Raw genomic sequence first — 56,319 nt, 5'->3', positions numbered from 1 at the left:
TCGCTCGATCGTGTATGCGGAGGTATCGATGTAGACGTTCGGATGCTTGCGGGCGACCGCGACCATTTCCTCGGTCCACGGGTAGCCGACGTGCCCGCAGACGATCACCAGCTCGGGGAAGTCGAGGGCGACCTGGTCGATGTAGGGAATCGGGCGCCCGGTCTCCGATGGCCGCAGCGGGCCGGTGTGACCGACCTGGGTGCAGAACGGCACCCCGGATTCCACGCATTCGGCGAACAACGGGTAGTAGCGGCGGTCGGTGGGCGGCGCGTCCCAAAGCCACGGCACTACCCGCAGGCCCACGAAGCCGTCCTCGACCCTTTGTCGTAGCTCGCGGACCGCCGGCATCGGGCGATCGAGGTCGACCGCGGCCAGGCCGGCGAAGCGGTCCGGGTGCGCGCGGACCCATTCCGCGACCTCGTCGTTGGACACCAGGTCCTGGCCGCCCGGACCGCGCCACGCGCTGAGCAGTCCGAAGCCGACGCCGGCGGCGTCCATCGACCCGATGGTGACGTCGATCGGGATATCGGTGTCGGGGATCGACCCGCCGGTCCAGCGCCGCAGCGAGGCCAAAAAGTCGCTGCGCAGGAACCGTTGGGTCGGGTGTTGCATCCACACGTCGATGGTCATCGCAATCCGACACTAGCCCGGCGACGATGCGCGCCGCAGAGCGGCGCGAGGAGGAGACGGGCAATCCGACACCAGCCCGGCGACGATGCGCGCCGCAGAGCGGCGCGAGGAGGAGACGGGCAATCCGGCACCAGCCCGGCGACGATGCGCGCCGCAGAGCGGCGGTTAGGCGGACAGTGCTGCCCGGGCCGCGGCATCGGTCTGCCGGGCGTAGTCGCCGCCGAACAGCACCACGTGCGCCAGCAGCGGGAACAGCTGATGCAGCCCGATGCGGTTGCGCCAGCCGGGCTTCAGCGGTTGCACCCGCTGGTAGCCGGCAAGGATGGCGTCGTGATGCGGGCACCCGAACAGCGCGAGCATCGCCAGGTCGGTCTCGCGGTGACCGCCGTGCGCGGCCGGATCGATCAGCACCACCCCATCCGGCGTCCACATCACGTTGCCGCTCCAAAGGTCCCCGTGCAGCCGGGCGGGCGGGGCGTCGTCGTCGAAGTCACCCGCCCGGCAACGCGCCGCGACGGAGTCGATCGCGGCACGCGTCGACGCATCGAGCCGCCCCGCCGCGAGCTCGGCCATCGGGGCCAGCCGCTCTTCGGCGTAGAAATCGCCCCACCGGCGGTGGGGACGCAGTGACATCGGCAACGGCTGCGATAACGGCCCGAAGAACCCCGGCCCGCCCCACCCGTCGGGCCCCGCGCCGAACCCCGCGGCGCCCGCGCCGTGCGTGACGGCGAGTTGGCTGCCGAACGCTTGGGCGGCCTCGAGGCTGGGGCTCACCGAATCGAGCCGCCGGAGGGTCAAGCTCGTCGCGTCATACGAAACAACGTGCGCGCAGGGCACACCGCCGTCGACGCCGGCCAGCCAACCCAACCCCGCGGCTTCCCACGCGAAGAAGCCGGCGGGCGCGCCCGCGTGGTATTTGACGAAGTCGCTCACGCGGCGACGATAGCGCTCTACGTTGTCACATGGCTGGCGTGCACATCGTCGGCTGGCCGCGCCTCGGTCTGCTCCTTGGCCCAGCGGTAGTCGGGTTTGCCTGCGGGCGAACGCTTTACCTCGTCAACCAGCCAAAGGCTGCGCGGCACTTTGTATCCCGCGATCTCGGAGCGCACGAAACTGTCCAGCTCGGCCAACGTGGGCCGGCACCCCGGCCGGGGCTGCACGACGGCCGCCACACACTGGCCGTACCGCGCATCGGGCACCCCGACCACCAGGGCGTCGAAGACGTCGGGATGGCCCTTCAGCGCCCCCTCGACCTCCTCGGGGTAGATCTTCTCGCCACCGCTGTTGATCGACACCGAGCCGCGGCCGAGCATCGTGACGGTGCCGTCCTCCTCGACCAGAGCCCAGTCCCCCGGAATGGCATACCGCACACCGTTGATCGTCCGGAACGTCTCGGCGGTCTTCTTCTCGTCCTTGTAGTAACCGACCGGGATGTTGCCCTTCTTGGCGATGAAGCCGCGCACCCCCGAACCGGGCTTCACCTCGTTGCCGAGCTCGTCGAGTACGACGGTGCGGTGGTCGATCGTCACGCGCGGGCCACCGCCGTGCGGCGCGTTCGCGGCGACGATGCTGGTGCCACCAAACCCGGTCTCCGAGGAGCCAATTGAATCCGTGATCACGCGATTGGGCAGCAGCTCGAGGAGCTTCTCCTTGATGCTCGGCGAGAACAGCGCGGCGGTGCTGGCAAGCAGGTACAGCGACGACAGGTCGTAATCGTTGTCCTTGTTGAGCGCGTCGAGCAGCGGTCGGGCCATGGCGTCGCCGGTGAAGAACAGCAAATTCACCTTGTGGTCGTGGATCGTGCGCCACACCTCGTCGGCGTTGAATTCCGGTGCCAGCACGGTGGTTTGGCCCGAGAAGAGCGACATCCAGGTCGCCGACTGCGTGGCGCCATGGATCATCGGGGGAATCGGGTAGCGGACCATCGGCGGGTTGGCGGCGGCGGCCTTGGCCAAGTCGTACTCGTCCTTGACGAATTCTCCCGTGGCAAAGTCGGTTCCGCCGAACAGCACCCGGTAGATGTCCTCGTGGCGCCACATCACCCCCTTGGGGAAACCGGTGGTGCCGCCGGTGTAGAGCAGGTAGATGTCGTCGGCGCTGCGCTCGCCGAAGTCGCGCTCGGGCGCCCCCTGCGCGATCGCCGAGTAGAACTCGACGCCGCCGTAGCGCGAATAGTCGCTGGAGGCACCGTCGCTACCGTCCTCGACGACCAGGACCGTCTTGACGTGGGGCGTGTCGGGCAGCACGTTGGCGACGCGGTCCGAGTACTGACGCTCGTGGACCAGCGCGACCATGTCCGAGTTGTCGAACAAGTAGCGAAGCTCGCCCTCGACATAGCGGTAGTTGACGTTCACCAGGATGGCCCCGGCCTTGACGATGCCCAGCATCGCGATGACGATCTCGATGCGGTTGCGGCAGTACAGGCCGACCTTGTCGTCCTTGCGCACGCCCCGATCGATCAGGTAGTGCGCGAGGCGGTTAGCCTTCTCCTCCAGTTCGGCGTAGGTCAGCTTCTCGTCGCCGCAGATGAGGGCAACACGGTCAGGCACAGCATCGATGGCGTGCTCGGCGAGGTCGGCAATATTCAGGGCCACGGCCACCAAATTAGAACGTGTTACATTTCTTGACAAGCTCACCCCCAACGTGGACCGAAAGGCGGTAGCCGTGGCTGAGGCCCCAGCAAACGAACCAACCGGACCTGACGCCCTGGTGGAGCAGCGTGGTCACACCCTGATCGTCACGCTGAACCGGCCGCACGCCCGCAACGCCCTGAGCACCGAAATGATGGAAATCATGGTGCAGGCGTGGGACCGCGTCGACAACGATCCCGACATCCGCTGCTGCATCCTCACCGGGGCCGGTGGCTACTTTTGCGCGGGCATGGATCTCAAGGCGGCAACCAAGAAGCCGCCGGGCGAGTCGTTCAAGGACGGTAGCTACGACCCGTCACGTATCGACGCTCTGCTGAAGGGTCGACGGCTGACGAAGCCGCTGATCGCGGCCGTCGAGGGGCCCGCCATCGCCGGCGGCACCGAGATCCTGCAGGGCACCGACATCCGGGTCGCCGGCGAGAGCGCCAAGTTCGGCATCTCGGAAGCCAAGTGGAGCCTGTATCCGATGGGCGGTTCGGCCGTGCGGCTGGTGCGCCAGATTCCCTACACCGTGGCGTGCGACCTGCTGCTGACGGGCCGGCACATCACCGCCGCCGAGGCCAAGGAGATGGGCCTGATCGGCTACATCGTCCCCGACGGTCAGGCGCTGGCGAAGGCGCTGGAGATTGCCGAGGTGATCGAGAACAACGGCCCGCTGGCGGTGCAGGCCATCCTGCGGGCGATCCGCGAAACCGAGGGCCTCAACGAGAACGACGCCTTCAAGATCGACACCCAGATCGGCATCAAGGTGTTCCTGTCCGACGACGCCAAGGAAGGGCCGCGCGCGTTCGCCGAGAAGCGCAAGCCCAACTTCCAGAACCGCTGACGCTCTCATTCGCGCCGAGCGTGAAGCTGTTGCGAGGTTTCGGCCATTTTTTCGCGGCAGTTTCACACTCGGCGAGGTGTCGGTCCTGCCCGGCACACTCCCGCCCATGGGAGAGCCGTTCATAGGTAGCGAGGCCGCCGCATCCCGCCGTGCGACACCGTATGCCCTGCGCAGCAGGTTCGTGGCGATCCACCGCGACGTCTACGTACCCCGCGGCACCGAGATAACTGCCGCGGTGCGTGCCGAGGCGGCGTGGTTGTGGTCGCGGCGGCGCGGCGTCGTCGCGGGCCGCTCGGCCGCGGCGCTGCACGGCGCAAAGTGGATCAATGGAAAGGCACCGGCCGAACTCATCTACCAAAATCGCCACGCGCCCAGGATGATCCGCACCTGGGCTGATCGCATCGCGGACGACGAGGTTGCGATGGTCCACGGGATGCCGGTGACGACGCCGGCCCGCACCGCACTCGACCTGGCGTCGCGGTATCCCATCGACAGGGCGGTCGCTCTGATTGATTCCCTCGCCCGAGCGACTCACCTCAAGATGGCCGATATCGAGCTACTTGCCGAGCGCTACAAGGGACGCCGAGGCATCCGACGGGCGCTCAGCATGCTGGACCTCGTCGACGCCGGTGCGGAGTCACCCCGCGAAACCTGACTGCGCCTATTGCTCATTCGGGGTGGCTTTCCGCGGCCGCGCACGCAGATTCCGGTGCGCGACCAATACGGCCAGCTGGTCGCAGTCCTCGACATGGGCTGGGAGGACGTGAAGATTGCGGCGGACTACGAGGGCGATCAGCACCGCACCGACCGCCGGCGATTCAATAGGGACATCAGGCGCGCCGAGGCGCTCGCAGAGTTGGGCTGGATCGACGTCCGGATCACGGCCGAAGACACTGCGGGTGGAATCATCGGCCGGGTATCAGCGGCGTGGGAACGCCGAATGTGAAACTGTCGCGAGGTTTTCGCTGTTTTCTCGCAACAGTTTCACGCTCGACGCGAAGCCAAGCCATCTAGCCCAGCGGTGCGCTCGGGGTAAAGGCGACTGGCATTTTCTCCAGGCCGGATACGAAGTTGGCCGGCCTCAGCGGCAGCTCGTCGTCCGACGCCAGTCGCAGATCCGGCAGACGCTGCAGCAGGCGGGTTTGCATGATCGACAGCTCCAGCCGGGCGAGCTGGTTGCCCAGGCAGAAGTGCGTTCCGAAGCCGAACGCGAGGTGGTTGTTCGGGTAGCGCTCGATGTCGAAGCTTTCCGGATCCTCGAAGACCTTCTCGTCGAAGTTCGCCGACTCGAACAGCAGGATCATCTTTTCGCCCTGGCGCAGGCGGGCGCCGTGGAATTCGGTGTCGGCGGTGATCGTGCGCGCCATGTTCTTCACCGGCGCGGTCCAGCGCAGCATCTCTTCGATCGCGTTGGGCAGCAATCCCAGGTCGTTGACTAGCCGCCGGTGCTGATCGGGGTGCTGCAGCAGCTGCCTGGTTCCGCCGGACAGCGTGTGACGCGTGGTCTCGTCGCCGCCGATGAGCAGCAGCAGGACCTCGGTGACGATCTGGTGGTCCTCCAGGCGCGAACCCTCGACCTCCGCGTGCACGAGGACGCTGACCAGGTCGTCGGTCGGTTCCTCCTTACGCGCCGTGATCATCCCCATCATGTATTCGCTGTAGGCGGCGAAGGCATCCATGGTGATCTGGAAATCCTCTTGAGCCGCAGTGCTGCTCAAGAAGCTGACGAGATCGTCGGACCACTTGAGGAACATCTTGCGTTCCTCCGGACGCACACCAAGCATGTCGCCGATGACCGCCATCGGCAGCGGCGCGGCGAGGTCCCACACGAAGTCGCATTGGCCGCGTTCGCACACCGCGTCGATCAGCGTGTCACACAACGCAGCGATCTTCGCCTCCTGGTCCTTCACCCGCTTGCGGGTGAAACCGGAGTTGACGAGCTTGCGGCGCAACAGATGTTGGGGATCGTCCATCTCGATCATCATCTCGACCCCGTCTTGGTCGGGTCGGATGCCGCCGGCATTCGAGAACAGCTCGGGGTTGCGCTCGGCGTCGATGACGGCCTGATAGGTCGACGCGGCGGCCAATCCGTTGCGGTCTCGAAACACCGGCTCGTTCTCCCGCATCCAGCGGTAGACGGCGCGGGAGTCGCCCGCGTAGAACGCGCCGTCGGTCAGATCCACGTCGGGCCTGGTCACTGAAGTCACCGTCATGAGATCTCCTGGGCGTCGCCGAATGTCATTTGCACGTTCTCAACCGAACTGGACAACATCGCGCGCTTCGGAAGGCCAAGCGACGCCAGCTCTTTCGCGTAGGGGTGGTCACCGAGCCGGATGCGGACCCCGCCGAAGCGAGTGCGCACACCGTCGAGCGTGTGCTCGAAGGAGGTCTCGCGCGTGACGCCGTCACGGTGCGAGTAGGTGCGCTGCTCTTGGTGGCGCGGGGTCAGCCGGAACGGCAGGCCGCGGCCGAATTCCATGTCGACCACCAGTTGCCCGTCGACCGTGCAGTCGAAACCGAACTGACGGCCGTCCCGAACGGTGAAGTCCGCCATGACCTTTGGGTATCCCCAGATCTTGGTCCCGGCCTCCAGGGTGAACGGCTGGTCGACGGGCAGGTGGTGGATGAACGCGCCGGCCGACTGCAGCGCGCGCGGGCCGCCGGCCTTCGAACCCGGCGGGTTGACCATCACGCTGGTACCGAATTCGTGGTACTGGCCCAGGTCGCCGTCGATGTAGTGCATCAACATCAGGACCACGATCGCACGCCCGGGGAGGTAGCGGCAGACCTGCAGGCCGCTGTAGTCGATCATCCGCTGCGCGGCGTCGGCGTCGACGGAAAACATCGCCATGTGCTGATTCGCCTGGCGAATCCGCACCGGCATCGTCAATACCGTGCCCGCGATCGTATGCTGCGAGGCTGTCATCCGGCCAATCTAGAACCCGTTCTATTGGTCCGGCAAGCCCCGCCTAGATGAGTGCGGCGACCTCACGGACCTGCTCCGGGCTGCGGCCGGAAACCACCATCATGGTCACGCCGGCGGCCTCCCACACCTTGATTTGCTTACGCACGTAGTCCACGTCGCCCACGATCGCGGCGTCGTCGACCAGCTCGTCGGGGATGACCGTGGCCGCCTTGTCCTTCTGGTTGCTGCGGAAAAGTGTCGTCACGTCGTCGACGACCTCGGCATAGCCCATCCGGCGGTAGACGTCGGCGTGGAAATTGGTGTCTTCTGCGCCCATGCCGCCCATGTAGAGCGCCAGATAGGGCTTCATGGCCGCGAAGGCGGCGCTGCGGTCGTCGGTGATGACGATGTTGGCCGTCGCGCAGATCTCGAAGTCCTCGCGGCCGCGGCGCGCCCCGGGCCGGGCGAAACCCTCGTCGAGCCATTCGTTATAGGTGTCGGCCATCCGCGGCGTGTAGAAGATGGGCAGCCAGCCGTCGCAGATCTCGGCCGCCAGCGCGACGTTCTTGGGGCCCTCGGCGCCCAGCATGATCGGGATGTCGGCGCGCAACGGGTGGGTGATGGGCTTCAACGCCTTGCCCAGGCCGGTGGTCTCAGACCCCGTCAGGGGCAGGGGGTAGTGCGGTCCAGAACTGGTCACCGGCGCCTCCCGGGCCCACACCTGCCGCAGGATGTCGATGTACTCACGGGTGCGCGCCAGCGGCTTGGGGAACCGCTGGCCGTACCAGCCCTCGACCACCTGCGGGCCGGACACGCCCAGCCCCAGGATGTGCCGGCCCCCGCTCAAGTGATCCAGCGTCAGCGCGGCCATCGCGCACGCCGTCGGAGTGCGCGCCGACAGCTGCACGACCGACGTGCCCAGCCGCACCCGCTGCGTCGACGAACCCAGCCAGGCAAGCGGGGTGTACGCGTCGGATCCCCACGCCTCGGCGGTGAACACGGCGTCGAACCCGGCTTCCTCGGCCGCGGCGACCAGCTCGCCCGCGTTGCCCGGCGGTTGAGCGCCCCAATACCCCAGCTGCAGCCCTAGCTTCATCGCCTCTGCCCTTCCCGACCCAGTGTTGAAACGAAACTTAGAACCTGTTCTACTCGAAGGCGTGACAGCCAGTTCGAGCAGCCCATCCCTGATCGACCACCCTGAGCCACCACTTTCCGCGCCGCTGACGTTGTCGTTCGACTACACCCGTTCGGTTGGCCCGACGCTCGGCCAGTTCTTCACCGCCTTGCGTGAACGCCGCATCCTGGGGGTGCGCGGATCGGATCGCCGGGTGCACGTCCCGCCGGCGGAATATGACCCGGTTACCTATGAACCGCTGGGCGAGATGGTACCGGTGTCGGCCGTGGGCACCGTCGCGTCCTGGACGTGGCAGCCCGAGCCGCTGGAGGGGCAGCCGCTGGACCGGCCTTTCGCCTGGGCGCTGATCAAGCTGGACGGCGCGGACACGCTGCTGATGCACGCGGTGGATGCCGGCGAACCAGACGCGGTTCGCACCGGCACGCGGGTGCACGTGCACTGGGCCGACGAGACCGTCGGCGCCATCACCGACATCGCCTACTTCGAACTGGGTGACGAGCCCGAACCGGTCCCCCAGCCGTCGGGCGACCAAGAGCCGGTCACCATGATCGTCACCCCGATCGAGATGACGATTCAGCACACCGCCTCGCACGAGGAGAGCGCCTACCTGCGGGCCATCGCCGAGGGCAAGTTGCTCGGCGCACGGACCGGCAAGAACGGAAAGGTGTACTTCCCGCCGCACGGCGCCGACCCGGCCACCGGCCAGCCGACCACCGAGTTCGTCGAGCTGCCCGACAAGGGCACGGTGACGACGTTCGCGATCATCAACATCCCATTCCAGGGGCAGCGCATCAAGCCGCCGTACGTGGCCGCCTATGTGCTGCTCGACGGCGCCGACATTCCCTTCTTGCACCTGGTCGCCGACATCGACGCCCACGAGGTGCGGATGGGGATGCGGGTCGAGGCGGTGTGGAAACCTCGCGACCAGTGGGGTTTTGGCATCGATAACATCGAGTACTTCCGGCCGACCGGGGAACCCGACGCCGAGTACGACACCTACAAGCACCACCTGTAAAGGGCCTACTTGCAATGAGCGCTCGCAACATTGCGGTCGTCGGCTTTGCCCACGCGCCGCATGTCCGCCGCACCGACGGCACCACCAACGGCGTCGAGATGTTGATGCCGTGCTTCGCGCAGCTGTATGAGGACCTGGGCATCACGAAGGCCGACATCGGCTTCTGGTGTTCGGGGTCGTCCGATTACCTTGCCGGACGGGCGTTTTCGTTCATCTCGGCCATCGACTCGATCGGTGCCGTCCCCCCGATAAACGAATCGCACGTCGAGATGGACGCGGCGTGGGCCCTTTACGAGGCCTACATCAAGATCCTGACCGGCGAGGTCGACACCGCGCTGGTGTACGGCTTCGGGAAGTCCTCGGCCGGAGTCCTGCGTCGCGTCCTGTCGCGGCAGACCGACCCCTACACGGTCGCGCCGCTGTGGCCGGACTCGGTGTCGATGGCTGGACTGCAGGCCCGCATGGGACTCGAATCCGGCAAGTGGAGCTTCGAGCACATGGCGCGCGTCGCGTTCGAGTCGCTTGCCAACGCCCCCCGGGTGGACGCCGAGCCGCCGGCGGTCAGCATGGACGATCTGCTCGAGCGGCCGTTCTTCGCCGACCCGCTGCGGCGCCACGACATCGCACCGATCACCGACGGGGCAGCCGCGATCGTGCTCGCCGCCGATGACCGCGCTCGCGAATTGCGCGAAAATCCGGCCTGGATCACCGGTATCGAACACCGCATCGAGTCGCCATCGCTGGGTGTACGCGACCTCACCGAGTCACCGTCGACCACGGCGGCGACCAAGGCGGCCACCGGCGGGTACATCCGCAACCTCGACGTGGCTGAGATTCACGCGCCCTTCAGCCATCAGCATCTGATCATCGCGGAGGCCATCCGGATACCCGGGGCGACGAGAGTCAATCCGTCCGGCGGCACGCTGGCGGCCAACCCCATGTTCGTCGCCGGGCTCGAGCGCATCGGATTTGCGGCACAACACATCTGGGACGGTTCGGCCGAGCGGGTGCTGGCGCACGCCACCAGCGGTCCCGCCCTGCAGCAGAACCTGGTTGCGGTCATGGAAGGGAAGAACTGATGGCCGGCGCAGGGGCAAACCTAGCCGCGGTACTCGGTACCGGGCAGACAAAGTATGTGACCAAGCGCCACGACGTTTCGATGAACGGACTGGTGCGAGAGTCCATCGACCGGGCGCTGGAGGACTCCGGTTCCACCTTCGACGACATTGACGCCGTCGTGGTGGGCAAGGCGCCCGACTTCTTCGAGGGCGTCATGATGCCCGAGCTGTTCATGGCCGACGCGATGGGAGCCACCGGCAAGCCGCTGATCCGGGTGCACACCGCGGGGTCGGTGGGCGGCTCCACCGGGGTGGTGGCCGCCAGCCTGGTGCAGTCCGGAAAATACCGGCGCGTGCTGGCGATGGCCTGGGAGAAGCAGTCGGAGTCAAACGCCATGTGGGCGTTGTCGATTCCGATCCCCTTCATCAAGCCCGTCGGTGCCGGTGCGGGCGGCTATTTCGCACCGCACGTGCGGTCGTACATCCGCCGCTCGGGCGCACCGTTGAACATCGGCGCCATGGTCGCTGTCAAGGACCGGCTCAACGGGGCCCGCAACCCGCTGGCGCACCTGCACCAGCCCGACATCACCCTGGAGAAGGTGATGGACTCCCCCATGCTGTGGGACCCGATCCGCTACGACGAGACGTGCCCATCCTCCGACGGCGCGGCGGCGGTGGTCATCGGCAACGAGGAGATCGCCGAAGCCCAGCTGGCGCAAGACAATCCGGTGGCGTGGATCCATGCCACCGCGCTGCGCACCGAGCCGCTGCAGTTCTCGGGCCGTGACCAGGTCAGCCCGCGGGCCGGACGCGACGCGGCCGCCGCGCTGTGGAAGGCGGCCGGCATCACCAGCCCGATCGACGAGATCGATGCCGCCGAAATCTACGTGCCGTTCTCCTGGTTCGAGCCGATGTGGTTGGAAAACCTCGGATTTGCCCCCGAGGGCGAGGGCTGGAAGCTCACCGAGGCCGGCGAGACGGCGATCGGCGGACGGCTACCGGTGAACCCGTCGGGCGGCGTGCTGTCGTCCAACCCGATCGGGGCGTCGGGCCTGATTCGCTTCGCCGAGGCGGCGATCCAGGTGATGGGCAAGGGCGGCGACCACCAGGTGCCGGGCGCGCGAAAGGCGTTGGGGCATGCCTATGGCGGGGGTTCGCAGTACTACTCCATGTGGGTGGTCGGCGCGGACAAGCCCGAAACGGTCCCGGCATGACCGGCGTTCAGAGCAAGACCAAGCACCCCGCCCACGAGGCCGGTCGCCGCTCCCGCGAGGCCGTCATCGCCCGGGACAAGGAGGCGTGGCTGTCGGTGTTCGCCGACGGCGCCATCGTGGAGGACCCTATCGGGCCGTCGGCTTTCGACCCCGAGGGCACGGGGCACCGGGGCCGCGACGCGATCTCGGCGTTCTGGGACAAGGCCATCGCCCCCACCGACAAGATCGAGTTCGTGTTCCGCGACACCTACCAATGCGGCAACGAGGAGGCCAACGTCGGCCACATCCTCATCACCACGGGCGATTATCAGATCACCGCCGAAGGCGTGTTCACCTACAAGGCCAACGACGAGGGCCAGATGGTCGCCCTGCGCGCGTACTGGGAGATGGACCGCGCCGCCGCTAGCGCCAAGAAGGTCTCGGGCTAAACCACCGGCTCACTGTGCAATTCACGGCGCGACACGCCGATTGAGCGTCACAGAGTTCACGCTCGTCGACCTCCGATGTCACGCTTATCCCTGTGTCTGACAAGCACGTCGTTCTCATCCACGGTGCATGGAGCCGCGGGGAGCAGTGGGCCTCCGCCCGGGTCCAAACGCCGACGCCCGCTAAATCGGCTCCAGCCCGGCCATGTGCCGCTGCGCCAGATCGCGGTACGCCTGCGGGTTGACGTTGATCCACATTTCCGCGCCGGTCCCCGCGATCGGGCCCTTCACCTGCGCCGGTGACCCGACCGCCAGCACCCCCGCCGGAATCTGGGTGCCGGCCGTCACGAGCGAGTGCGCGGCAACCAGGCTGCGCGCCCCGATCACCGCGCCGTCGAGCACCGTTGCATGGTTGGCGATCAAAGCCTCAGGCCCGACGTGGACCCCGTGGATGACGCACATGTGCGCCACCGTCGCACCGGGTCCGATGTCGACCGGAATGCCGGGCGGCGCGTGCAACACCGAGCCGTCCTGAATGTTGGCGCCTTCGCGCACCACGATCGGCCCGTAGTCGCCGCGCAGCACGGCGTTGAACCACACCGATGCGCCCGCCTCCACGGTGACGTCGCCGATCAGCGTCGCGGTCGGGGCCACGAACGCGCTGGGATCGATGTGCGGCGACCGACCCTCGAAAGCAAACAGCGGCATCGCCTAGGTATACACCGAGCGCAGGTTCATCGCGGGATATCCCATGGCCAGGCAAGCCTTCGTTGCGCCAGCCGGGCCCAAAACTGTAACGTGTTCTAATTAGGACGAGCTGGAGGTGACAGGTGAGTACCGACACCAACGCGGTCGGCATCCGGGAAATCGATTCCGGCACCTTGCCGACAAGGTACGCGCGCGGCTGGCACTGCCTCGGCGTCGCGAAGGACTTCCAAGACGGAAAGCCGCACGCCGTGCAGGCGTTCGGCACCAAGCTGGTGGTATTCGCCGACTCCCACGGGGACATCAAGGTGCTCGACGGCTACTGCCGGCACATGGGCGGTGACCTGTCCATGGGCACCATCAAGGGCGACGAGGTCGCCTGCCCGTTCCACGACTGGCGTTGGGGCGGCGACGGCCGTTGCAAGCTGGTGCCGTACGCCAAGCGCACCCCCAAGACGGCCCGCACCCGGTCGTGGACCACGGACGTGCGCAGCGGACTGCTGTTCGTCTGGCACGACCACGAGGGCAATCCGCCGGATCCCGCGGTGAGGATCCCCGAGCTTGCCGAAGCCAGCAGCGACGAATGGACCGACTGGCGGTGGAACAGCATCCTCATCGAGGGGTCCAACTGCCGCGACATCATCGACAACGTCACCGACATGGCGCACTTCTTCTACATCCATTTCGGGTTGCCGACATACTTCAAGAACGTCTTCGAGGGCCACATCGCCTCGCAATACCTGCACAACGTGGGCCGGCCCGACGTCAATGACCTGGGCACCTCGTACGGTGAGGCGCACCTGGATTCGGAAGCGTCGTACTTCGGGCCGTCGTTCATGATCAACTGGCTGCACAATCGCTACGGCGACTACAAGGCCGAGTCGATCCTGATCAACTGCCACTACCCGGTCACGCAGAACTCCTTCATGTTGCAGTGGGGCGTGATTGTCGAAAAGCCCAAGGGCATGGACGAAAAGATGACCGACAAGCTGTCGCGGGTCTTCACCGAAGGTGTCAGCAAGGGCTTCCTGCAGGACGTCGAGATCTGGAAGCACAAGACCAGAATCGACAACCCGCTGCTGGTCGAGGAGGACGGCGCCGTCTACCAACTCCGCCGCTGGTATCAGCAGTTCTATGTCGACGTAGCCGACATCCAGCCGGAAATGGTGGAGCGCTTCGAGATTGAGGTCGATACCTCACGCGCCAACGAGTACTGGAACACCGAGGTCGAAGAGAACTTGAAGGCGCGGGAGGACGAGTCCGACCCTAAATCCGAAGGCGTACCCGCCGAACAACACTAGGACCATGCCCGACGATCAGCCAGCGGTGCCCGACGTCGATCGGCTCGCCCGGTCGATGCTGTTGCTGCACGGCGATCACCACGATCACGACGAGCGGCCGGCCGGGGCTGGCAGCGATTCTTGGTCGAAGTCAAGAGATTTCGCCAACGATCCCCAGCGGGCCGCCGCGGTGGCCGAGGCCAGCCGCGCCGACCGTGAGCGCTATCTGACCTCGGGGCTGTTGCCGGTGGATTGCCGGTACTGCCACGTCACGGTCACCGTCAAAAGGCTCGGGCCCGGTCACACCGCGGTGCAGTGGAACTCCGAAGCCGCGCAGCGTTGCGCCTACTTTACCGAAGTCCGCCAGTCCGGCGGGGATACGGCACGTACCCGGGCATGCCCCAAGCTGAGCGACAGCATCGAACACGCGGCCGCCGAGGGCTATCTGGAACACCCGGACGACCCGCACGCCGACTGAGTCAACGCCCCTGGGGCAGTTTGGTTATCGCTTCGAACGCCTCCAGGAACACCACCGCGATGTCGTCGTCTCGGGCGCTCGCCATCGGCTTCTTGTGTAACAGGACGCGCTGCACGCCGATGCCCAAGAGCAGGGCCGTGACCATGTCCGCGCGAATCCTCGCCCGGTCCACAGTGATCCGCTTGGTCAGGTTGCGGGTGAGGCCCTCGTCGATCTGGGCGTTGAGGCGGGCCACCACGGAAGGGTCGCCGCTGGACCGTAACAGCGCGAACAACGGGGCATCGACGTCGCGCCGCGCGGCCAGGACACGGGCGATCAACTGCTCCCCCACTGCATCGTCGGTGGCACCCCGGATTTCCTCGACGTTTTGCGAGACGTCGGTGGCTTCCGTGAAAAGCAGTTGTTTGGAGCCGAAATAGCGACGGACCAGGGTGACGTCGACACCGGCCTTCGCCGCCACCTCACGCAGGCCGATGGCGCTGTAGCCCCGGCTCAAAAACAGTTCCCGGGCCGCGTCCAGCAGCCGTGCCCTGGTGGCTGCGGCGTCGCGGCGCGGTCGCGGCGGATCACCGATCATGCAACCCCTTTCACTTGGTCCACGACTGTAGACATAATCGTCGGGCCGCGCTAGGCTGATCGATGTCTACAACTGCAGACATGGTGTCATACTGGGAGGTCTTCGTGACCGGAATCATGCTCGTCAAACAACGAGTCGCCAGCGTCGACCGGTGGGACGCCGTGTTCCGCGATGCCGATCTCGACGCGATCCGCCGCCAACATGGGCTGGTCGTAACCGGGACCTACGTCGACGGCGATGACCCGAACACCGTCATCGTGGTGATGGACATGGAAAACATCGACGCGGCGCGCCAATTCGCGGCCTCGTCGGAGCTTGCCGCAGCCCGTGAGCGGGCGGGCGCGAACGGACCTCCCGACGGGGTGTGGCTCGGGCCGCACCAAATCAGCGGCTGATCACAGCCCGGCGAACCGCTCCTTCACCGCTTCGACGGTCAGCCCGTAATCGGCAAGCGAATACCTGTGTTTGGGCGCCCGCGCACCGGATTTGCTTTCGGCGTGGCTCTTTTCCATGGCGGCGCGCGCCTCGTCGGTCAGCGTCAGACCGAAGTGCCGGTAGATCTCGGCGACGGTGCCCAACGGATCGGCGATCAGGTCGCGGTAGTCGACGTCGTAGAACTGGGCCGGATCGTATTTGGCCCGCGCGGTGTTGAACCGCTCCAGCCCACGCGACCAGGTATCCATTGAGTCAGCGCCGATTTGGGCGCCGACAAAAGTTGGCGACCAGCCCTCCGAGGTGTGTTGTGCCAGCGAGCACATCGACGCCATGATCGTCTCGACGGGCCGGTGCGTTTGGATCACCAGCGCGTCGGGATAGGTCGCCATCAACGCGTCCAGCGCGAACAGGTGGCTGGGATTCTTCAGCACCCACCGCTTCTCTGTGTCGTTGAGCCCGATCAGTTGCAGGTTCTCGCGGTGCCGGCGATACGACGGCGTCCAGTCCTGCCCCGACAACCACTTTGCGTAACTGGGCAGGTGCGACAGGGTTTCGTAGGACACCGAATGCAGCGATTGCCGCAACAGCTGCCAGCATTCCTCCAGCTCGTATGCGGCCATGAAATGCAGGCCCGTGTAGTCGGGGTTCTCCTGGTGGTGCTGGGTGAATTGCGCATCGAGCTGCCGATACAGCGGGTGGGAGTCCCAGGTCTCCCGGGGCGGACGCGGTTGCGGGAACTCGGCCAGCCACATGTGCAGGCCCTGATGCGCGGGGTCGGCGCCGAGCAGCCGGTGCAGCGCGGTGGTGCCGGTGCGCACCAGGCCGGTGACGAAGATCGGCCGTTCGATGACGACGTCGGCGTGTTGCGGATACTGCTTCCACGACGATTCGGACAGCAACCGCGCCACCAGCGCGCCGCGCAGGAAGAACCGGTTCATCTTGCTGCCCAACACCGTCAGGTTCGCTTCGCGCCGGTAGGAGTCCAGCAGCACCTCGAGCGCCTCGAGGTAGTTGTCGTCGTCGGTGCCGAAATCGTCGAGCCCGGTCAGCTTGGTGGCCGAGGCGTGCAGTTCATCGACTGTACCGACATCGGTGCGATCGGTCATTGTCGCGCCGCCTCCTCCTCATCGCTCCGCTCTGCATCGTCAGCGGCGGTCATTAGTTGTGGTACTCCCCGCAGTTGACGTCCAGGGTCTGCCCGGTGATGCCGCTGGACAGATCACTGGCCAGGAAAAGAATCGCCGACGCCACCTCGTCCTCGGTGGGCAGCCGCTTCAGGTCGGAGTTCGCGGCGGTGGCCTGGTAGATCTGCTCCACTGTGGTGCCGTACTTGCCGGCCTGGTGTTCGAAGTAGCCCTGCAACGTGTCGCCCCAGATATAGCCGGGGGCGACGGAATTGACGCGGATACCCTTCTCGCCGAGTTCGGTGGCCAGTGACTGCGACATGGCCAGCAGGGCGGACTTTGCCATCTTGTACGCGCCGTATTTCGCCTGCGAGTGCCGCAACACCATCGAATTGACGTTCACGATCGACCCCGCCGACTCCTCGAGCGCCGGCGTAAAAGCCTGGATCAGCCGCAGGGCGCCCAGCGCGCTGAGCTCGATGGCGTCTCGAATGTGCTGAAAAGACGTGCCCGCCAACGGTTTCATCGATGGCACCCGGAACGCGTTGTTGACCAGGACGTCGGTCCTGCCGTAGGTCGCCATCGTGGTCTCGACGAGGTAGGCGACCTCGTCGTCGTCGGTGATGTCGGCGCGCACCGCCAACGCCTTGCGCCCGGTGTCGTTGATTTCCTTGGCGACCGCCTCCAGCCGGTCGAGGCTGCGCGCCGCCAGCACCAGGTCGGCGCCGTCGCGCGCGCATCGGTGCGCCAGCGTTGTCCCGAGCCCGGGTCCGACACCGCTGATGACAACGACCTTTCGTTGGAGCATCCCTGACATCGTCACCCCAGCATCCTGGCCGCGATCTGCTGTTGGCGCAACGCGATTCGGGCGCGCCACTGGTCATCGGAGATCTTGTTTTGCTCGAAGTACGGCAGCGCGGCCGGGACCGCATCGAAGTCGAGCAGCTCGACGGTGGGCCCGTCGGCCTCGGTGAGCTCCCGGGACACCCGCTGCCAGCGGAACTGCAAAAAGCCGCGCCGATGGCCCAGCGTCTCGACCCAATTCGCCACACCGGGGTTCTGGTCGGCGACGACGATGCGCACCTTGCCGTCCGGATCCGCTTGAGCCTGAGTGTTGTTCAGCGACGTCTGATGGTTGATGTAGTCAAGCGAGATGTACCACATGCTGCCCAGCTGGAAGCCCAGATACGGAGCGTCGGAGACCGGGATCGTGATGACCAGCGCCTGATCGGGCAGCAGGTCGAAATGTCCCGCCGACGAGTACTGGGTCGCCAGGCCGCCGGGCGTCAACCGGGGCGCGACCATGGTGTTGACCGGGATGTTCAGGTAGAACCACTTCGGGAACTCCAACCACGTCTTGACGCGGTTGACCAGCTGCTTACCCGCTGTCGCGTAACGCTTTTCGATCGTCTGACGGGTCAGCGGCGGGGGCGCGGTACCCGCGGTGTCCAGCCTGGCGATGGACAGCGTGCCGCGCTGCGCCGCCCAGTCGCCGTACACCTCGCGAATCACTAACTGCCCGATGCTCGTCGGCCGCACCCGCCACTCGAAGCTGCCGTCCGCGGCGATCTCGAGCTCGCGGTCGTCGAAGGCGGCCTGGCTGGCGGGCACGTTGTCGTCGGTGTACTCACCTCCGAGCAGCTGGAAGCTCAGGTCGGTGGTGGTTCCGCGCCGACCGGTGACCACGTAGTCGCGGTCGGGCTGCACGCGGGTGCCGAAGTACAGGGTGTCGGGGTTGTCCAGGCCCATCTTGGTGAACGGCCCGGTGCCCGACTGCAGGAACGGATGGTCGCGCTCGTAGTCGAAAGCCAGATGCATACAGCCCGAGATGCACCCGGCCAGGTACTGCAGGCCTTCGAGCAGGTCGGCTTCGGTCTCGATGTGCGGTGCGGCCGCGACGAGTTTCTCGGCCTCGGCGATCGCTTCGGTGAGGGGGCCGGAATAGGGATCAGGGGACACGCCTAGACGCTAGAACGTGTTCTACTTTTTAGTCAATGGCGAACGTTCCCGCGCGTCGTCGGCGGGGTTTAGCAACTTGAGAGACTAGGCCCGCTCGCTAGGGCGCGCACTGCTGGGACAGGTCGATCAGATGCTGCCGCACGTCCGGGTGCCGGCTCAGGTAGTCCAAGACGTTGGGCCCGCCGCCCTCCGCCTGAGATCTGACCTGCAGTTCCGCCTTCACGTCGGGGTGCCGGGTCAGGTATGAGTCGATGGATTGACCCACGGTCTGATTGCATGAGGGATCGGCGTTCGCCACCGGCAGTGCGATCATCACCGACGCGGTCGCGGCCAGCAGTACACCGGCAAGCACGCCCCGACGAGAGCTCCAAGTCACGGTCATGGGACCGAGGTTACCCGCGTTAGCCTGAACCGGACAGCCGCCGAAGGCGGCCTGCGGGCATCGACTACGAAATCTGCCTGACCCGGGTCTCCGACGCTTCCGCGGGCGGTTCCGGCAGGGGCGTCTGCAAAGCCACCCTCTCCCCGGGCTCGCTCGTCTTGGCGGGCGCAGCCTCGGCCGGCGCCACCTCCGCCGCCGGTCCGGCCGCGGCCGGTGTGGTGGTAAGGGGGGTGGCCGCCGCCGGAATCGCAGCTTCGGCGACCTCGGCGGCTTCGGTTTGCACGACCGCTTCCGGTGCGGGCTCCACTGCCGCGTCCTTCGCCACCGGCGGTGCCGGCGGTTGCGCCGACGATTTAGACGATGCCGACGATCCCATCGTCGAGGCGGCCATCATCGCGGCCATACCGCCCGCCCCCATGAGGCCCGTGGGTGCGACGCCGCCGACGCCGCCGCCGACGCCCGCGCTGCCAACGGTGTTGCTACCCGAAGCGACGGCACCGGCGCTGGGATCGGCGCCACCGGCATAACCACTGTCCACGCTTCCGCCGTACACGCCCTCAGAAGCCCCGCCGTCGGTGTATCCGCTGCCACCGCTGCCCACGCTGCCGCCGCCCACGTTCGGGTTGGCCTGGGTCTGGCCGCCGACGGCGCCGCTGCCCGAGGTGCCGGTGCCGCTGCTTCCGGCCGCCTGGCCCGAGTTGCCGGCGATGGCCCCGGCGCCGGGCAGGCTGGGAATGGCCGGCAGGCTGGCCTGTCCCGACAGCAGTTGGCCGGCCGCCGCCGAGGCCCCGCCGTGGTAGCCCACCATCGCCGCCACGTCCTGGGCCCACATCTCCGCGTAGTTGAACTCGGTCGCCGCGATCGCCGGCCAGTTCTGCCCGAACAGGTTGCTCATCACCAACTGCACCAAGCCGTTACGGTTCGCCTGTACCTCCAGCGGGTGGATGGTCGCAGCCAGCGCCGACTCGAACGCGCTCACCACCGCCTGGGCTTGGGCCGCCGCCGCGGACGCCTGAGCCGACGCCGCGCTCAACCACCCGGCGTAGGGGGCGGCGGCGGCCGCCATCGCCGCGGCCGCCGCGCCCTGCCAAGCCTGGCCCGTCAATGCGGAAGTCACCGACGAAAACGACTCGGCCGCCGACGCCAGCTCGCTGGCCAGCCCGTTCCAGGCCGCCGCGGCCTCCAGCATCGGCCCGGAGCCGGCACCGGCGTACATCAGCAACGAATTGATCTCCGGCGGCAACGTTAAAAAACTCATCGAATCCCCTCGCGGCGAATGCAGTCGATACAAACGCTAGGCCAAGACCGACGGAAGGCTTACCGCCTTCCATCAGATTCAAAGAATTCTAGGAGAAGCCGGCGCCCGACGCGCCGATATGCGCTGATCGGCCGAACTCACGACGCCCTACGGTCGGCACCGCCGTCAATGCGTGACGACGGCGCCGCCTTCTTGCTCGCGCTTGATCTCCAGCGCGATGTCGATGAGTTGGTCTTCCTGGCCACCGATCAGCTTGCGCTGGCCGGCTCGGTGCAGCAGCGCGTGGGCCGGGACGCCGTAGCGTTCGGCCTGGCGCACGGCGTGCTTGAGGAAGCTGGAGTAAACCCCCGAGTAGCCCATGATCAGGGCGTTGCGGTCGAGCAGGCATTCGGCGGGCATGGCCGGACGCACCACGTCCTCGGCGGCGTCGGCGATGTCGAAGAAGTCGATGCCAGTCTTCACGCCGATCTTGTCGAAGACCCCGATCAGGGCCTCGACGGGCGCGTTGCCGGCGCCGGCCCCGAAGCGGCGGCACGAGCCGTCGATCTGCTTGGCGCCGGCGCGGACGGCCTCGACCGAGTTGGCGACCCCCAGTCCCAGGTTTTCATGCCCGTGGAAGCCGACTTGGGCGTCGTCACCGAGTTCGGCGACAAGCGCGGCCACCCGGTCGCGGACTCCTTCAAGGACCAGCGCGCCGGCCGAATCGACCACGTAGACGCACTGGCATCCGGCGTCGGCCATGATGCGCGCCTGCGCGGCCAGTTTCTCGGGCGGGATGGTGTGGGCCATCATCAAGAACCCGACGGTTTCCAGGCCCAGCTCGCGCGCCAGCCCGAAGTGCTGGATGGAGACGTCGGCCTCGGTGCAGTGCGTGGCGATGCGGCAGATCGACCCGCCGTTGTCCTGCGCCTCTTTGATGTCGTCCTTGGTGCCGACGCCGGGCAGCATCAGGAACGCGATCTTGGCCTCTGTCGCCGTCTCGGCCGCGAGCTTGATCAGCTCCTGCTCGGGGGTCTTGGAGAAGCCGTAGTTGAAGCTCGACCCGCCCAGCCCGTCGCCGTGCGTCACCTCGATGACCGGCACCCCGGCGGCGTCCAGGGCGGCCACGATCCCGCCGACCTCGTCCTTGGTGAACTGGTGGCGTTTGTGGTGCGACCCGTCGCGCAGCGACGTGTCGGTCATCCGGACGTCCCAGATCGGGTTGAAGAAGATATCACTCATGGGCGCCACTCCTCCTCATCGCTTCGTCCCCCTCGCCGCTGCGCGGCTGGGGGCGCCCCCTGTGCATCGCCATCGGCGCGGGTGCTCTGGCGCCATTCCTCCTATCCCGGCCAAGCCGGGATCATCGTCATCGGCGCGGGTGCTCATGCCTGCACTCCTCCCGCGGTCGCGGACAGGGATTCCTTCGCGATCTCCTCGCCGACCTTGGTGGCCGCCGCGGTCATGATGTCCAGGTTGCCCGCGTACGGCGGCAGGTAATCCCCGGCGCCCTCGACCTCGATGAACGTCGTGACCAGGGCCTGGCCGCCGGAATTGAGCGACGGCTCGTCGAACTGCGGCTCGTTGAGCAGCCGGTAGCCGGGCACGTAGGTCTGCACCTCGGCCACCACTTCGTGGATGGATTTGGCGATCGCCTCGCGATCGGCGTCCTCGGGGATGGCGCAGAAGATGGTGTCGCGCATGATCATTGGCGGGTCGGCCGGGTTCAGGATGATGATCGCCTTGCCGCGCGCCGCGCCGCCGATGGTCGAAACGCCCTTGCTGGTGGTCTTGGTGAACTCGTCGATGTTGGCGCGGGTTCCCGGCCCCGCCGACACCGACGCCACCGACGCCACGATCTCCGCATACGGAACCCCGCCTTTTTCAACCAACGCGCGACTAACGGCATACACGATCGGAATGGTCGCCTGTCCCCCGCAGGTGATCATGTTGACGTTGGGCGCGTCCAGGTGCTCCCGCAGGTTCGCCGGGGGAATCACCGCCGGGCCCACCGCGGCCGGTGTCAGGTCGATGGCCCGGATGCCCGCCGCCGCATACTTGGGCGCCGCGTCGCGGTGCACGTAGGCGCTGGTTGCCTCGAACACCAGGTCGGGTTTCTCGGACTGCGCCAGCAGCCAGTCGACGCCCTCGTGGGTGGTCTCCAAACCGAGCTTGCGGGCCCGCGCCAGGCCTTCGCTTTCCGGGTCGATGCCCACCATCCAGCGTGGTTCCAGCCAGTCGGATCGCAGGAGTTTGTAGAGCAGATCGGTGCTGATGTTTCCCGACCCAACGATGGCCACACTCGCCTTTGAGGGCATCTCAACTCCTGTATCTGGACTAACTCAAAACTAATCCGGGGCTATTCAAACGACAACCGCACCGAACCCAGCCCCGCGAAGTCGGCGACGAACTCATCGCCGGCGCGGGCGTCGATCGCGCGGGTGCACGATCCGGGTAGCACGATGTCGCCCTTACGTAGCCGCACCCCAAAGCTTTCCACCTTGCGGGCCAGCCAGGCCACCGCGATGACCGGATTGCCCAACACCGCGTCGCTGCGGCCCTCGGCGACCACCTCGCCGTTGCGGATCAGCACCGCGTCGATCGCCTTGACGTCCACGTCGCGCGGCGATACGCGGCCCGACCCGAGGACGAACCCCGCCGACGAGGCGTTGTCGGCGATGGTGTCGCACAAGGCGATCTTCCAGTCGGTGATCCTGGTGTCGATCAACTCGATCGAGGGGGCCAGGGCCTCGGTGGCGGCCAGCACGTCGTCCTCGGTGCAGCCGGCTCCCGGCAGGTCCTCCGCCAGGATGAATCCCACCTCGACCTCCACCCGCGGATACAGGTACCGGCCCGCTTTGACCGGGGTGTCTTCGAACACCTGCATCTCGTCGAGCAGGTGCCCGTAGTCGGGCTCGTCGACGCCCATCATCTGTTGCATCGCCAGCGACGACAGGCCCACCTTGTGGCCCACCACCCGGGCGCCTTCGGCGACGCGCTGACGGATGTTGATCAGCTGGACTTCGTAGGCGTCGACGACGTCCAAATCGGGATAGGCGGACGTCAGCGGGGCGATCGGCTCGCGGCTGCGCTCGGCCTGCGCCAGGTCGGCGGCCAGCTCGTCGCGGATCGCAACACTGAGCATTTGCCGAAGTCCCCTCGTTCGTTTGACCGGGTCGGTAGCGCCCAACCCGGGCAATTCTATAACGTGTTCTACATGACAGCGCAGGAGGAGTACGACGTCGTCGTGGTCGGGAGCGGCGGCGCCGGCATGGTCGCCGCCCTTACCGCCGCGCACCGGGGCCTATCGACCATAGTCATCGAGAAGGCCCCGCATTACGGCGGCTCCACCGCGCGTTCCGGGGGCGGCGTCTGGATTCCGAACAACGAGGTGCTCAAGCGCGACGGCGTGCGGGACACCCCCGAGGCGGCCCGCACCTACCTGCACGGCATCATCGGCGACTCGTCGGTAAGCAAAGTCGAGCCGGAGCGCATCGACGCCTACCTCGAGCGCGGACCCGAGATGCTGTCGTTCGTGCTCAAGCACACGCCCCTGAAGATGTGCTGGGTGCCGCGCTACGCCGACTACTACCCGGAGGCGCCAGGTGGCCGCGCGGAGGGCCGGTCGATCGAGCCGAAGCCGTTCAATGCCCGCAAGCTCGGCGAAGATGAAGCCGGACTCGAACCTGCCTATGGCAAGGTTCCCCTCAATGTGGTTGTGATGCAACAGGATTACGTGCGCCTTAACCAACTCAAGCGCCACCCCCGCGGGCTGCTACGCAGCCTGAAGGTGGGCGCGCGCACCATGTGGGCCAAATCGACCGGCAAGAACCTGGTCGGCATGGGACGGGCGCTGATCGGGCCGCTGCGGATCGGGTTGCAGCGCGCCGGTGTTCCGGTGCTGCTGAACACCGCGCTCACCGACCTCTACGTCGAGGACGGTGTGGTGTGCGGGGTCTACGTCCGCGACACGGGCGCGCCTGAAACGGATCAAGCATCGGCTGAGCCGCGGCTGATCCGGGCCCGGCGTGGCGTGATTCTGGCCAGCGGCGGGTTCGAGCACAACGAACAGATGCGGGTGAAGTACCAGCGCGCGCCCATCACCACCGAGTGGACCGTCGGCGCCAAGGCCAATACCGGCGACGGCATCGTCGCCGGCGAAAAGCTCGGCGCCGCACTGGATCTGATGGAGGACGCCTGGTGGGGCCCGACGGTGCCGCTGGTGGGCGCGCCGTGGTTCGCGCTGTCGGAGCGCAACTCGCCGGGTTCCATCATCGTCAACATATCGGGCAAGCGGTTTATGAACGAGTCGATGCCCTACGTCGAAGCCTGCCACCACATGTACGGCGGGGAATACGGCCAGGGGCCGGGCCCGGGTGAGAACATCCCGGCGTGGCTGGTGTTCGACCAGCAGTATCGCGACCGCTACATCTTCGCCGGACTGCAACCGGGGCAACGGATTCCGCGCAAGTGGCTCGAATCCGGAGTGATCATCCAGGCCGACACCCTCGAGCAGCTGGCCGAAAAGGCCGGCCTTCCGGTCGACGAGTTCATGGCGACCGTTCGGCGCTTCAACGGCTTTGCGCGGTCAGGCGTCGACGAGGACTACCACCGCGGCGAAAGCGCTTACGACCGCTATTACGGCGACCCCACCAACAAGCCGAACCCGAACCTCGGCGAGGTCAGCCACGCGCCCTACTATGCCGCCAAAATGGTGCCCGGCGACCTGGGCACCAAGGGCGGCATCCGCACCGACGTGCACGGCCGGGCACTGCGCGACGACGGCAGCATCATCGAAGGCCTTTACGCCGCAGGCAATGTCAGTGCCCCGGTGATGGGACACACCTATCCCGGTCCGGGCGGCACCATTGGCCCGGCGATGACGTTCGGGTACCTGGCGGCGCTGCATTTGGCCGGCGAGGCCGGAAGGTAACCATCATGCCGATCGACGTAGAAGTCGCGCTGGCCGCGGAACTCGACCCCATCGAATTCTCCTGGGTGAGCAGCGATATCCAGCTCTACCATCTCGGCCTGGGCGCCGGCGCCGACCCAATGGACCCGCGCGAGCTGCGCTACCTGGTGGACGACACCCCGCAGGTGCTGCCGACGTTCGCCAACGTCGCCGCCACCTTCCACGCCACCAAGCCGCCCACGGTGCAGTTTCCCGGGATCGACATCGAGCTGAGCAGGGTGCTGCACGCCAGCGAGCGGGTCGAGGTGCCCGCGCCGCTGCCGCCGTCGGGCTCCGCGAAGGCCGTCACCCGGTTCACCGACATCTGGGACAAGGGCAAGGCCGCGGTGATCTGGAGCGAGACGAAGGTCAGCGCCCCGGATGGCACCCTGCTGTGGACCCAGAAGCGGTCCATCTTCGCCCGCGGCGAGGGCGGCTTCGGCGGGGAGCGCGGACCGTCCTCCACGGACGCGGCGCCGGACCGCGCGCCCGACCTGGAGGTGAAGATGCCGATCCTGCCGCAGCAGGCGCTGCTGTATCGGCTCTGCGGCGACCGCAACCCGCTGCACTCCGATCCCGAATTTGCCGCTGCCGCAGGCTTTTCCAAGCCCATCCTGCACGGCCTGTGCACCTACGGCATGACCTGCAAGGCGATCACCGACTCGCTGCTGGACGGCGACGCCGGGGCGGTGGCCGCCTACGGCGCACGGTTCGCCGGTGTGGCCTATCCGGGCGAGACGCTCACCGTCGGCATCTGGAAGGAATCGGCGGATTATGGAGGCCGGTTCCTGGCCAGCGTGGTCGCGCCGGCCCGCGACAACGCCGTGGTGCTGTCGGGCGTCGAACTCCTCCCGGCCTAACGCCTTTGCGCCGGGCGCATGGCCGGTAAACTGCGCACTATGCTGCCCGTCCTGCTCCTGGCCGGAGATCGCGATTTCCCGTGCGACAGCTTCGGATGAGCCGGCTCGGCGCGGGACCAAATACCCTGACACTGATCGTGTTTCGGGTATTCTCGGTGCGGGCCGCGATATCGACAGCGGCGCCTCATGAGCGCTGAACGAGAGCCACGGGAACCGGCCGCCGATGCACGAACCGCACTGCGCAGCATTCCGATATTCGCTGAGATCGACGACGAACAACTCGACCAACTTTCGAGCGCCGTAGAACGCCAGCACATCCCCGCCAACGAGTGGCTCTTTCACAAGGGGGAGCCCTCTGACGCCATCTATCTGATTGCCTCGGGCCGATTCGCGGCTGTTGGTCCCGGCGGACAGGTGCTTCGTGAGATGGCATCCGGTGAGTCAATCGGAGACCTGGGCGTGATCACCGGCGCTGCTCGCTCGGCCGGAATACGAGCTCTTCGGGACGGCGTCGTCTGGAGGATCGCCGCCGAAACCTTCACCGAGCTGCTTGCGAAGGCCCCGCAACTGCAATCGGCGATGTTCCGCGCGATGGCGGTGACGCTACGGGATTCGCGATCCGCCAACGTCTCTCGGGGTCTCCGGGTTGTCGGAGTGGTGTCGACCGGCGAAGCGGCTGCGGGCCCGATCGTTGACGCGATTGTGACTCGCCTGGGCTCGCACGGTCAGACCGCGGTGGTCGCGCCGCCCGTCGAAACGACGGCCGCAGCCAATCATTACGGCGAGCTCATCGAAGCCTTCAGCGAGACCCTTGATCGGATGGAGCGAAGCAACGATTGGGTCTTGGTGGTGGCCGATCGTGGCTCGGGCGATATCTGGCGACGCTACGTCGTCGCGCAAAGCGACCGGCTCGTGGTCCTTGCGGATCAAGCCCATCCGCCGGAAGCGCTCGATCCACCGGTTACACAACGGCCGGTGCACCTCCTCACGTGCAAAGGGGTGCCAGATCCGAGCTGGTGGGACGTGCTGCAGCCGGTATCGCATCACTCCGCCAACGACGACGGTTTCGGTGCGCTGGCCCGCAGGATCGCCGGCCGATCCCTAGGTCTCGTGCTCGGTGGTGGGGGCGCTCGAGGGCTCGCGCATTACGGTGTCTACGAGGAGCTCACCCGGGCGGGCGTCGTCATCGACCGGTTTGGCGGAACCAGTTCCGGTGCCCTCGCCGCCGCAACCTTCGCGCTGGGGTTGGACGCCCGGGATTGCACCGCGGCGGCACGGGAGTACGTCGCAGAGACCAAGCCAGTCAGCGACTACACGATCCCGGCGGTAGCCCTCACGCGAGGTCGGCGTGTCGACCGTCTGATAGAAGGATTCTTCGGCAGCAGCACCTTGATGGAGCAGCTGCCGAGGGAGTTTTTCTCCGTCTCTACCGACATCGTCACGGGTGATCAGGTCATCCATCGGCGTGGGCTGCTGTGGGTCGCCGTGCGCGCATCGATCTCGATCCCCGGTCTCCTGCCGCCGGTGCAATACGGCGAGCGGCTCCTCGTCGACGGCGGGCTGCTGAACATCCTGCCGGCCGACGTGATGTGCGCCGATCCGGATGGCGAAGTCATCTGCGTCGACCTGCGTCGAACGTACGTGCCGTCGAAGGGCTTTGGTCCGCTGCCGGAAAAGCTTCAACCGCCCGCCTTCCTGCGGAGGCTCCTGACCGGAACGGATGTAGCCCTACCACCGCTGCAAGAGACGTTGCTTCGCAGCGTTGAACTTGCCGCCCCCAAGGGAGACCTGCGCGAGCTCCCTCGAGTTGCCGCAATCATCGAGCCGGACGTCTCAGCGATCGGTCCCCTGGACTTCAAAAACATTGATGCCGCCCTGGAAGCCGGGCGGATCGCAACCCGGGCGGTTCTCGAAGCGCAGCCGACGCTCGTTCGCTGAGCGCCGGACCGTCGCCGCTGCGCCGCCGCTCCCATCAGCTCGAGCTTGTACTATTACCTCTGCAGCTAACGGCTCAGCATCTTCAGATGGCAGACGCTTCGTGTGGGCACCAGGTCGTCAGAGCGGGCGGGGCAGACAACCAGGAGTCTCGCTCGCGACACCGCCTGGGCCCATGGTCGTGCGGCTAGGTTGTTAAGGCATGCGCTCCGATTGGTGGGACAAGCCGCTGGCCCATCTAGTCATGCACGGGAACGGCGGCGAGAAGAGCGTGCCGATCTTCGATCAACTGTTCGTCGGCCGGCAGTGTGCCGGCATCGACGAACACCGGCGACTGGTCATCGCCGATCCGAACATTTCCCGTAACCACCTCGAGATCCGTTTGGACGTCACCACCGACCGGGCTTTCCTCATCGACACCAGCACCAACGGCACGTTGCTCAACGGCATGCCGCTAGAGCGCGCCGTGCAGGTCCCCATCAAGCCCGACGACCGGATCTCGGTAGGCGACATCGTGCTTATCTTCCGATCGGACCGGTTCAATACCGCCGGCATGACCAACACAAGCCCGACCCTGACTCGCATCGTCGAAGAGACCATGGTGATGGTGGTCGGTGACATCACCAACTACTCGATGATCTCCGAGGTCACCGACAACCAGGTGATCGCCCGGAGCCTGAACTATCTCTGGCACGAACTCGGCCTCGTCCTGCGCGCCCATCGGGGCACGCTCAATCATTACGCCGGCGATGCGCTGTATGCGGTCTGGGAACTGCGGACGATTCCAAAGGCTAGTGAGCTCGCGATCGACTTCGCGCTCGCTGCGAACAAGAAGGTCGAGGAACTAGCACCCACGCTCCCGCTGCGCGGGCCGGACGGCTCGCCGATCCGCATGGGCTGGGGTGTGGTGCAGGGCCGCGCGGCAATCGCCGCAATGACAAGAACGGTCACGGCCGTTATTGGCGACGCGACCAACGTGGCGTTCCGGTTGGCCAGCATTGCCGGGCGGGCCGGGCACCCGGACGTGATGGTCAGCTCCGCTGTGCATGCTGCCGTCGAGGCGCAATACGTCTGGGGCCACGCCGAGCAGGTAGAGATCAAGGGCCGGCGCGGAATGGAGACCGTTTTTCCGGTTGTCGCACGCTCGTGAGACGACCACCCCCGCCATGCCGGGCCCGCCTCTCGGTTCGGGACTCAACGTCCTGTCCAGCGCAGCACCTGCAGCGCAGCGGCCACCTGGACCGGGTTCCGCGCGAGTGGCCGGGGCAATAGGGCTTCGGCGCGCGCCACCCTTCGCATGATGGTGTTGCGATGTGCGTACTGCCGTGCGGCAACTCGACTGACGCTGCCGTTTTCCTCGATGAACGCCAGAAGTGTTTCACGCACCTCCCGAGGAGCTTGCCCGAGGCCACCCAAAGTTTGCCGGACGAACAGCTGTGCGCTTTCGGGGTCACTCGTCATCAACTCCACTAGCTGAACCTCGTCGAAGAAGACCACGCGTTGAGGAGAGTCCAGTCGGGCCACCATGCGCTGTGCGGCAACGGCGTCACGATGGCTGCGCCGGAATCCCTCCACGCCCGCAGCCAGGCCACCGACCGCGACCCGCACGGATCCGGCGGGATCCACAGCGCTACGCAGGTGCTTGCGGTCGATGTCTTCGGTTCCGGGAAGCCACACCCACTTCATGGCTGCGCCCGGCATCACTGTCAGTGACCGATATCGTCGGCTCCTGCCGAGCGTTTCGACGACGTCGTCCACGCCGCGCAGGTCGGCATCGGGTTCCGGTGTCCAGCCAATCAGTGCGGTGTGGGCCTGGTCGAGCCGATAACCGAGCCGTGCTTCGGCTCGTTGCCTGCTGATCGGCGCGCCTTCGAGCACCAGGGCGACGGTTTCACGGAGTTCCGGCTGACTGCCGCGCAGTACTTCTGCCCGTTCGCTGCGCATCATGTCCATGACCCTGGAGGTCGTGGTCTCGACGAAGTCGCTGATCGACCAGGCGATGGTATCCAGGAGGTCCCTGAGCTCGTCCGGGTCACCAGTGACGGTGAACGCCATGTTCACCATGTGCCGAAGCGCCTGCGCCTGACCTGCCCGGTACGCCGCGGTGGCGTTGTCCTCCAGCCCTCGTCTGATGAGATCGCGAGCGATGTGAACAACTTCGCTGCCCAGGGCGGGGTCGACGCGAGCACCCGGGTCTCGCAGATTCTGTGTCGCCCAATGCAGGAAGCTCGCCTTGAATGCTCGTTCGGAGGACGCCCGCAAAACCGGGTCCGCCGCCGTGGCTGCCATCCCGGCCGCCTTCAGCGACTCAACCGTGAGATCTGCCAACCACGCGTCTTGATCCTGAACGAGGGCGCCGGCCATCGAACCCAGCAGCTGCCGCGTCCGCTCGGTGGGGTGCGGAGCGGTCACCTCGGCAGTCTACGACGACGGTGCATAATGCACCATCGTCAATTAGATGTGGTGCTCGCAGCCCCTCCCGTACCGGGCAATCTCGGGTGAGGATGGTCACGTGAGCATTCCTTCTTCACCGCCGTCGTGCCCCATGTCGGCCGGCCATGCGCGTTCCTCGCGGTGGTGGGCGCGAACGACAGCCGGAACGAAGACCCCGGGCGGCGTCCCGGTCTATCCGGAGGATCTGTACTCCGAGGCCGCCATTCGCGATCCCCTTCCGCACTACGCCGCCATGCGCGCCCTCGGCCCGGTCATTTGGCTACCGAAACAGAACCTGTATGCGTTGCCGCGTTACGGCGAGGTCAAGTCCGCGCTTGGCGACGATGACACCTTCCGCTCCCACCAGGGTGTGGCGCTCAACCCGATCTCCCGATCTGTCGGCAAGGACAGCCTTCTCATGACCGACGACCCCGCCCACGCAAGTCGTCGAAAGCTGCAGGCGCACCGGCTGACACCGCGAGCACTACGAACGCTGCACACCCAGATCGAGGAGCTCGCCGAGCAGACGGTGCTCGCCGGCTTGGCCAACGGGCGGGTCGACGGCGTAGCGGACATCGCGTTGAAGCTTCCGCTCGGAATCGTTCCCGACCTCGTCGGGTGGCCGCAACGCGGACGAGAGCACCTCGTCGAGCGGGCGGGCGCCACCTTCGACATGCTCGGGCCCTTGAACAAGCGCGCCCTGCGCTCGCTGCCCAAGACCGCGGCCATGCTGCACTTCGTGCACCGACTGGCTCGTCGCCGCGACGTGCTCCCGGGGAGCATGTCGCACGACGTGCTGCAGGGCATCGAGCAGGGCACGATCAAGCAGTCGCAGCTTCCCGCCGTCTTCATCGACTACCTGGCACCATCGATCGACACGACGGCCAGTGCGATCGCCGCCGCCCTATGGCTTTTCGGCCAGAACCCCGATCAGTGGCGGCTGCTGCGGGCAGAACCCGACCGAGTACCCAACGCGGTGAACGAAATCGTGCGGCTGGAGTCGCCGGTCCGAGCGTTCGGGCGCCGCGCCGAACGTGACGTCGAGATCGGCGGGACTCGAATTCCCGCCGGATCGCGGGTATTGGTCATGTTCGCCTCGGCCAACCGTGACGAGCGTGTCTGGACCGACCCCGACCGTTTCGATATCGAGCGAGATGCTTCCGGCCACGTCGGGTTCGGGTACGGAACGCACGGGTGCGCAGGCCAAGGGCTGGCACGGTTGGAGACGCAGGCAATCCTGCGCTCCCTGCTCCGCCACGTCGACCGTATCGATGTCGACGGAACCCCGGAAAGGGCCGTCAACAACGTGATTCATCGCTTCGAGCGGCTCCCGCTGCGGCTGGTGGCTAAGAGTTCGAGCGCCCCGCCCGATCGGTCAGCGGCGGTCTCGATTCCGAGAGGACAACGATGAAGATCCAGATCGACCGCAACCGCTGCGAGGGCCATGGCCAGTGCGCCGAGCAGGCGCCGACCCTCTTCACCATCGACTCCGAGGGTGAACTCGTTTACCACCGCCAGGGACAGGAGGTTCCGGACGGGCTTGTCGGCCCAGCTCGAGCCGCCATCGACTCCTGCCCGGTGGCGGCCCTCAAGGAGGTCCAGCCGATCAAGCCCGCTTAGCGCTGAATCCGGGAATCAACCCAAAATCAAACCCGACGTCGGTACGCCCGTCCCCGCGGTGACCAGAACGTGCTCGACGTCCGGCACCGGGTTCACCGAAGTGCCGCGCAATTGCCGCACACCCTCGGCGATGCCGTTCATGCCATGGATGTAAGCCTCACCGAGCTGGCCGCCATGAGTGTTGATCGGAAGCCGCCCACCCACCTCGATGGCGCCGTCGGCGATGAAGTCCTTGGCTTCGCCGCGACCGCAGAATCCCAACTCCTCCAACTGAATCAGGGTGAACGGCGTGAAGTGGTCGTACAACACCGCGGTCTGGATGTCAGAAGGCTGCAAACCCGACTGCTCCCACAGCTGCCGCCCCACGACGCCCATCTCGGGCAGGCCGAGTTCGGGCCGGTAGTAGCTGACCATCGTGTACTGGTCGGGGCTCGAGCCCTGCGACGCCGCCTCGATGATCGCGGGCCGCTGCTTGAGGTGCCGCGCCCGCTCCACCGATGTCACCACGATCGCGACCGCGCCGTCGGTCTCCTGGCAGCAGTCCAGCAGCCGCAACGGCTCGGCGATCCACCGCGAGTTCTGGTGATCCTCAATGGTGATCGGCTTCTCGTAGAAGTACGCCTTCGGGTTCTTGGCGGCGTGCCTGCGGTCGGCCACCGAGATCACACCGAAGTCGCGGCTGGTCGCGCCGGACATGTGCATGTAGCGCTGGGCGATCATGGCGACCTGCGCGGCCGGCGTGGAAAGCCCGTGCGGATACGAGAACGAGTTGTCCGAGGTCGTCGAATCGGCCTGGGCCCCACCGTCTCCCACCAACCGCGTCTGGACTTGACCGAACCGCATCCCGGACCGCTCGTTGAACGCCCGGTACGCCACCACCACGTCGGCGACCCCGGTCGCGACGGCCATCGCCGCCTGCTGCACGGTCGCGCACGCCGCCCCGCCGCCGTAGTGGATCTTGGAAAAGAACTTCAGCTCGCCGATGCCCACTGCGCGCGCCACGGCGACCTCGGTGTTGGTGTCCATGGTGAAGGTGGTCAGCCCGTCGACGTCGGACGGGCTCAGACCGGCGTCGTCCAGCGCATCCAGTACCGCCTCGGCGGCCAGCCGCAGTTCGCTTCGGCCGGAGTCCTTGGAAAAGTCGGTGGCCCCGATGCCGACGATGGCCGCCTTACCCGACAACACTAGGCATCCCCCATCGCCAGCGTGACCGTCGCGATGACGTGATCGCCAAGGCTGTTGCGGCCCAACACCTTCACCGTGACCAACCCGCCCTCCACCGCCATGACCTCCCCGGAGAATGTCACCGTGTCATAGGCGTACCACGGCACCCCGAGCCGCAGCCCGATCGACTTGATCAGCGCCGACGGCCCAGCCCAGTCGGTGACGTAGCGCTGCACCAGTCCGGTGTCGGTGAGGATGTTGACGAAGATGTCCTTCGATCCCTTGGCCTGCGCCTTGTCCCGGTCGTGGTGCACGTCCTGAAAGTCTCTGGTGGCCAAGGCCGTCGAGATGATGAAGGTGGGATCGCCGTACAACTTGAGCTCGGGCAACGCAGTGCCAACTTCCACGACGGGCGCGCTCATGCTCGGTCTCCCAGAGGCTCCCAGGCATAGAGGGTCCACTCCGGTCCGGAAGCACCGGCCGGAAAGTCGATGTAGGTTGCGCGCACCGGCATCCCGATGGCAACCGCGCCGGGGTCCACCCCACGCAACTCGCCGAGCATCCGCACGCCCTCCTCGAGTTCCACCAAGGCGATGACGAAAGGCAGTGTGCGGCCGGGCACCTTCGGCGCGTGGTGCACGACGAAGCTGAACACCGTGCCGCGACCGCTGGCCACCACGTATTCGATCGGCGCGGACTTGTCCTGCCACACCGCCGGCACCGGCGGGTGCTGCAAGCTGCCGTCCGGACGCCGCTGAATCCGCAATTCGTGCGCCTTGACGCCCTCCCAGAAGAACGCGGTGTCCCGCGACGACGAGGGCCGCATCATCGCGTCGGGGTCCAGGTCCGCCGGCACCGAGGAAGCCTCCGACGACTCGCGGGGCTTGAATTTGAGAATGCGCCAGTTCATCTCGGCGACGTCCTCATCCCCGACGCGCCAGATGATGTGCTGGTTGACGAAGAACCCCTCGCCGAGCGCGGTCTGCTTGGGCCCGATCACGTCGCCCATCTCGGAGGTGATGCTGACCTGCTCGCCGGGCTGCAGGTAGCGGTGGTAGGTCTGCTCGCAGTTGGTGGCGACCACACCGATGTAGCCGGTGTCGTCGAACAGCTGCATGATGGGCCCCAGCGGGTCATCCTTCGGGCGCTCGCCGGCCAGCCCGAACATGGTCCACACCTGAATCATGGCCGGCGGGGCCACGATTCCCGGATGGCCGACGGCGCGCGCGGCGGCCTCGTCGATGTAAACCGGATTGCGGTCGCCGATTGCCTCCACCCAGTTGTTGATCATCGGCTGGTTCACCGGGTCGCGGCCGGCGCGCGGCTTGGCGCCTCCCGCGGCCTTGATCTCCGCGATGGCTTCGGTGATGTCGGTCATCGAGGCACCCTCGGCACTTTGAGGCCCGCCGCGGCGATCATTTCACGCATGACTTCGTTGACGCCTCCCCCGAAGGTGATGACCAGGTTGCGCTTGGTTTGCGAGTCCAGCCAGTTGAGCAGGTCGGCGGTGTCGGACTCGGCCGGGTTGCCGTACCGGCCCACGATTTCCTCGGCGAGCCGACCGATGTACTGAATGCGCTCGGTGCCAAACACTTTCGTCGACGCGGCGTCGGCCACATTGATGTCCTCACCCGCGGCGGCCACCTGCCAGTTGAGCAGTTCGTTGATCCGCCACATCGCGTAGATCTCGCCGAGCGCCCGCTTGACGTCGTCGTGATCGATCGGGGTGACCCCGTCACCGCCCGGCTTGGACGCCCACGCGCGCACCCGGTCGTAAATGCCCGCGACCCGGCCCGCGGGGCCGAGCATCACCCGCTCGTTGTTGAGCTGGGTGGTGATCAGCCGCCACCCGCCGTTCTCCTCGCCGACCAGCATGTCGGCCGGCACCCGCACGTCGTTGAAGTACGTGGCGTTGGTGTGGTGGGCACCGTCGGACAGGATGATCGGCGTCCACGAATAGCCGGGATCCTTCGTATCGACGATCAGGATCGAAATGCCCTTGTGCTTAACGGCTTCCGGGTCGGTGCGGCAGGCCAGCCAGATGTAGTCCGCGTCGTGCGCGCCGGTGGTGAACACCTTCTGGCCGTTGACGATGTACTCGTCGCCCTGCCGCACGGCGGTGGTGCGCAACGACGCCAGGTCGGTTCCCGCCTCGGGCTCGGTGTAGCCGATCGCGAAGTGCACCTCACCGGCCAGGATCGCCGGGAGGAACTTCTTCTTCTGCATCTCGTTGCCGAACACCTGCAGGGTCGGACCGACCGTCTGCAGCGTCACCGCCGGCAGCGGCACGTCGGCGCGGTGCGCCTCGTTGACGAAGATCTGCTGCTCGATCGGACCAAAGCCGTGGCCGCCGAACTCCTTTGGCCACCCCACGCCGAGCATGCCGTCCTGACCCATGCGGCGGATCACCGCGCGGTAGGCGGCGCCGTGGCGGTCCTTTTCCATCTCCTTCATCTCGTCGGACGAGATCAGGTTCGAAAAGTATTGCCGTATCTCGGCCTGCAGCTGCCGCTGCTCCGGGGTCAGTTCGATGAACATTGCGCTCCCACCAGCTCGAGACGGTGCGAAGGCCCACCCAGCAGCCGGGTCAGGTCTTTGATCGTGGCGTAGTAGCGGTGCATGGGATAGGTGATGTCCATTCCCATGCCGCCGTGCAGGTGATGGCAGGTCTGCATCACCGGCGGCGCCTGCGACGTCACCCAGTAGCCGAGCACATCCAGGTCCTCGTCGGCGTCGCGACCCTCCGACAGCCGCCACACCACCGACTTCGCCGCCAAATCGATGGTGCGCGAAGCGATGTAGACCTCGGACAGCTGCGCGGCCACGGTCTGAAACGTCGACAACGGCTTGCCGAACTGCTTCCGGTTCGCCACGTAGTCGGCCGTCAACCGCAGCGCCCCGGCCACCAGCCCGTCGGCGTAGGCGCCCATCGCCGCGAGCGCCAGCTGGTTGACCCGATGCGCGGAAGCCCCCGCCAGGACGTCGGAATCACCAACGGCCACACCGTCGAACGTGACCGTGTACTCCTCCGATGCGTTCGACGTCGGAGTGCGCACCAGCCGCACACCGTCGGCCTTGGGTGATACCACCACGACGGCGCCGTCGGTGGTGACGGTCATCCATTCGGCTTGCTCGGCATATGCGACACCAACCTTGGTGCCCGACAGGCGACCACCCGCAAACGTCGTGGCCGGCCGGTCCGGCAGCGCCGCGCCGGGCTCGTTGAGCGCCGCGGTCAACACCGCGCCCTTGGCAACCCCAGCAAGGAAGCGGTCCTGTTGTTCGTCGGATGCCAGGTCGAGTAGCGGCACCACGCCCAGGCCCAGCGTGGCCAGCGCCGGCGTAATGGCGCCGTGGCGACCGACTTCGGTCAGCACCGTGGCCACCTCGGGCAGGCCCACACCGTCGCCGCCGAGGCGTTCGGGCGCCGGCAGCGCCGTCACACCCCCGTCCACCAGCGCTGCCCACGACAGGTCCCGGTCCAGCACCGACGTGACGACATCCGCCACAGCCTGTTGCGTCGCGGTCAGATTGAAATCCATCGTCGTTTTTCAATCCGCCTAGTGGGCCACCGGGCACTGGCCGGTGTAGTCGACCTGCCAGTGCTTGATGCCGTTGAGCCAGCCCGACCGCAGCCGTTCCGGCTTGGACAGCGGCTTGAGGTCCGGCATCTGGTCGGCCACGGCGTTGAAGATGAGGTTGATCGTCATCTTGGCGAGGTTGGCGCCGATGCAGTAATGGGCGCCGGTGCCGCCAAAACCGACGTGCGGGTTGGGATTCCGCAAAATATTGAAGGAGTGCGGGTCCTCGAAGACCTCTTCGTCGAAGTTCGCCGAGCGGTAGAACATCACCACCCGCTGGCCCTTCTTGATCTGCACGCCGGACAGCTCGTGGTCCTCCAGCGCGGTGCGCTGGAACGCGGTGACCGGGGTGGCCCAACGGACGATCTCGTCGGCCGCGGTGTCCGGGCGTTCCTTCTTGAACAGCTCCCACTGGTCGGGGTTCTCGGAGAAAGCGATCATGCCGTGCGTGATGGAATTTCGGGTGGTCTCGTTGCCGGCGACCGCCAGCATCACCACGAAGAAGCCGAACTCGTCGTCGGAGAGCTTCTCGCCTTCGATGTCGGCCTGAATCAGCTGGGTAACGATGTCCTCGCCGGGATTCTTGGCCCGCTCCTCGGCCATCTTCATCGCGTACATGATCAGCTCGGCCGACGACATCTGCGGGTCGATGTGGGCGTACTCGGGATCCTCGTTGCCGGTCATCTCGTTGGACCAGCGGAAGATCTTGTCCCGGTCGTCCTGCGGAACGCCCAACAGGCCGGCGATGGCCTGCAGCGGCAGTTCGCAGGACACCTGCTCGACGAAGTCGCCGGAGCCCGACGCCGCCGCGGTTTTGGCGATGCTCTGGGCGCGAGCGTCCAACTCGTCGCGCAGCCGCCCGATCGCGCGGGGGGTGAAACCACGCGAGATGATCTTGCGCAGACGGGTGTGGTGCGGGGCGTCCATGTTGAGCATGACGTTGCGCTGCAGGTCGATCTGCTCGCGGGTCATCGTTTGCGGCCAGACCGGAATGGCGCAGTCCTGCTGGCTGGAAAAGACGTCACTGCGGATCGAGATTTCCTTGACGTCCTTGTGCTTGGTGATGGCCCAGTAGCCCTTGTCCCCGAAGCCACCGGTCCCGCCCGGAACGTCGACCCAATAGATCGGCTGCGATCGGCGCACTTCGGCCAGCTCCGCGACCGGCAGTCCCTTGACGTTGATGTCCGGATCCAGGAAATCGAACCCGGATGGAAGATTGGGGCTGGGCACGCTACTTCTCCTTACTGCTGGTCCCTATGCTGGTCTTGCGACTGGCTCAATTGACTTGCCCAGTGATTGGCGATCCCAGGACACTAGCTCTCCTAGTAGAGCTCTGCTGCCAGTAAAACATGCCTCCACCGTATAAAAAAGGCGCCGCCGCATCGTCGCTTGTCATAGTAATGAAACGTGTTCTAGCCTGGCCCCATGGGTAACCCGGTAATCGTTGAAGCCACCCGCAGCCCGATCGGCAAACGCGCCGGATGGCTCTCGGGACTGCACGCGACCGAGCTGCTGGGGGCCGTGCAGAAGGCGCTGGTGGAGAAGGCCGGCATTGACGCCGGCCAAGTCGAACAGGTCATCGGCGGCTGCGTGACCCAGTTCGGTGAACAGTCCAACAACATCACCCGGGTGAGCTGGCTCGTCGCTGGGCTGCCGGAGCACGTCGGCGCCATGACCGTGGACTGCCAGTGCGGCAGCGGCCAGCAGGCCAACGGCCTCGTCGCGGGCCTGATCGCGGCGGGTGCCATCGACATCGGCATCGCCTGCGGCATCGAGGCCATGAGCCGCGTCGGGCTGGGCGCCAACGCCGGCCCCGACCGCAGCATCCTGCGGCCCGCGTCGTGGGACATCGACCTGCCCGACCAGTTCACCGCCGCCGAGCGGATCGCCAAGCGCCGCGGCATCACCCGCGAAGAGATCGACGAGTTCGGCTATCAATCGCAGGCCAAGGCCAAGCAGGCCTGGGCCGAGGGCCGCTTCGACCGTGAGATTTCTCCGATCGAGGCGCCGGCGCTTGACGACAACAAGCAGCCGACCTCGGAGCGCGTGACCATCAGCCGTGACCAGGGCCTGCGCGACACCACGCTGTCGGGGCTCTCCGCGCTAAAGCCGGTCCTCGAGGGCGGGATCCACACGGCCGGGACGTCGTCGCAGATCTCCGACGGCGCGGCGGCCGTGCTATGGATGGACGAGGACAAGGCCAAGGCGCTCGGGCTGCGGCCGCGGGCCCGCATCGTCAGTCAGGCGCTGGTCGGCGCGGAGCCGTACTACCACCTGGACGGCCCGGTGCAGTCGACGGCCAAGGTGCTGGAGAAGGCCGGGATGAAGATCGGCGACATCGACATCGTCGAGATCAACGAGGCGTTCGCGTCGGTGGTGCTGTCCTGGGCGCGGGTCCACGAACCCGACATGGACAGGGTCAACGTGAACGGTGGCGCGATCGCGCTGGGCCACCCCGTGGGCAGCACCGGCAGCCGGCTGATCACCACCGCCCTGCACGAGCTCGAGCGCACCGATCAGACCACCGCGCTGATCACCATGTGCGCGGGCGGCGCGCTATCCACCGGCACCATCATCGAGCGCATCTAGCGCGGGGCGGGTTCGGGGGTGCTCGTCTCCGAAGAGAGCCGGATCGCCGCGGCGCAGGCCTACATCGACGCGCTTGTCAGCCGCGACGGCGACTCCGTTCCCTTTGCCGACGGGTGCACCCGCATCGAGCAGGGAATCAAGAACGGTTTCTCGGGAAATCACTTGCGGCGCAGCCTCAATCGCGGGCTCCAGTACGGGATCATCGCGGAGACGACGCCGCCGGACTACCGCATCGTCGGCGACGAGGTGCACGCGGCGTACGACGTGCTGACCAAGGCCGGGTTCGGGGACCGGAGGCTGGCCGCGCAGGTCGACGAGACGTTCGTCATCCCGGCCGAAAGCTCAAGCGGGACAGCAGCGATCCGCCACATCAAGGTTCGCTTCAAGCCGTTCATTCGGCGCAAGGCCTAAGGGAGCGCCATGGAAAAACCACGAAGTCTGGACGCGCCGTGGGTCGGTTTCTTCATCAAGTGGATGTCGCGCGGCAACGCTTGGATCTACAAGCGCAGCAACGGAAGGCTTGGCGGCATCTTTCAGAAGAGTCCGGTCGCCCTGCTGACCACGACGGGCCGCAAGACCGGTCAGCCACGGGTGAGCCCGCTGCTTTACCTGCGCGACGGCGACCGCGTGATCCTGGTGGCATCACAAGGCGGCCGCGAGAAGAACCCCATGTGGTACCTCAACCTGAAGGCGGACCCGAAGGTGTCCGTTCAGATCAAGGACGAGGTGCTGCAATTGCGGGCCCGTGACGCCACCCCCGAAGAGCGCGACGAGTACTGGCCGAAGTTGGTCGCGATGTATCCGTCATTCGACGACTATCAGTCGTGGACCGATCGAGTGATCCCGGTCGTCATCTGCGAGCCGTGACCACTTTTTCGGTTCCGCCAACATCCTCGCAATACGTTGGCTTGTAACTGAATCAGAGTCGCAGAACGCCTGACAACCTGCCAAGCCGATCCAGACTTACGTCGTCGAGTCCAGTCAGCCGAACGGACTTACCCCGCGACAGGTATTTGCGACGGATCGCGTCGAGGACCGCCACAGATGATGCGTCCCAGACGGCGGCGCCCGACATGTCGATCACGACATCGTCCGGGTCGTTCGCGTAGTCGAATTCGTGAATCAGGTCGTTGCTCGACACGAAGAAGAGTTCGCCATGCACGCGGTACGTGCGGGTGCCTCCCTCGGACTCCGCATCCCCGCGGATGGTTTCGACCGAGGTGAAGTGAGCAACGCGCCGGACGAAGGCTACCACCGCCGTCAGTACTCCCAACGACACTCCGATGGCCAGATTGCTGGTGGTTATGGTGCCAATGACCGTGATGCCCATGACCAGAATTTCGCTGCGCGGCAGCGCTTTCAAGGTGCGCAGGGAAATGCTGTTCCAGTCGAAGGTGGCGATCGCCACGATCAGCATGATCGCTACCAGGGCGGCCATGGGTATCCGGCCGACCATGTCGCCCAGGGCGACAACCAGTACGAGAACGAACACCCCGGTCAAAAAGGTGGAAAGTCGCGTCCGCGCGCCTGCCACCTTGACGTTCATCATTGTCTGGCCGACGACGGCGCACCCACCCATCCCGCCGAAAATGCCGGTGACGACGTTGGCCATCCCCTGCCCCCAGGCTTCGCGGGTTTTGTTCGACCGGGTGTCGGTGATCTCATCGACGAGTCTGGCGGTCATCAATGACTCGAAGAGGCCGACCAACGCGGCACCGAATGCGTAGGGCGCGATGGTCCGCAGGGTTCGCAGTGTCACTGGGACGTGGGGGAGGCCCGGAGCCGGAAGCGAATCGGGCAGCGCCCCTTGATCTCCCACGTTGGGTACGTGCCAGCCGAATATGAGCACCGTCGCGCTGAGGAGCAACACAACCACCAGGGCCGCGGGCACCGCTGTCGTCAACTTCGGCAGCGTGATCATCACGACGATGCCGAGCAATGTAAGCGGGTACACCAGCCAAGGCACGCCCCACAGATGCCGGACTTGAGATACGAACACCAAGACGGCGAGCGAGTTGACGAACCCGATCATCACACTGAGGGGAATGAACCGTATGAGCTTGGCGACTCCGACGAGCGCAAGGGTCATCTGAATGATGCCCGCCAGGAGGATCGTGGCCACCAGGTAACCCAATCCGTGCTCGCGTGCGACCGGAGCCACGACGAGTGCGACCGCGGCGGTGGCGGCGGAAATCATCGCCGGCCGCCCGCCAGTGACGGCGATGGTGATTGCCATGGTCACCGACGAGAACAGGCCCACCCTGGGATCGACACCGGCGATGACGGAGAACGCGATGGCCTCGGGAATGAGCGCGAGCGCGACGACCAGCCCGGCGAAGACCTCCGTCCGCAACGCAACGGGACAACGCAGCAGCCGCTTGGCCGGTGTCCTCACGGCCTTTTCGTGCGCACGAAAGACCGCCATGGTGATGCTCATCGGATCTCCTTGGTAGGGAGGAGGCTGTCCAGCGAAAGTGGACCCCTGTGCTGAACGGATTACCCCGTTTCGGCGGGACGATGTCTCAGAAACTCGAGGATGGCGCGCCGCCGGCGTTGATACGCCGCCTCGAACTGGGCCTCGGGTGAGCGCGGTTTGTCGATGATGATGATGTCGGCGATGGTCGCCGGCCGGTGAGTCAAAAGCACCACCCGGTCGGCCAGCAGCAGTGCCTCGTCGACGTCATGCGTGACAAACAGCATCGTCATTTTGTGGGCTTCCCAGACCGACATGAGCAGCTGCTGCATCTCGAGCCGCGTCTGCGCGTCCAGTGCGCCGAACGGCTCGTCCATCAGCATCACCCTCGGCTCACAGGCCAGCGTCCGCGCCAGTTGCACACGCTGGCGCATGCCTCCCGACAGCTGACTTGGCAAGTGGTCCAGGTAAGCGCCGAGCCCCACCTGTTCCAGTCGCGCAGTGGCGGCCGCCCTGAGTTCCTTACCCCGAATACCGCGTAGCTTGAGCGGATACTGCACGTTCTTCAGCGCGGTGCGCCATGGAAATAACGCATCCTCTTGGAACACCATCGCGCATTGCGCTGCGTTGCCGGTGACGGGAGCGCCGTCGACGGAGGCGGTGCCGCTGAGCGGTATCAGCAGCCCCGCCAATGCCCGCAGGATCGTCGACTTACCGCACCCCGACGGTCCGAGCAACACCACCACCTCGCCGGGTTCGATGGTCAGGGTGATGTTGGCGGCAACAACGCCGTTGAACCCCAGCTGCAGTTCATGCAGCGTGACTGCGCCAGCACTCATCGGGCCGCCCTCGGCAGCCAGCGGTTGACGCGCCGACCGACGCGCTCCACGAGCCAAGCGGTGATCAGGCCGAGAGCGCCGATGGAAATCATGCCCACCACGACACCCGCATAGTCGAGCAGCCCGTAGGACTGCCACGTGTAGTACCCGATACCGAATTGGCCAGAGATCATCTCCGCGCTGACCACACATATCCACGCGACGCCCATCGCCACCGACAGCCCCGCAAAGATCCCGGGCAAGGCCCCCGGCAGCACGACATGGATTAGCAGCGACACCTTGCCGGCTCCCATTGTCCTGGCGGCCTCCTCCCAGACTTTGGGCAGCGAGTCCATCGCGTGGACGGTGCTGACCATGACCGGGAAGAACGCGGCAAAGAAGGTGATGAATACGATGCCTTGCTCGCTGGTGGGGAACAACAGGATCGTGAGCGGTACCAACGCGATGGCGGGGATGGGCCGGGCCAGCTCGATGAAAGGCCTCAGCGTCATTCGTGCGAGTTCTGAACGCCCGACGAGGATTCCGAGCGCGACGCCGATCACCGCGGCCAGGCCGAAGCCGAGCAGTATTCGTTGCAGGCTTGCCAGCAGGTCGTCGTAGTAGGCACCGGTAGTCACCCGCGCGAGCAGCGCCTTCAGCACACCCATTGGGGCGGGCATCCGGTTGAAACGCAACCAGGCGACGACGTTATGCGCGGTCAGCAGGTGCCAGAACACGATGAACGTGGTGATCGGGATAAGCGGTAGGACCACCGCCGGCGTGCGCCGCCTGACAGCTTTGGGTATGCGGATGCTGACACGCCGCTGGTGTCCTGATTGTTCAGGCAGGGTGGCCGGGATCGACAGGTTGGGCAGTGCTGGGGCCGTGCCGGTCATGATCTGGGTCATTGGTTTTCCTTTTTTGGCTTTTCGGCTTTTCGGCTTTTCGGCTTGGCGTGATCGCCGCTGGCTAGTCAGCGGTACGGGACTTCGCTACGGCATCCGCATAGGTGACGCCGACGGCCCCGGGGTGCCGAGTCCGGTAGGCGTTTGCCCCCTGCGTGGTGGCGAACGGTTTGTAGCGGTGGTTTGGGGGCGCGGCCGGGTCGTATAACCAGACCGCGTGATCGGCGAAGATCCTGACCGCGGTCAGCGTGTCGGGCACATAAGATGCCCGCACCGCCGGGGTGCCTGCGGCCCGGCGCAGCAGGCACGTCGGCGTTGCGGCCACCGCCGTCTCGGCCTCGCCTTGTGCCCACAATTCCGATGCCTCGGTCGGATCGTTGACCGGTAGTCCGCACAGATTGTCCACGCCGGTCAACGGCATCGGATTGGTCACATCGTCACGGCGACGCTCGTAGTCACTGCCTGTCAGTTGGCGCACGTAGGTGTCGTTGAGGAAGCTGGAAATATCGAAGTTTATGTTCACCGAACCGCGAGCGACCAGATACTCCTTGATCTTTCGGAAAGCGGCCACGAACTGGCCTTTCAGCGTCATGTCAAAGGTGACCAAACCGTTGGGACCGTTGTAGAGGTAGATCACCTCGGGCTCGATTCCGGTGAGCGCGCTTACACGTAGAGCCGCCTTCAACGGATTGGCGAGCATGTAGTCGGTGGTGGCCTTCATAGCTCGCATGAACGCAGCCATCACGTCGGGTTGGGTATCGGCGAACTGCCGCCGCACGACGACACCATGGAATGTCGGTAGCTCGTTGTCACCGCCGTCGTAGAGCAGTCTGCCCTGGTTGCGGTAGATGACTAGTTGCGGCCATGGAACGAACTGCGCCAGCGCGTCGACTTGCTGGCCTTGGATAGCGGATGCGCCGATCGACGGATCCTGATTCACAGTGCGCACTAGCTTCTTGTCGATCCCGTTGTGCTGCAAAGCCATCGAGAGCATTCCATCGCCAGCTGAGCCGAGGCTGGTCGACACCTTCTTGCCTACCAGATCAGCAAGCGTGTACGCAGCCGAATCCGCCTGAACAACAACCTGATTGAGTGATCCACGCAGGTTATATCCGGTGATTGCGATCAGCTCTGTGGCCGCATCGCTGTACTTCTTGGTCTTATAACCGTTGGTGAGCAACGGGTAGTCGCCCATTGACCCAATGTCGACGTGCGTGGCGATCATCTGCGCCGTCAGCGGTGCACCGGACGCGAAGTCCTGCCATACGACGCGGTACTTCTTGCCGTTGGCTGCGCCCAGCGCTTTGAGGGCTTTCTCGAAGTCGCCACGGTCACGCAGCAGGGTGCCCGCGTTGACAGTATTGATCGTCTTAGATTGATATCCGACATTGATTACGACACTCGACTCGGCGAGCACACCACAGCCGGACAGCAGTTGCGCCGCGCCAACCGCCGTCGCAACCAACAGCGCCATCGACCGAAACCAGCACGACTTCTGATGTGCTGCGGAAACCCACCGCAACAGCGGCCGTGCGCGTCCTGGCATGTCGTGCATACGACCAGAGTCGACGCCTTCTGTTACCCCGCTGTCATCCGAAGTTGCGCACTAGTTACGCCATGTGGGCGAGTCGAGCGAACGTGGTCAGAGCGACGGTCGCTGACATCCCGCCAGGTCAGAACGCCGGGCCCTATCCAGCCTTCGGCTTGAGCACGCCGACGTGAACACTTGGTTACGCCACCAACGACGCCCCTAGCCGGACGTCATCCTTTCCGAAAGGCTTGGGGCCGTGGACATCACGACCTCGACGCCGATCGCCGCCCAAGCTGGCGAAGCGCGGCCGCACGACGCGCCTGCCGAGCCCGACTATCGATTCACCCTGGCGAACGAGCGAACATTTCTGGCATGGCAGCGGACTTCACTCGGACTATTGGCCGCCGCGGTTGCCGTTGTCCAGTTCATGCCCGAGCTGCCGATGCCTGGAATGCGCCACGTATTGGGAGTCATGGTCGGCGCGCTCGCGATGCTGACAGCGGGGGCAGGGCTGCAGCGGTGGGCAACAGTTGATCGCGCGATCCGTCGAGACGAGCCGCTCCCGCGACCGAGCGCTCCCATCTACCTCGCCGGGGGCCTGGCGATGGTCGGACTGGTAACCGCGGCGTTGACGGTCGTGGCCGCCACAAACGGCTGATGACTCGTCAAGCGTTGACCCAGGATAGGGGCCTTCAACCCGAACGTACGGCGCTGGCCTGGACGCGTACGGCGCTGGCTGGGTCGACTTTCGGCGTGGTGCTCCTACTGCGGGACCGTGACGTCGCCAACCTCGTGCACCACCCGGCGCGCCTCGTTGTCGGCGGCCTGGCGATGGTGGTTGCTGTGAGTGCATTCGGATTCGGGTTGCGCCGCCGCCGCGAGTTGGCGACCAAGCCTTTGGCGTCGTCCGCTCCGGCTCGACGGGACATAACGACCGTCGGAGTCGCAATGATTCTGTTGTCGTTATTGGTGGTCGTGTATCTGTCGATTGGGCGCGGCTGAGGCCATTCGGGATTCTGCGCCGTGGGGTTCTCAGAGCGCTGCGCGCGGAAGCGGCCCTGGTTCATATAATGCGAGCGGGATAAAGCAAAGTGGCGCTGCCCGCGCCGCTTGGGCGGGGCAGCACCACGGTTGCTATCAGCTTTGAGCGGGAACGAATCCGATCGGCGCACCAGCCGGAATCAACTCCTCCTGTTCCACACTTTCCTCGAACTGGCGAATCAGGCGCCGCGCGTGTTGCATGACCCACCACCGCACGAAGGTTTGGTTAACCGCTTCGCGTTCCTTCGGGTCTTCGAGCAGGTTGATGATCCGGGCAAAGCCGAGCGGGATCTCGGGGTCGTGAAAGTGCTGCTGGCGCTTGAAGCTGATCTTGAACTGTGACCACTTCACCGCATGCAGTTCCTCGTTGAGCCAGACCATGCAGCCCTCCCGCTCGGATTCGCCCGCGCCGCCGAAGAACTCACGCTGGTCGATTCCATCGATGATCCGATCGGTCGGGGGTTCGCAGTTGGCCCACCGCAGTAGGGTTGGGAACATGTCAGTGACGTGGACCATCTCGTTGCTCTCCCGGACCGGGACATTGCCGGGCCAGCGGATCAGGCAAGGGGTCCGAATTCCGCCTTCCGCGGAGGAGAAGTAGGAGCCGTCGAAGAAGCCCGCGGTCCCGCGGCCCGCCAGGTGGTCTTCGGGACCGTTATCCCCGGCGAACACCACGATTGTGTTGTCCTCGATGCCCAATTCGGTCAATGTATCCAAGATGCTTCCAAAGTCATGGTCAAGCATCAGCAGGGAGTCACCCCAGTCGCCATTTGTGCTCTGCCCCTTGAACTCATCACGGACCACCATTGGGAAGTGCATCAACGAGTGATTGTGATACAGGTAGAAGGGCTTACCCGCCTCGACGCTTCGCTTCATGAAGGCCTTTGCCCGCCGATCGTATTCGGCGTCCACCTGAGCTTTGAGTTTCACCGTCAATTGCTGGTTGGTGGTGCGGACGCCGCTCTCCTTGGTGCCCTCGTACATGTACGAATAGCCGTCCCTTTCACCGTCGTACCACGGATCGTCGGGCCACAGGCATTCATCGTAAGTGCGTGCAGGCCCGTACCATTCGTCGAAGCCGTGGTCAGTGGGCCACCGGCCGTCTTCCGCGCCGATGTGCCACTTGCCGTAGCAGGCTGTCGCGTACCCGGCTTCGGAGAGGATGTCGCCCATCGTGCGTTCCCACGCGACGATCCCACCGTCGTTGCCGCCCAATGCAATCGTGTGATTCCCAGAGCGAATCGGATAGCGTCCGGTCATCAGGGCCGAACGGGTCGGCGTGCACTGCGGCTCGACGACAAAGTGCGACAGTTTAAGTGCCTCCCCGGCGAACTTGTCGATCCGCGCGGTGTCGGCGCCGCGCAATATCCCGCCGCCGTAGCAGCCGAGTTCTCCGAGGCCGAGGTTGTCCACGTGGAAGTACACGATGTTGGGTTGTTCGGGCATGTTTGTACCACCTCTCAATAGATAACTGGGGTCGTCGTGGCTGAATGCGTGTACTGCGGGATCGCCGGCTACGTCGACGGCTGATCCAATTCCCTTGCGGCAGTGGTCACCAGCGAGCACCGGTCACCGCGGTAGCGCACGGTCTCCAGGTCGAACGGAGTGCCGTCCTCGAGGTACGTCAGCCGGTGCAACAACAGCAATGACGCACCTGGCCGGATCTGCAACAGCTTGGCGGTGTTCGCGTCGGCAGATACTGCCTCGACGGTGATCTCAGCCCAACCGAGGCGCACTCCGAGCTCCTTTTCAATCAGGGCGAACACGTCGTGCTGACCCAATTCCGCGTCGACGGGAATCGCTCCAAGCCGCAGCGAGGTGGTGTCGAGGGACAGCGGCAACCCGCCGACCGAGCGCAGTCGTTCGATGAACAAGATGGGAGCATTGTCGGGCAATCCCAGCTTGGACGCGACGAACGGTGAAGCGACGGATTCGCGAACCGACAAGACCTCGTTGTCGACCGGGAGCCGATGACCGGCAAGGGATTCGGCTAAACCTTCCAGGCGGTCCAGGCGCTGACTCAGCTTCGCACCCGTGACGAATGTCCCCGCACCCTGGACCCTGGTGATCATCCCTTCTCCACGCAGGAGCTCCAGCGCTTCACGAATAGCGTTTCGGCTCACGCCGAATTCGGTGGCGAGCTGGCTTTCCGACGGCAGCGCCGGGCGGGCTGCGGCTAACCCACCGTAGACGCCGTCCAGGATCTGGCCGCGCAGCACGTCGCGTGCCCAGCGTGCGGCGTCCGCGCGGCTGCCTGCGTACTCCCGGGTCGCGGGACGCGGGAAGTCCTTGGGCGGGATGTTCGGACGCCGGGGCATGTTGTCACTGTGCCACTGTCGTGACGTGGTGGCGATACGCACAGTGTTACGCCACCTGCTGCTGGGTAAAGCGCTAGGCCAGTGGCTGCGTCGCGGCGTAACAGCACCGGTTCCGCCACTTCGGTGCTGCCTCGATCAGCCCGATACGCAGCGAAATCCGATGTGAGTCGTCGCGCTGTCCTGGGACTGCGATGAGCGCGCCGCCGGGCGGTAGCGATGACAGTATTCGGGCGCGCACAGGTGAGAACCGCCCTTGAGTGTTTGATTCATCGACGGGTCACCGGACGGCGTCGGGCAGCAACCAGCGACCTGACGGCCTGGGCGATGACGAGCGCTGTAGGGAGTCGTCGTCCACTCCCAGACATTGCCGATCATGTCCACGAGTCCGAAACCGTTGGGCGGGAAGGTGCCCACCGGAGACGTTCCGACCCAGCCGAAGGCGCCTTCGTTGGCGTAGGGGAACTGGCCCTGCCAGGTGTTGGCCATCAATCGTCCGCCGGGCCGCACCTCATCACCCCACGCGTACGTCGTGTCGGCACCCGCTCGGGCGGCGTATTCCCACTCCGCCTCGGTGGGCAGTCGTCTGCCGGCCCAGGCCGCGTACGCGACGGCGTCAGGGTAGGCCACCTGGACGACTGGGTGGTCGGCCCGGTCGGCAACCGAAGACTCAGGGCCGAACGGTTGGCTCCAGCACGCCCCCGGCACCCACGTCCACCACTGCCGCCAATCGCGCAGATCGACCGGTCCCGATGTCGGGCGGAACACCAGGGCGCCCGGAGATAGTTCGTCTGCCGGCACTCCCGGAAAAGCCGTGGGATCCAGCGGCCGCTCCGCGATGGTGACATAGCCTGTGGCGCTGACGAACTCGGCGAATTGTGCATTCGTGACCGGATGTCGTTCGATCGAGAACGGTGCGACGGTCACGTCGTGCGCAGGCGATTCCTCCGGATAGAACCGCTCCGCTCCCATCCGAAACCGGCCCCCTGGAAGGGGCATCAATTCGGTGAGCATGCCTGGCTCATTCTGCAATCCGGCTGTCATACCGCCCGACCATAGTCGGCGCTCACGGATCCGTCAGTGCGCTCACGGCAAGGACCGTCGTCGCGCTCGGGTTGCGTCGTAGCCGCTCGACCCGACCGACAAGCAAGTGCGGGTGCAGATCCGGGATACCGGAAGTACCCTGACGCCGACCGGGTCATCCCGTTGATGGTGCGCGAACCGCGCCAGCGAACGTGCACCCACCGCTACGGAACGCCGAAAATCTCGCAGTGAGCGCACGTTCGGCGCGGGCGAGCCGAGCCTAGGCCCCGTAGACCGGGACGGCCGGCCGCGCCTTGGCCAGCAGGTCGGCGACGACCGGGCCCAGCTCGGCAGGATCCCACCGCGCGCCCTTGTCGATCTGCGGGCCGTGCGCCCAGCCTTCGGCGACGCGGATTTTGCCGCCCTCGACCTCGAACACCTTGCCGGTGACGTCGCGGGATTCGGCGCTGCCCAGCCAGACCACCAGCGGCGAGACGTTCTCCGGCGCCATAGCATCGAAATCCTGGTCCTGCGTTGCCATCATCTCCGCGAAGACGGTCTCGGTCATGCGGGTGCGGGCCGACGGCGCGATGGCGTTGACGGTGACGCCGTAGCGACCCATCTCGGCGGCGCCCACGAGCGTCAACGCCGCGATGCCCGCTTTGGCCGCGCTGTAGTTGGCCTGCCCGACGCTGCCCTGCAGTCCCGCACCGGAACTGGTGTTGATGATCCGGGCGTCAACGGTCTTGCCCTCCTTGGACTGCGCCCGCCAATACGACCCGGCGTGCCGCATCGTGGCGAAGTGGCCCTTGAGGTGCACGGCGATGACGGCGTCGAACTCCTCTTCGCTGGTGTTGGCCAGCATCCGGTCGCGCACGATGCCGGCGTTGTTGACCAAAACGCCCAGTCCGCCGAAGGTTTCGACGGCGGTCTGGATCAGGTTGGCCGCCTGGTCCCAGTCGGCGATGTTCGAACCGTTGGCGACGGCTTCCCCACCGGCCGCGGTGATTTCGTCGACGACGCCCTGGGCGGCGCTTCCGCCGCCGGCCGGCGAGCCGTCCAGGCCCACCCCGATGTCGTTGACCACCACGCGTGCCCCTTCGGCCGCGAAGGCGAGCGCGTGCGCGCGACCGATGCCACCGCCCGCCCCGGTGACGATGACGACCCGTCCGTCGAGCAAGCCCATATCCCTTGTCTCCTCTACTTGATCGCGCTCGCGTTGGTTGTGGCCAGGTAGTGCGGCGGCTCGCCGCCCCCGTGCACCTCCAACGTGGCGCCGCTGATGTAGGACGCCGCGTCCGAGGCCAAAAACGCTGTGGCCCAACCGACGTCCTCGGGCTTGGCCAGGCGTCCCAGGGGCACGTTCTTCGAGATCGCGGCGATCGACTCGGCGTCACCATAGAACAGTTCGGACTGCTCGGTCTCCACCATGCCGACCACGCAGGCATTGACCCGAACCTTCGGCCCCCACTCCACGGCCAGCGTCTGGGTCAGGCTTTCCAGGCCAGCCTTGGCCGCCCCGTATGCACCGGTGCCTGGGGAAGGCCGCCGCCCGCTGAGGCTGCAGATGTTGACGATCGCCCCGCCGCCCTGCTGGTTTTGCATCTTGTCGTTGGCGTGCTGCGAAACCGATAGCGCCCCAATGAGGTTGAGATCGATGATCTTGCGGTTGAATTTCGCGCTGGACTCGGCGGTCAGCACGTACGGCGAACCACCGGCGTTGTTGACCACCACATCCAGGCCGCCGTGCCGATCGACGATCGTGTCGATCAGCGCCTGGACGGCGTCGTCGTCGCGCACGTCGCACGAGTGAAACTCGTAGGGCAGCCCCTCGACGGGCCGCCGCGCACACGTGATCACGGTCGCGCCCTGCCCGGCGAACACCGAGCTGATGCCGGCGCCGACTCCCCGAACACCGCCGGTGACCAAAACCACCCGCCCGGCCAGTCCCAAATCGAACGGGGCTCCTTCGGCGCGAGTCACTGTGCTAGCGTACCAAGCAAGTGCTTGCTTAGGTAGCCAGCCGGTATTTCTGGGAAGGACGTGCAACCTTGCCAATCACAACCAGCACCGTCGAACCGGGCATCGTCTCGGTCACCGTCGATTACCCGCCCGTCAACGCCATCCCGTCGCGCGGCTGGTTCGAACTCGCCGACGCCATCACGGCCGCGGGTATGGACACCACGACCCACGCGGTGATCCTGCGCGCCGAGGGCCGCGGCTTCAATGCCGGTGTGGACATCAAGGAGATGCAGAAGACCGAGGGCTTCACCGCGCTGATCGACGCAAACCGCGGCTGTTTCGCCGCCTTCCGCGCGGTCTACGAATGCGCGGTCCCGGTGATCGCCGCGGTCAACGGATTCTGTGTCGGTGGCGGGATCGGGCTGGTCGGCAATTCCGACGTGATCGTGGCCTCCGACGATGCCACCTTCGGCCTGCCGGAGGTGGAACGCGGCGCGCTCGGCGCGGCCACCCACCTGTCGCGCCTGGTGCCCCAGCACCTGATGCGGCGGCTGTTCTTCACCGCGGCGACCGTGGATGCCGCCACCCTGCATCACTTCGGCTCGGTGCACGAGGTGGTGCCCCACCCCGAACTCGACGAGGCCGCGTTGCGGGTCGCCCGCGACATCGCGGCCAAAGACACCCGCGTCATCCGCGCGGCCAAAGAGGCGCTCAACCTCATCGACGTGCAGCGGGTCAACGCCAGTTACCGCATGGAGCAAGGCTTTACGTTCGAACTCAACCTCGCCGGGGTGTCCGACGAGCACCGCGACGCGTTTGTGAAGAAGTCATGACCGACAAGCGCACCACTCTCGACGAGGCCGTCGCGGGATTGCGCAGCGGCATGACGATCGGCATCGGCGGCTGGGGGTCGCGGCGCAAGCCGATGGCGTTCGTGCGCGCCATGCTGCGCACGGACGTCACCGACCTCACGGTCGTCACCTACGGCGGACCCGACCTCGGCCTGCTGTGCTCGGCGGGCAAGGTCAAGCGGGTGTACTACGGGTTCGTTTCGCTGGACTCCGCCCCGTTCTATGACCCGTGGTTTGCCAAGGCCCGTACCGGCGGCGCTATCGAAGCGCGGGAAATGGACGAAGGGATGTTGCGCTGCGGGCTGCAGGCCGCGTCGCAGCGCCTGCCGTTCCTGCCGATCCGCGCCGGCCTGGGCAGTTCGGTCCTCGACTTCTGGGAGGGCGAACTGCAGACGGTGACCAGTCCGTATCCGGCGCCCGGCGGCGGGCACGAGACGCTGCTTGCCATGCCGGCGTTGCGCTTGGACGCCGCCTTTGTGCATCTCAATCTCGGTGACAGCCAAGGCAATGCAGCCTACACCGGCATCGACCCCTACTTCGACGACCTCTTTTTGATGGCCGCCGAGAAGCGCTACCTATCGGTGGAACGCGTCGTGTCGACCCAGGAGCTGGTTAAAGCCGCGCCCCCGCAGGCGCTGCTGGTGAACCGGATGATGGTCGACGCGGTCGTCGAGGTGCCCGGCGGAGCCCACTTCACCACCGCTGCACCGGATTACGGCCGTGACGAGAAGTTTCAACGCCACTACGCCGAGGCGGCGTCGACGGAAGAGGGCTGGCAGAATTTCGTTCAGACCTACCTGTCGGGCAGCGAGGACGACTATCAGGCGGCGGTGCGCGCGTTCGCAGAGGAGGCCTCGAAGTGAGCACCCGAGCCGAGATCTGCGCGGTTGCCTGCGCCGAGTTATTCAGGGGCGCGGGCGAAATCATGGTCAGCCCGATGACGAACATGGCCTCCGTCGGCGCGCGGCTGGCCCGGCTGACCTTCTCACCAGACATCCTGCTCACCGACGGCGAGGCCCAGCTGCTGGCGGACACACCGGCGTTGGGCTCCTCCGGGGCCGTCGAAGGATGGATGCCGTTTGCCCGGGTGTTCGAGACGCTGGCCTGGGGGCGGCGCCATGTGGTGATGGGCGCCAATCAGGTTGACCGCTTTGGCAATCAGAACATCTCGGCGTTCGGCCCGCTGCAGCACCCGAACCGCCAGATGTTCGGCGTGCGCGGTGCGCCCGGCAACGCCATCAACCACGCCACCAGCTACTGGGTCGGCAATCATTCCAAGCGGGTGTTCTGCGAGGCGGTCGACGTGGTGTGCGGGATCGGCTGGGACAAGGTGGACGCGGACAACCCGGCGTTCCGCTTCGCCAACACCTACCGAGTCGTGTCCAACCTCGGGGTGTTCGACTTCGGCGGCCCGGACCGGACCATGCGGGCGGTGTCCGTGCATCCCGGCGTCTCTGCCGACGACGTGCGCGAGGCCACCGCGTTCGACGTGCATGGTCTCGACGAGGCCGAAGAGACCAGGCTGCCGACCGACGACGAGCTGCGCCTGATCCGTGAGGTCATCGACCCGAAGTCGTTCCGCGACAGAGAGATCCGTTCATGAGATTGCGCACGCCGCGTCATCGCTTCGCTCTGCATCGTCGGCGGTGGCTATGAGATTGCGCACGCCGCTGACCGAGCTGGTCGGCGTCGAGCACCCGGTGGTGCAAACCGGGATGGGCTGGGTGGCCGGCGCCCGGCTGGTGTCGGCCACGGCCAACGCGGGCGGCCTCGGCATTCTGGCGTCGGCGACCATGACGCTGGACGAGTTGGCCACGGCCATCGGCAAGGTCAAGGCCGCGACCGACAAGCCGTTCGGCGTCAATATCCGCGCCGACGCCGCCGACGCCGGTGACCGGGTCGACTTGATGATCCGTGAGGGCGTCAAGGTGGCGTCGTTCGCCTTGGCTCCCAAGCAGGAGTTGATCGCCCGGCTGAAAGAAGCGGGAGCGGTGGTAATCCCGTCGATCGGCGCGGCCAAGCACGCGCGCAAGGTCGCAGGCTGGGGTGCCGACGCGATGATCGTGCAGGGCGGTGAGGGCGGCGGCCACACCGGGCCCGTCGCGACGACGCTGTTGTTGCCGTCGGTGCTGGATGCCGTGCAGGGCACCGGGATCCCGGTGATCGCGGCGGGCGGGTTCTTCGACGGGCGCGGGCTCGCGGCGGCGTTGTCCTACGGCGCCGCCGGGGTGGCGATGGGCACGCGGTTCCTGCTCACCTCGGACTCCACCGTGCCCGAGGCGGTCAAGCGGCGCTACCTCGAGGCGGCGCTGGACGGCACGGTGGTTACCACCCGGGTGGACGGCATGCCGCACCGGGTGCTGCGCACCGGGCTGGTGGAGAAACTGGAAAGCGGCTCGCGGGCACGGGGTTTCACCGCGGCGGTGCGCAACGCCGCGAAGTTCAAGAAGATGTCGCAGATGACCTGGCGGTCCATGATCCGCGACGGGCTGGCCATGCGCCACGGCAAGGAACTGACCTGGTCGCAGGTGGTGATGGCAGCCAACACGCCGATGCTGCTCAAAGCCGGCCTGGTGGAAGGCAATACCGACGCCGGGGTGCTGGCCTCCGGGCAGGTCGCCGGCATCCTCGACGACCTGCCCTCGTGCGCCGAGCTGATCGAGGCCATCGTCAGCGACGCCATCAAGCGTTTGCAGGCAGCGACCGCGCTCGTTCAAGACTAGCGGCGCCGAGCGTAGTTAAGCAGATAGCTAAATCTGCCTGTAATTAAGCTATACTCTTTATATGGCTGGGGTGAAGGCTCACACTTCACTGCGCGCCGCCCTGATCGGCGACGTGGTGGGCTCGCGGCGCGCCAGCGACCGGACCGCCCTGCATCGGCGCGTCGCCGCCGCGTTGCGCGAGGTCAGCGACGGCGCCCTCGACCCGCCAGCCTTCACCGTCGGCGACGAGTTTCAAGGCAGCTATCCGACCGTCGGCGCCGCGATCGACGCCGCGCTCACGCTGCGGCTGGCCGTCGGCCCGGAAATCGACGTCCGGTTCGGCATCGGCTGGGGCGAGGTCACCATCCTCGACGCCGACGCGAGGATCCAGGACGGACCCGGCTGGTGGACCGCTCGAGACGCGATCCAGCAGACCGCGGAGGCTCAGCGGCAGCCCGGCTTCGCGCTGGTGCGCACGACGTTCCGGGCGGCCGAGGACACCCGCGCCGACGTCGCCGCGGTCAATGCCGCCCTGATTTGTCGGGACCATCTGCTTGGATCGCTCGATGAAAGATCGTTACGGATTGTGAGGGGCTTGATGACCGGCCGAAGCAAAAAGGAACTCGCCGCGGGTGAAGGCATCAGCCCGTCGGCGGTGTCCCAGCGGGCGGCCCGCGACGGCTTGGACCTCATCGTCCTTGCCAGCCAATATCTTCGGAGCCTGCCGTGAGTGCCGTCGCGGTGCTGCTGATAGCGCTGGGAATCGCCGACCTGTGTCGTCGGGCGGTTCGCGCGGCGTGGCCGCCGCTGGTCATCGGACCCGTCGTGGTGGTGGTGTGCGCGGCGCTGGCCGGGCTGTGGCATGCCGGGGACATCGCGTTGCTCGTGCTGGCGGCCGCCGTGTCGGTCGCCTGGGGGTGGTTGTGCCGGCGCAGCGAGCTCAGGGGCAGGCGGCAGGCCGCCCCCTTGGCCGTGTTCGCGGCCGCGCTGGGGCTGCTGATCGTGCTGTCCGGGTGGTCGTCGGCGGTCCACGGCATCGTCGCCCGTTGGTCGGGGTGGGTGCAACTGCCGCTCAGCCACGTCACGCCCACGCGGCTGCTGATGGTCGTCGGTGTGGTGCTGGTTCAGTTCGCGACCGCTAATCAGTTGGTGCGCCTCGTACTTGGCGCCGTCGGGGCGGTGCGTCCGCTCGGCGAGCCGCAACCGTCGGACCTGCTCAAGGGCGGTCGGCTGTTGGGCCCGATGGAACGCCTGCTGATCCTGAGCCTGGGCGTCGGCGGGCAGGTGGCCGCGGCCAGCGCCGTCATCGCCGCCAAGGGCATCATCCGATTTCCGGAATTGAGCGCCCAGAAGAGCAGTAACGGCGGTGTCGGCATCGACGAGGTGACCGAGTACTTCCTGGTGGGCAGCTTCGCGAGCTGGCTGCTGGCGCTCGGCGGGATCGCGCTGGTGCTGGCCGCCTGAGCGCGAGACCGCGAATCTCTTGGCGAGTGTGCAATTCACGACGCGACACGCCCTTGAGTTCTAGGGATGGTTGCAACACTTCGTGATTTGGGGAGTGTTGATGGCTGGGTATGGGCCCTTGGTAT

Annotated in this window: 57 protein-coding genes and 1 pseudogene (1 of these 58 only partly in view); 26 read left to right on the top strand and 32 right to left on the bottom strand. The window is 66.2% G+C overall.

The window, feature by feature from the left end:
* From A5764_RS00880 to A5764_RS00870, 3 genes are all read right to left on the bottom strand, one after another.
* Window positions 1-630 carry the 5' portion of an amidohydrolase family protein gene (locus A5764_RS00880; RefSeq protein WP_067107075.1) on the bottom strand. The gene continues 195 nt to the left of window position 1, outside the view, so the window shows 630 of its 825 coding nt (coding positions 1-630); it begins with the start codon at window positions 628-630; its stop codon lies off the left edge, out of view.
* A 165-nt stretch (window positions 631-795) separates the two neighbouring features.
* A complete protein-coding gene (locus A5764_RS00875) occupies window positions 796-1,563 on the bottom strand; it encodes a fructosamine kinase family protein (RefSeq protein ID WP_067107071.1) in 768 nt (255 codons plus the stop codon).
* 17 nt (window positions 1,564-1,580) lie between these two features.
* Window positions 1,581-3,230: an acyl-CoA synthetase gene (locus tag A5764_RS00870; protein WP_067107068.1), complete on the bottom strand. Its 1,650-nt coding sequence runs from the start codon at window positions 3,228-3,230 to the stop codon at window positions 1,581-1,583.
* A 64-nt stretch (window positions 3,231-3,294) separates the two neighbouring features.
* On the opposite strand from A5764_RS00870, the gene A5764_RS00865 reads away from it, so the two are divergent.
* On the top strand, window positions 3,295-4,107 hold the full coding sequence (locus tag A5764_RS00865; RefSeq protein ID WP_067107568.1) for a crotonase/enoyl-CoA hydratase family protein: 813 nt from the start codon (window positions 3,295-3,297) through the stop codon (window positions 4,105-4,107).
* A gap of 106 nt (window positions 4,108-4,213) precedes the next feature.
* A pseudogene (locus tag A5764_RS00860) lies at window positions 4,214-5,053 on the top strand (type IV toxin-antitoxin system AbiEi family antitoxin).
* A 64-nt stretch (window positions 5,054-5,117) separates the two neighbouring features.
* On the opposite strand, the gene A5764_RS00855 reads toward A5764_RS00860, so the two are convergent.
* Genes A5764_RS00855 through A5764_RS00845 form a run of 3 tightly spaced genes read right to left on the bottom strand, consistent with a single transcriptional unit; the run spans window position 5,118 to window position 8,108 of the window.
* The gene (locus A5764_RS00855; protein WP_067107064.1) at window positions 5,118-6,320 is read right to left on the bottom strand and encodes a cytochrome P450; all 1,203 of its coding nucleotides are present in this window, start codon (window positions 6,318-6,320) and stop codon (window positions 5,118-5,120) included.
* A complete protein-coding gene (locus A5764_RS00850; RefSeq protein WP_067107061.1) occupies window positions 6,317-7,033 on the bottom strand; it encodes an acetoacetate decarboxylase family protein in 717 nt (238 codons plus the stop codon). Before A5764_RS00850 ends, A5764_RS00855 begins: the two co-directional genes overlap by 4 nt.
* Window positions 7,034-7,076: 43 nt before the next feature.
* A complete protein-coding gene (locus A5764_RS00845; RefSeq protein WP_067107058.1) occupies window positions 7,077-8,108 on the bottom strand; it encodes an LLM class F420-dependent oxidoreductase in 1,032 nt (343 codons plus the stop codon).
* Between the two features lie 61 nt (window positions 8,109-8,169).
* Here A5764_RS00845 and A5764_RS00840 point away from each other — a divergent pair, with 61 nt between their 5' ends.
* From A5764_RS00840 to A5764_RS00825, 4 genes are read left to right on the top strand one after another with little or no spacing between them, the layout of a single operon-like run.
* Window positions 8,170-9,162, top strand: a complete 993-nt coding sequence (locus tag A5764_RS00840; RefSeq protein WP_067107055.1) for a Zn-ribbon domain-containing OB-fold protein — start codon at window positions 8,170-8,172, stop codon at window positions 9,160-9,162.
* 14 nt (window positions 9,163-9,176) lie between these two features.
* Window positions 9,177-10,241: a thiolase domain-containing protein gene (locus A5764_RS00835; RefSeq protein ID WP_067107052.1), complete on the top strand. Its 1,065-nt coding sequence runs from the start codon at window positions 9,177-9,179 to the stop codon at window positions 10,239-10,241.
* Window positions 10,241-11,434, top strand: a complete 1,194-nt coding sequence (locus A5764_RS00830; protein ID WP_067107050.1) for a thiolase domain-containing protein — start codon at window positions 10,241-10,243, stop codon at window positions 11,432-11,434. The genes A5764_RS00835 and A5764_RS00830 overlap by 1 nt, the downstream gene beginning before the upstream one ends.
* Window positions 11,431-11,862 carry a nuclear transport factor 2 family protein gene (locus tag A5764_RS00825; protein WP_067107047.1) on the top strand — a complete coding sequence of 144 codons (432 nt, stop codon included), beginning with the start codon at window positions 11,431-11,433 and terminating at the stop codon, window positions 11,860-11,862. The genes A5764_RS00830 and A5764_RS00825 overlap by 4 nt, the downstream gene beginning before the upstream one ends.
* A 180-nt stretch (window positions 11,863-12,042) precedes the next feature.
* Here A5764_RS00825 and A5764_RS00820 read toward each other — a convergent pair whose 3' ends face one another.
* The gene (locus A5764_RS00820) at window positions 12,043-12,567 is read right to left on the bottom strand and encodes a gamma carbonic anhydrase family protein (RefSeq protein ID WP_067107045.1); all 525 of its coding nucleotides are present in this window, start codon (window positions 12,565-12,567) and stop codon (window positions 12,043-12,045) included.
* Window positions 12,568-12,689: 122 nt separating this feature from the next.
* Here A5764_RS00820 and A5764_RS00815 point away from each other — a divergent pair, with 122 nt between their 5' ends.
* Together A5764_RS00815 and A5764_RS00810 are read left to right on the top strand one after the other, a co-directional pair.
* Window positions 12,690-13,865: a Rieske 2Fe-2S domain-containing protein gene (locus tag A5764_RS00815; protein WP_067107042.1), complete on the top strand. Its 1,176-nt coding sequence runs from the start codon at window positions 12,690-12,692 to the stop codon at window positions 13,863-13,865.
* 4 nt (window positions 13,866-13,869) lie between these two features.
* A complete protein-coding gene (locus A5764_RS00810; protein ID WP_067107039.1) occupies window positions 13,870-14,322 on the top strand; it encodes a hypothetical protein in 453 nt (150 codons plus the stop codon).
* A gap of 1 nt (window position 14,323) precedes the next feature.
* Here the strand turns inward: A5764_RS00810 and A5764_RS00805 are convergent, their stop codons facing one another.
* The gene (locus A5764_RS00805; protein ID WP_067107036.1) at window positions 14,324-14,899 is read right to left on the bottom strand and encodes a TetR/AcrR family transcriptional regulator; all 576 of its coding nucleotides are present in this window, start codon (window positions 14,897-14,899) and stop codon (window positions 14,324-14,326) included.
* A gap of 62 nt (window positions 14,900-14,961) precedes the next feature.
* On the opposite strand from A5764_RS00805, the gene A5764_RS00800 reads away from it, so the two are divergent.
* Window positions 14,962-15,294, top strand: coding sequence for a hypothetical protein (locus A5764_RS00800; RefSeq protein ID WP_231989564.1), 333 nt, complete (start codon window positions 14,962-14,964; stop codon window positions 15,292-15,294).
* Here the strand turns inward: A5764_RS00800 and A5764_RS00795 are convergent, their stop codons facing one another.
* The 8 genes from A5764_RS00795 to A5764_RS00760 form a co-directional block, all read right to left on the bottom strand.
* Entirely contained in the window at window positions 15,295-16,440 is a 1,146-nt protein-coding gene (locus tag A5764_RS00795) for a sulfotransferase (RefSeq protein WP_067107033.1), read from the bottom strand.
* A 52-nt stretch (window positions 16,441-16,492) separates the two neighbouring features.
* Complete coding sequence (locus tag A5764_RS00790; protein ID WP_067107030.1) at window positions 16,493-17,275, bottom strand: SDR family oxidoreductase; 783 nt, start codon at window positions 17,273-17,275, stop codon at window positions 16,493-16,495.
* A gap of 2 nt (window positions 17,276-17,277) precedes the next feature.
* Window positions 17,278-18,417, bottom strand: coding sequence for a hypothetical protein (locus A5764_RS00785; RefSeq protein WP_067107027.1), 1,140 nt, complete (start codon window positions 18,415-18,417; stop codon window positions 17,278-17,280).
* A gap of 97 nt (window positions 18,418-18,514) precedes the next feature.
* Window positions 18,515-18,799: a hypothetical protein gene (locus A5764_RS00780; RefSeq protein ID WP_067107025.1), complete on the bottom strand. Its 285-nt coding sequence runs from the start codon at window positions 18,797-18,799 to the stop codon at window positions 18,515-18,517.
* A 64-nt stretch (window positions 18,800-18,863) separates the two neighbouring features.
* Window positions 18,864-20,057, bottom strand: a complete 1,194-nt coding sequence (locus tag A5764_RS00775) for a PPE family protein (RefSeq protein ID WP_067107022.1) — start codon at window positions 20,055-20,057, stop codon at window positions 18,864-18,866.
* Window positions 20,058-20,222: 165 nt separating this feature from the next.
* Window positions 20,223-21,278: a 4-hydroxy-2-oxovalerate aldolase gene (gene dmpG, locus A5764_RS00770; protein ID WP_067107019.1), complete on the bottom strand. Its 1,056-nt coding sequence runs from the start codon at window positions 21,276-21,278 to the stop codon at window positions 20,223-20,225.
* 143 nt (window positions 21,279-21,421) lie between these two features.
* Window positions 21,422-22,354: an acetaldehyde dehydrogenase (acetylating) gene (locus tag A5764_RS00765; RefSeq protein ID WP_067107016.1), complete on the bottom strand. Its 933-nt coding sequence runs from the start codon at window positions 22,352-22,354 to the stop codon at window positions 21,422-21,424.
* Between the two features lie 41 nt (window positions 22,355-22,395).
* The gene (locus A5764_RS00760) at window positions 22,396-23,181 is read right to left on the bottom strand and encodes a 2-keto-4-pentenoate hydratase (protein WP_067107013.1); all 786 of its coding nucleotides are present in this window, start codon (window positions 23,179-23,181) and stop codon (window positions 22,396-22,398) included.
* 72 nt (window positions 23,182-23,253) lie between these two features.
* On the opposite strand from A5764_RS00760, the gene kstD reads away from it, so the two are divergent.
* From kstD to A5764_RS00740, 4 genes are all read left to right on the top strand, one after another.
* A complete protein-coding gene (kstD, locus tag A5764_RS00755) occupies window positions 23,254-24,969 on the top strand; it encodes a 3-oxosteroid 1-dehydrogenase (protein WP_067107562.1) in 1,716 nt (571 codons plus the stop codon).
* Between the two features lie 5 nt (window positions 24,970-24,974).
* Window positions 24,975-25,847 (top strand): MaoC/PaaZ C-terminal domain-containing protein, encoded by an 873-nt coding sequence (locus A5764_RS00750; RefSeq protein WP_067107010.1) that lies wholly within the window; start codon window positions 24,975-24,977, stop codon window positions 25,845-25,847.
* Between the two features lie 186 nt (window positions 25,848-26,033).
* Window positions 26,034-27,785: a patatin-like phospholipase family protein gene (locus A5764_RS00745; protein WP_067107007.1), complete on the top strand. Its 1,752-nt coding sequence runs from the start codon at window positions 26,034-26,036 to the stop codon at window positions 27,783-27,785.
* A gap of 199 nt (window positions 27,786-27,984) precedes the next feature.
* Window positions 27,985-28,932, top strand: coding sequence for an adenylate/guanylate cyclase domain-containing protein (locus A5764_RS00740; protein WP_067107004.1), 948 nt, complete (start codon window positions 27,985-27,987; stop codon window positions 28,930-28,932).
* A 44-nt stretch (window positions 28,933-28,976) separates the two neighbouring features.
* On the opposite strand, the gene A5764_RS00735 is transcribed toward A5764_RS00740, so the two are convergent.
* Window positions 28,977-30,194: a CdaR family transcriptional regulator gene (locus A5764_RS00735; protein WP_082951389.1), complete on the bottom strand. Its 1,218-nt coding sequence runs from the start codon at window positions 30,192-30,194 to the stop codon at window positions 28,977-28,979.
* Window positions 30,195-30,294: 100 nt separating this feature from the next.
* Between A5764_RS00735 and A5764_RS00730 the strand changes: the two genes are divergently transcribed.
* Window positions 30,295-31,626: a cytochrome P450 gene (locus tag A5764_RS00730; RefSeq protein ID WP_369807261.1), complete on the top strand. Its 1,332-nt coding sequence runs from the start codon at window positions 30,295-30,297 to the stop codon at window positions 31,624-31,626.
* Entirely contained in the window at window positions 31,623-31,835 is a 213-nt protein-coding gene (locus A5764_RS00725) for a ferredoxin (RefSeq protein ID WP_067106998.1), read from the top strand. Before A5764_RS00730 ends, A5764_RS00725 begins: the two co-directional genes overlap by 4 nt.
* Window positions 31,836-31,850: 15 nt before the next feature.
* Here A5764_RS00725 and A5764_RS00720 read toward each other — a convergent pair whose 3' ends face one another.
* The 6 genes from A5764_RS00720 to A5764_RS00695 are packed head-to-tail and all read right to left on the bottom strand — an operon-like array spanning window position 31,851 to window position 37,810.
* Window positions 31,851-33,020, bottom strand: coding sequence for a lipid-transfer protein (locus A5764_RS00720; RefSeq protein WP_067106994.1), 1,170 nt, complete (start codon window positions 33,018-33,020; stop codon window positions 31,851-31,853).
* The gene (locus tag A5764_RS00715) at window positions 33,020-33,421 is read right to left on the bottom strand and encodes a MaoC family dehydratase (protein WP_067106990.1); all 402 of its coding nucleotides are present in this window, start codon (window positions 33,419-33,421) and stop codon (window positions 33,020-33,022) included. Before A5764_RS00715 ends, A5764_RS00720 begins: the two co-directional genes overlap by 1 nt.
* Entirely contained in the window at window positions 33,418-34,377 is a 960-nt protein-coding gene (locus A5764_RS00710) for a bifunctional MaoC family dehydratase N-terminal/OB-fold nucleic acid binding domain-containing protein (protein ID WP_067106987.1), read from the bottom strand. Before A5764_RS00710 ends, A5764_RS00715 begins: the two co-directional genes overlap by 4 nt.
* Entirely contained in the window at window positions 34,374-35,537 is a 1,164-nt protein-coding gene (gene fadE29 / locus A5764_RS00705; protein WP_067106983.1) for an acyl-CoA dehydrogenase FadE29, read from the bottom strand. The genes A5764_RS00710 and fadE29 overlap by 4 nt, the downstream gene beginning before the upstream one ends.
* The gene (locus A5764_RS00700; protein ID WP_067106980.1) at window positions 35,522-36,541 is read right to left on the bottom strand and encodes an acyl-CoA dehydrogenase family protein; all 1,020 of its coding nucleotides are present in this window, start codon (window positions 36,539-36,541) and stop codon (window positions 35,522-35,524) included. Before A5764_RS00700 ends, fadE29 begins: the two co-directional genes overlap by 16 nt.
* 18 nt (window positions 36,542-36,559) lie before the next feature.
* A complete protein-coding gene (locus A5764_RS00695; protein ID WP_067106976.1) occupies window positions 36,560-37,810 on the bottom strand; it encodes a cytochrome P450 in 1,251 nt (416 codons plus the stop codon).
* A gap of 195 nt (window positions 37,811-38,005) precedes the next feature.
* Here A5764_RS00695 and A5764_RS00690 point away from each other — a divergent pair, with 195 nt between their 5' ends.
* The 3 genes from A5764_RS00690 to A5764_RS00680 are packed head-to-tail and all read left to right on the top strand — an operon-like array spanning window position 38,006 to window position 40,036.
* Complete coding sequence (locus tag A5764_RS00690; protein ID WP_067106972.1) at window positions 38,006-39,169, top strand: steroid 3-ketoacyl-CoA thiolase; 1,164 nt, start codon at window positions 38,006-38,008, stop codon at window positions 39,167-39,169.
* A gap of 18 nt (window positions 39,170-39,187) precedes the next feature.
* A complete protein-coding gene (locus A5764_RS00685; RefSeq protein ID WP_067106968.1) occupies window positions 39,188-39,580 on the top strand; it encodes a hypothetical protein in 393 nt (130 codons plus the stop codon).
* Between the two features lie 9 nt (window positions 39,581-39,589).
* Entirely contained in the window at window positions 39,590-40,036 is a 447-nt protein-coding gene (locus tag A5764_RS00680) for a nitroreductase family deazaflavin-dependent oxidoreductase (RefSeq protein ID WP_067106965.1), read from the top strand.
* A 52-nt stretch (window positions 40,037-40,088) separates the two neighbouring features.
* Here A5764_RS00680 and A5764_RS00675 read toward each other — a convergent pair whose 3' ends face one another.
* The 4 genes from A5764_RS00675 to A5764_RS00660 all read right to left on the bottom strand — a co-directional run bounded on the left by A5764_RS00675 (window position 40,089) and on the right by A5764_RS00660 (window position 44,779).
* On the bottom strand, window positions 40,089-41,606 hold the full coding sequence (locus tag A5764_RS00675) for a SulP family inorganic anion transporter (protein ID WP_067106962.1): 1,518 nt from the start codon (window positions 41,604-41,606) through the stop codon (window positions 40,089-40,091).
* A gap of 59 nt (window positions 41,607-41,665) precedes the next feature.
* A complete protein-coding gene (locus A5764_RS00670) occupies window positions 41,666-42,421 on the bottom strand; it encodes an ABC transporter ATP-binding protein (protein ID WP_067106959.1) in 756 nt (251 codons plus the stop codon).
* Window positions 42,418-43,308 carry an ABC transporter permease gene (locus A5764_RS00665; protein WP_082951388.1) on the bottom strand — a complete coding sequence of 297 codons (891 nt, stop codon included), beginning with the start codon at window positions 43,306-43,308 and terminating at the stop codon, window positions 42,418-42,420. Before A5764_RS00665 ends, A5764_RS00670 begins: the two co-directional genes overlap by 4 nt.
* A gap of 61 nt (window positions 43,309-43,369) precedes the next feature.
* Window positions 43,370-44,779 (bottom strand): ABC transporter substrate-binding protein, encoded by a 1,410-nt coding sequence (locus A5764_RS00660; protein WP_067106956.1) that lies wholly within the window; start codon window positions 44,777-44,779, stop codon window positions 43,370-43,372.
* Window positions 44,780-45,116: 337 nt separating this feature from the next.
* Here A5764_RS00660 and A5764_RS00655 point away from each other — a divergent pair, with 337 nt between their 5' ends.
* Both A5764_RS00655 and A5764_RS00650 read left to right on the top strand, forming a co-directional pair.
* Window positions 45,117-45,494 carry a YidH family protein gene (locus A5764_RS00655; RefSeq protein ID WP_067107554.1) on the top strand — a complete coding sequence of 126 codons (378 nt, stop codon included), beginning with the start codon at window positions 45,117-45,119 and terminating at the stop codon, window positions 45,492-45,494.
* Window positions 45,494-45,838: a DUF202 domain-containing protein gene (locus tag A5764_RS00650; RefSeq protein WP_067106953.1), complete on the top strand. Its 345-nt coding sequence runs from the start codon at window positions 45,494-45,496 to the stop codon at window positions 45,836-45,838. Before A5764_RS00655 ends, A5764_RS00650 begins: the two co-directional genes overlap by 1 nt.
* Before the next feature lie 135 nt (window positions 45,839-45,973).
* On the opposite strand, the gene A5764_RS00645 is transcribed toward A5764_RS00650, so the two are convergent.
* From A5764_RS00645 to A5764_RS00625, 5 genes are all read right to left on the bottom strand, one after another.
* Window positions 45,974-47,323, bottom strand: a complete 1,350-nt coding sequence (locus A5764_RS00645) for an arylsulfatase (protein WP_067106950.1) — start codon at window positions 47,321-47,323, stop codon at window positions 45,974-45,976.
* A 68-nt stretch (window positions 47,324-47,391) separates the two neighbouring features.
* Window positions 47,392-48,096 carry a GntR family transcriptional regulator gene (locus tag A5764_RS00640; protein ID WP_067107551.1) on the bottom strand — a complete coding sequence of 235 codons (705 nt, stop codon included), beginning with the start codon at window positions 48,094-48,096 and terminating at the stop codon, window positions 47,392-47,394.
* Between the two features lie 234 nt (window positions 48,097-48,330).
* On the bottom strand, window positions 48,331-49,206 hold the full coding sequence (locus A5764_RS00635) for a formylglycine-generating enzyme family protein (protein ID WP_067106947.1): 876 nt from the start codon (window positions 49,204-49,206) through the stop codon (window positions 48,331-48,333).
* 289 nt (window positions 49,207-49,495) lie between these two features.
* The gene (locus A5764_RS00630) at window positions 49,496-50,401 is read right to left on the bottom strand and encodes an SDR family oxidoreductase (protein ID WP_067106943.1); all 906 of its coding nucleotides are present in this window, start codon (window positions 50,399-50,401) and stop codon (window positions 49,496-49,498) included.
* 14 nt (window positions 50,402-50,415) lie between these two features.
* Window positions 50,416-51,198, bottom strand: coding sequence for an SDR family oxidoreductase (locus A5764_RS00625; protein WP_082951386.1), 783 nt, complete (start codon window positions 51,196-51,198; stop codon window positions 50,416-50,418).
* A 68-nt stretch (window positions 51,199-51,266) separates the two neighbouring features.
* On the opposite strand from A5764_RS00625, the gene echA20 reads away from it, so the two are divergent.
* From echA20 to A5764_RS00595, 6 genes are all read left to right on the top strand, one after another.
* The gene (gene echA20 / locus A5764_RS00620; protein WP_067106940.1) at window positions 51,267-52,010 is read left to right on the top strand and encodes a (7aS)-7a-methyl-1,5-dioxo-2,3,5,6,7,7a-hexahydro-1H-indene-carboxyl-CoA hydrolase; all 744 of its coding nucleotides are present in this window, start codon (window positions 51,267-51,269) and stop codon (window positions 52,008-52,010) included.
* A complete protein-coding gene (gene ipdA, locus A5764_RS00615) occupies window positions 52,007-52,891 on the top strand; it encodes a cholesterol ring-cleaving hydrolase subunit IpdA (RefSeq protein WP_067106937.1) in 885 nt (294 codons plus the stop codon). Before echA20 ends, ipdA begins: the two co-directional genes overlap by 4 nt.
* The gene (gene ipdB, locus A5764_RS00610) at window positions 52,888-53,631 is read left to right on the top strand and encodes a cholesterol ring-cleaving hydrolase subunit IpdB (RefSeq protein WP_067106934.1); all 744 of its coding nucleotides are present in this window, start codon (window positions 52,888-52,890) and stop codon (window positions 53,629-53,631) included. The genes ipdA and ipdB overlap by 4 nt, the downstream gene beginning before the upstream one ends.
* Before the next feature lie 49 nt (window positions 53,632-53,680).
* A complete protein-coding gene (ipdC, locus tag A5764_RS00605; protein WP_067106932.1) occupies window positions 53,681-54,751 on the top strand; it encodes a (3aS,4S,5R,7aS)-5-hydroxy-7a-methyl-1-oxo-octahydro-1H-indene-4-carboxyl-CoA dehydrogenase in 1,071 nt (356 codons plus the stop codon).
* A gap of 61 nt (window positions 54,752-54,812) precedes the next feature.
* Entirely contained in the window at window positions 54,813-55,460 is a 648-nt protein-coding gene (locus A5764_RS00600) for a SatD family protein (RefSeq protein WP_067106928.1), read from the top strand.
* Window positions 55,457-56,194, top strand: coding sequence for a hypothetical protein (locus A5764_RS00595; RefSeq protein WP_067106925.1), 738 nt, complete (start codon window positions 55,457-55,459; stop codon window positions 56,192-56,194). Before A5764_RS00600 ends, A5764_RS00595 begins: the two co-directional genes overlap by 4 nt.
* Window positions 56,195-56,319 lie beyond the last annotated feature (125 nt).

It is taken from the genome of Mycobacterium sp. 852002-51057_SCH5723018 (assembly GCF_001667035.1).
Taxonomy (GTDB): Bacteria; Actinomycetota; Actinomycetes; order Mycobacteriales; family Mycobacteriaceae; genus Mycobacterium.
This window is presented reverse-complemented; position numbering and strand designations above follow the sequence as displayed.

Bases quoted from the DNA above. Each gene is read 5' to 3' on its own strand.
- dmpG (WP_067107019.1), bottom strand. From the start codon at position 21,278: ATGAGTGATATCTTCTTCAACCCGATCTGGGACGTCCGGATGACCGAC.
- A5764_RS00725 (WP_067106998.1), top strand. From the start codon at position 31,623: ATGAAGATCCAGATCGACCGCAACCGCTGCGAGGGCCATGGCCAGTGC.
- A5764_RS00690 (WP_067106972.1), top strand. From the start codon at position 38,006: ATGGGTAACCCGGTAATCGTTGAAGCCACCCGCAGCCCGATCGGCAAA.
- A5764_RS00835 (WP_067107052.1), top strand. From the start codon at position 9,177: ATGAGCGCTCGCAACATTGCGGTCGTCGGCTTTGCCCACGCGCCGCAT.
- A5764_RS00780 (WP_067107025.1), bottom strand. From the start codon at position 18,799: ATGACCGTGACTTGGAGCTCTCGTCGGGGCGTGCTTGCCGGTGTACTG.
- A5764_RS00635 (WP_067106947.1), bottom strand. From the start codon at position 49,206: ATGCTCACCGAATTGATGCCCCTTCCAGGGGGCCGGTTTCGGATGGGA.
- A5764_RS00775 (WP_067107022.1), bottom strand. From the start codon at position 20,057: ATGAGTTTTTTAACGTTGCCGCCGGAGATCAATTCGTTGCTGATGTAC.
- A5764_RS00845 (WP_067107058.1), bottom strand. From the start codon at position 8,108: ATGAAGCTAGGGCTGCAGCTGGGGTATTGGGGCGCTCAACCGCCGGGC.
- A5764_RS00810 (WP_067107039.1), top strand. From the start codon at position 13,870: ATGCCCGACGATCAGCCAGCGGTGCCCGACGTCGATCGGCTCGCCCGG.
- A5764_RS00820 (WP_067107045.1), bottom strand. From the start codon at position 12,567: ATGCCGCTGTTTGCTTTCGAGGGTCGGTCGCCGCACATCGATCCCAGC.
- A5764_RS00675 (WP_067106962.1), bottom strand. From the start codon at position 41,606: ATGAGCATCACCATGGCGGTCTTTCGTGCGCACGAAAAGGCCGTGAGG.
- A5764_RS00825 (WP_067107047.1), top strand. From the start codon at position 11,431: ATGACCGGCGTTCAGAGCAAGACCAAGCACCCCGCCCACGAGGCCGGT.
- A5764_RS00665 (WP_082951388.1), bottom strand. From the start codon at position 43,308: ATGACCCAGATCATGACCGGCACGGCCCCAGCACTGCCCAACCTGTCG.
- A5764_RS00650 (WP_067106953.1), top strand. From the start codon at position 45,494: ATGACTCGTCAAGCGTTGACCCAGGATAGGGGCCTTCAACCCGAACGT.
- A5764_RS00740 (WP_067107004.1), top strand. From the start codon at position 27,985: ATGCGCTCCGATTGGTGGGACAAGCCGCTGGCCCATCTAGTCATGCAC.
- A5764_RS00795 (WP_067107033.1), bottom strand. From the start codon at position 16,440: ATGACCGATCGCACCGATGTCGGTACAGTCGATGAACTGCACGCCTCG.
- ipdA (WP_067106937.1), top strand. From the start codon at position 52,007: ATGACCGACAAGCGCACCACTCTCGACGAGGCCGTCGCGGGATTGCGC.
- A5764_RS00760 (WP_067107013.1), bottom strand. From the start codon at position 23,181: ATGCTCAGTGTTGCGATCCGCGACGAGCTGGCCGCCGACCTGGCGCAG.
- A5764_RS00790 (WP_067107030.1), bottom strand. From the start codon at position 17,275: ATGTCAGGGATGCTCCAACGAAAGGTCGTTGTCATCAGCGGTGTCGGA.
- A5764_RS00750 (WP_067107010.1), top strand. From the start codon at position 24,975: ATGCCGATCGACGTAGAAGTCGCGCTGGCCGCGGAACTCGACCCCATC.
- A5764_RS00710 (WP_067106987.1), bottom strand. From the start codon at position 34,377: ATGACCGACATCACCGAAGCCATCGCGGAGATCAAGGCCGCGGGAGGC.
- fadE29 (WP_067106983.1), bottom strand. From the start codon at position 35,537: ATGTTCATCGAACTGACCCCGGAGCAGCGGCAGCTGCAGGCCGAGATA.
- A5764_RS00850 (WP_067107061.1), bottom strand. From the start codon at position 7,033: ATGACAGCCTCGCAGCATACGATCGCGGGCACGGTATTGACGATGCCG.
- A5764_RS00630 (WP_067106943.1), bottom strand. From the start codon at position 50,401: ATGGGCTTGCTCGACGGACGGGTCGTCATCGTCACCGGGGCGGGCGGT.
- kstD (WP_067107562.1), top strand. From the start codon at position 23,254: ATGACAGCGCAGGAGGAGTACGACGTCGTCGTGGTCGGGAGCGGCGGC.
- A5764_RS00660 (WP_067106956.1), bottom strand. From the start codon at position 44,779: ATGGCGCTGTTGGTTGCGACGGCGGTTGGCGCGGCGCAACTGCTGTCC.
- A5764_RS00855 (WP_067107064.1), bottom strand. From the start codon at position 6,320: ATGACGGTGACTTCAGTGACCAGGCCCGACGTGGATCTGACCGACGGC.
- A5764_RS00670 (WP_067106959.1), bottom strand. From the start codon at position 42,421: ATGAGTGCTGGCGCAGTCACGCTGCATGAACTGCAGCTGGGGTTCAAC.
- A5764_RS00645 (WP_067106950.1), bottom strand. From the start codon at position 47,323: ATGCCCGAACAACCCAACATCGTGTACTTCCACGTGGACAACCTCGGC.
- A5764_RS00800 (WP_231989564.1), top strand. From the start codon at position 14,962: ATGTCTACAACTGCAGACATGGTGTCATACTGGGAGGTCTTCGTGACC.
- A5764_RS00715 (WP_067106990.1), bottom strand. From the start codon at position 33,421: ATGAGCGCGCCCGTCGTGGAAGTTGGCACTGCGTTGCCCGAGCTCAAG.
- A5764_RS00700 (WP_067106980.1), bottom strand. From the start codon at position 36,541: ATGGATTTCAATCTGACCGCGACGCAACAGGCTGTGGCGGATGTCGTC.
- A5764_RS00805 (WP_067107036.1), bottom strand. From the start codon at position 14,899: ATGATCGGTGATCCGCCGCGACCGCGCCGCGACGCCGCAGCCACCAGG.
- A5764_RS00745 (WP_067107007.1), top strand. From the start codon at position 26,034: ATGAGCGCTGAACGAGAGCCACGGGAACCGGCCGCCGATGCACGAACC.
- A5764_RS00680 (WP_067106965.1), top strand. From the start codon at position 39,590: ATGGAAAAACCACGAAGTCTGGACGCGCCGTGGGTCGGTTTCTTCATC.
- A5764_RS00600 (WP_067106928.1), top strand. From the start codon at position 54,813: ATGGCTGGGGTGAAGGCTCACACTTCACTGCGCGCCGCCCTGATCGGC.
- A5764_RS00765 (WP_067107016.1), bottom strand. From the start codon at position 22,354: ATGCCCTCAAAGGCGAGTGTGGCCATCGTTGGGTCGGGAAACATCAGC.
- A5764_RS00830 (WP_067107050.1), top strand. From the start codon at position 10,241: ATGGCCGGCGCAGGGGCAAACCTAGCCGCGGTACTCGGTACCGGGCAG.
- ipdC (WP_067106932.1), top strand. From the start codon at position 53,681: ATGAGATTGCGCACGCCGCTGACCGAGCTGGTCGGCGTCGAGCACCCG.